This window comes from Caloramator proteoclasticus DSM 10124 (assembly GCF_900129265.1).
Lineage (GTDB): Bacteria > Bacillota > Clostridia > Clostridiales > Caloramatoraceae > Thermobrachium > Thermobrachium proteoclasticum.
In genome coordinates this window covers 57672-115342 of sequence record NZ_FQVG01000002.1, presented here as the reverse complement: position 1 = coordinate 115342, position 57671 = coordinate 57672, and the positions used below count along the sequence as shown (strand labels likewise).

At 27.6% G+C, this 57671-nt stretch carries 68 protein-coding genes, 1 tRNA gene and 1 pseudogene (2 of these 70 cut by a window edge); 57 read left to right on the top strand and 13 right to left on the bottom strand.

The features are described from left to right. The 46 genes and pseudogenes from BUB63_RS01260 to BUB63_RS01035 all read left to right on the top strand — a co-directional run. Nucleotides 1-558: the 3' portion of a chemotaxis protein CheC gene (locus BUB63_RS01260; protein WP_073247668.1), read on the top strand. The gene continues 39 nt to the left of window position 1, outside the view; only the last 558 of its 597 coding nucleotides appear in the window; the start codon falls outside the window, past its left edge; the stop codon is at nt 556-558. 17 nt (nt 559-575) lie between these two features. Next, nucleotides 576-935 (top strand): chemotaxis protein CheY, encoded by a 360-nt coding sequence (gene cheY, locus BUB63_RS01255; protein WP_027307555.1) that lies wholly within the window; start codon nt 576-578, stop codon nt 933-935. A 14-nt stretch (nt 936-949) separates the two neighbouring features. Next, on the top strand, nt 950-1339 hold the full coding sequence (locus BUB63_RS01250) for a chemotaxis protein CheW (protein WP_027307554.1): 390 nt from the start codon (nt 950-952) through the stop codon (nt 1337-1339). Between the two features lie 13 nt (nt 1340-1352). Then, nucleotides 1353-2342: a flagellar motor switch protein FliM gene (gene fliM, locus BUB63_RS01245; RefSeq protein WP_073247667.1), complete on the top strand. Its 990-nt coding sequence runs from the start codon at nt 1353-1355 to the stop codon at nt 2340-2342. Continuing rightward, the gene (fliY, locus tag BUB63_RS01240) at nt 2335-3432 is read left to right on the top strand and encodes a flagellar motor switch phosphatase FliY (protein ID WP_073247666.1); all 1098 of its coding nucleotides are present in this window, start codon (nt 2335-2337) and stop codon (nt 3430-3432) included. The genes fliM and fliY overlap by 8 nt, the downstream gene beginning before the upstream one ends. Nucleotides 3433-3498: 66 nt before the next feature. Further along, nucleotides 3499-3774: a flagellar biosynthesis anti-sigma factor FlgM gene (flgM, locus tag BUB63_RS01235; RefSeq protein WP_027307551.1), complete on the top strand. Its 276-nt coding sequence runs from the start codon at nt 3499-3501 to the stop codon at nt 3772-3774. 2 nt (nt 3775-3776) lie between these two features. After that, nucleotides 3777-4202, top strand: a complete 426-nt coding sequence (locus tag BUB63_RS01230; RefSeq protein ID WP_073247665.1) for a flagellar protein FlgN — start codon at nt 3777-3779, stop codon at nt 4200-4202. A gap of 12 nt (nt 4203-4214) precedes the next feature. Next, nucleotides 4215-5999 (top strand): flagellar hook-associated protein FlgK, encoded by a 1785-nt coding sequence (gene flgK, locus BUB63_RS01225; RefSeq protein ID WP_073247664.1) that lies wholly within the window; start codon nt 4215-4217, stop codon nt 5997-5999. 8 nt (nt 6000-6007) lie between these two features. Beyond that, on the top strand, nt 6008-6907 hold the full coding sequence (gene flgL / locus BUB63_RS01220; RefSeq protein ID WP_073247663.1) for a flagellar hook-associated protein FlgL: 900 nt from the start codon (nt 6008-6010) through the stop codon (nt 6905-6907). Nucleotides 6908-6916: 9 nt separating this feature from the next. Further along, a complete protein-coding gene (fliW, locus tag BUB63_RS01215) occupies nt 6917-7336 on the top strand; it encodes a flagellar assembly protein FliW (RefSeq protein ID WP_027307547.1) in 420 nt (139 codons plus the stop codon). Then, nucleotides 7324-7545, top strand: a complete 222-nt coding sequence (locus tag BUB63_RS01210; RefSeq protein ID WP_073247662.1) for a carbon storage regulator — start codon at nt 7324-7326, stop codon at nt 7543-7545. Before fliW ends, BUB63_RS01210 begins: the two co-directional genes overlap by 13 nt. A gap of 2 nt (nt 7546-7547) precedes the next feature. Next, on the top strand, nt 7548-9104 hold the full coding sequence (gene fliD / locus BUB63_RS01205) for a flagellar filament capping protein FliD (protein WP_073247661.1): 1557 nt from the start codon (nt 7548-7550) through the stop codon (nt 9102-9104). Next, a complete protein-coding gene (gene fliT / locus BUB63_RS01200) occupies nt 9101-9439 on the top strand; it encodes a flagellar protein FliT (protein ID WP_073247660.1) in 339 nt (112 codons plus the stop codon). Before fliD ends, fliT begins: the two co-directional genes overlap by 4 nt. Before the next feature lie 130 nt (nt 9440-9569). Next, nucleotides 9570-9914 (top strand): flagellar protein FlaG, encoded by a 345-nt coding sequence (locus BUB63_RS01195; protein ID WP_073247673.1) that lies wholly within the window; start codon nt 9570-9572, stop codon nt 9912-9914. 12 nt (nt 9915-9926) lie between these two features. Then, nucleotides 9927-10277, top strand: coding sequence for a hypothetical protein (locus BUB63_RS01190; protein WP_027307543.1), 351 nt, complete (start codon nt 9927-9929; stop codon nt 10275-10277). 4 nt (nt 10278-10281) lie between these two features. Then, a complete protein-coding gene (fliS, locus tag BUB63_RS01185) occupies nt 10282-10662 on the top strand; it encodes a flagellar export chaperone FliS (protein WP_073247659.1) in 381 nt (126 codons plus the stop codon). 236 nt (nt 10663-10898) lie between these two features. Then, the gene (flgB, locus tag BUB63_RS01180; RefSeq protein ID WP_035165609.1) at nt 10899-11303 is read left to right on the top strand and encodes a flagellar basal body rod protein FlgB; all 405 of its coding nucleotides are present in this window, start codon (nt 10899-10901) and stop codon (nt 11301-11303) included. A gap of 11 nt (nt 11304-11314) precedes the next feature. After that, nucleotides 11315-11749, top strand: a complete 435-nt coding sequence (gene flgC, locus BUB63_RS01175) for a flagellar basal body rod protein FlgC (protein ID WP_027307540.1) — start codon at nt 11315-11317, stop codon at nt 11747-11749. 9 nt (nt 11750-11758) lie between these two features. Next, nucleotides 11759-12052 (top strand): flagellar hook-basal body complex protein FliE, encoded by a 294-nt coding sequence (fliE, locus tag BUB63_RS01170; protein WP_035165607.1) that lies wholly within the window; start codon nt 11759-11761, stop codon nt 12050-12052. Between the two features lie 22 nt (nt 12053-12074). Then, nucleotides 12075-13634 (top strand): flagellar basal-body MS-ring/collar protein FliF, encoded by a 1560-nt coding sequence (gene fliF / locus BUB63_RS01165; protein ID WP_073247658.1) that lies wholly within the window; start codon nt 12075-12077, stop codon nt 13632-13634. Nucleotides 13635-13639: 5 nt separating this feature from the next. Further along, nucleotides 13640-14656: a flagellar motor switch protein FliG gene (fliG, locus tag BUB63_RS01160; protein WP_027307537.1), complete on the top strand. Its 1017-nt coding sequence runs from the start codon at nt 13640-13642 to the stop codon at nt 14654-14656. Continuing rightward, nucleotides 14640-15392, top strand: coding sequence for a FliH/SctL family protein (locus BUB63_RS01155; protein WP_073247657.1), 753 nt, complete (start codon nt 14640-14642; stop codon nt 15390-15392). The genes fliG and BUB63_RS01155 overlap by 17 nt, the downstream gene beginning before the upstream one ends. Beyond that, entirely contained in the window at nt 15392-16702 is a 1311-nt protein-coding gene (fliI, locus tag BUB63_RS01150; RefSeq protein ID WP_200790112.1) for a flagellar protein export ATPase FliI, read from the top strand. The genes BUB63_RS01155 and fliI overlap by 1 nt, the downstream gene beginning before the upstream one ends. 15 nt (nt 16703-16717) lie before the next feature. Further along, nucleotides 16718-17158 (top strand): flagellar export protein FliJ, encoded by a 441-nt coding sequence (fliJ, locus tag BUB63_RS01145; RefSeq protein WP_027307534.1) that lies wholly within the window; start codon nt 16718-16720, stop codon nt 17156-17158. Further along, on the top strand, nt 17155-18339 hold the full coding sequence (locus BUB63_RS01140; RefSeq protein ID WP_073247655.1) for a flagellar hook-length control protein FliK: 1185 nt from the start codon (nt 17155-17157) through the stop codon (nt 18337-18339). The genes fliJ and BUB63_RS01140 overlap by 4 nt, the downstream gene beginning before the upstream one ends. Nucleotides 18340-18413: 74 nt before the next feature. Beyond that, nucleotides 18414-18558 (top strand): annotated as a pseudogene (locus tag BUB63_RS14145) (flagellar hook assembly protein FlgD); the annotation flags it as partial. Nucleotides 18559-18799: 241 nt separating this feature from the next. Then, entirely contained in the window at nt 18800-19732 is a 933-nt protein-coding gene (locus BUB63_RS01130) for a flagellar hook-basal body complex protein (RefSeq protein ID WP_073247654.1), read from the top strand. Nucleotides 19733-19745: 13 nt separating this feature from the next. After that, nucleotides 19746-19949, top strand: a complete 204-nt coding sequence (locus tag BUB63_RS01125) for a flagellar FlbD family protein (protein WP_027307531.1) — start codon at nt 19746-19748, stop codon at nt 19947-19949. After that, entirely contained in the window at nt 19946-20755 is an 810-nt protein-coding gene (locus BUB63_RS01120) for a motility protein A (RefSeq protein ID WP_073247653.1), read from the top strand. The genes BUB63_RS01125 and BUB63_RS01120 overlap by 4 nt, the downstream gene beginning before the upstream one ends. After that, nucleotides 20748-21482, top strand: a complete 735-nt coding sequence (locus BUB63_RS01115) for an OmpA family protein (protein ID WP_073247652.1) — start codon at nt 20748-20750, stop codon at nt 21480-21482. Before BUB63_RS01120 ends, BUB63_RS01115 begins: the two co-directional genes overlap by 8 nt. 2 nt (nt 21483-21484) lie before the next feature. Beyond that, nucleotides 21485-21931: a flagellar basal body-associated FliL family protein gene (locus tag BUB63_RS01110; protein WP_051350530.1), complete on the top strand. Its 447-nt coding sequence runs from the start codon at nt 21485-21487 to the stop codon at nt 21929-21931. 9 nt (nt 21932-21940) lie between these two features. Beyond that, entirely contained in the window at nt 21941-22267 is a 327-nt protein-coding gene (locus BUB63_RS01105) for a flagellar biosynthetic protein FliO (protein WP_073247651.1), read from the top strand. Further along, on the top strand, nt 22264-23022 hold the full coding sequence (fliP, locus tag BUB63_RS01100; RefSeq protein ID WP_073247650.1) for a flagellar type III secretion system pore protein FliP: 759 nt from the start codon (nt 22264-22266) through the stop codon (nt 23020-23022). The genes BUB63_RS01105 and fliP overlap by 4 nt, the downstream gene beginning before the upstream one ends. Nucleotides 23023-23030: 8 nt before the next feature. Beyond that, nucleotides 23031-23300 (top strand): flagellar biosynthesis protein FliQ, encoded by a 270-nt coding sequence (fliQ, locus tag BUB63_RS01095; protein ID WP_027307526.1) that lies wholly within the window; start codon nt 23031-23033, stop codon nt 23298-23300. A gap of 4 nt (nt 23301-23304) precedes the next feature. Further along, entirely contained in the window at nt 23305-25119 is a 1815-nt protein-coding gene (gene flhB / locus BUB63_RS01090; RefSeq protein WP_073247649.1) for a flagellar biosynthesis protein FlhB, read from the top strand. A 15-nt stretch (nt 25120-25134) separates the two neighbouring features. After that, complete coding sequence (flhA, locus tag BUB63_RS01085; RefSeq protein ID WP_027307524.1) at nt 25135-27201, top strand: flagellar biosynthesis protein FlhA; 2067 nt, start codon at nt 25135-25137, stop codon at nt 27199-27201. Further along, nucleotides 27198-28250 (top strand): flagellar biosynthesis GTPase FlhF, encoded by a 1053-nt coding sequence (flhF, locus tag BUB63_RS01080; RefSeq protein WP_073247648.1) that lies wholly within the window; start codon nt 27198-27200, stop codon nt 28248-28250. Before flhA ends, flhF begins: the two co-directional genes overlap by 4 nt. A 2-nt stretch (nt 28251-28252) precedes the next feature. Beyond that, nucleotides 28253-29122 carry a MinD/ParA family protein gene (locus tag BUB63_RS01075; RefSeq protein ID WP_073247647.1) on the top strand — a complete coding sequence of 290 codons (870 nt, stop codon included), beginning with the start codon at nt 28253-28255 and terminating at the stop codon, nt 29120-29122. Further along, the gene (locus tag BUB63_RS01070) at nt 29119-29784 is read left to right on the top strand and encodes a flagellar brake protein (RefSeq protein ID WP_073247646.1); all 666 of its coding nucleotides are present in this window, start codon (nt 29119-29121) and stop codon (nt 29782-29784) included. The genes BUB63_RS01075 and BUB63_RS01070 overlap by 4 nt, the downstream gene beginning before the upstream one ends. A gap of 11 nt (nt 29785-29795) precedes the next feature. Continuing rightward, nucleotides 29796-30527: a FliA/WhiG family RNA polymerase sigma factor gene (locus BUB63_RS01065; protein WP_073247645.1), complete on the top strand. Its 732-nt coding sequence runs from the start codon at nt 29796-29798 to the stop codon at nt 30525-30527. Nucleotides 30528-30536: 9 nt separating this feature from the next. Beyond that, nucleotides 30537-30974 (top strand): DUF6115 domain-containing protein, encoded by a 438-nt coding sequence (locus BUB63_RS01060; RefSeq protein ID WP_073247644.1) that lies wholly within the window; start codon nt 30537-30539, stop codon nt 30972-30974. Nucleotides 30975-31175: 201 nt separating this feature from the next. Continuing rightward, nucleotides 31176-31928, top strand: a complete 753-nt coding sequence (locus tag BUB63_RS01055) for a flagellar hook-basal body complex protein (RefSeq protein ID WP_073247643.1) — start codon at nt 31176-31178, stop codon at nt 31926-31928. 12 nt (nt 31929-31940) lie between these two features. Then, nucleotides 31941-32681 (top strand): flagellar hook-basal body protein, encoded by a 741-nt coding sequence (locus tag BUB63_RS01050; RefSeq protein WP_027307516.1) that lies wholly within the window; start codon nt 31941-31943, stop codon nt 32679-32681. Nucleotides 32682-32738: 57 nt separating this feature from the next. Then, nucleotides 32739-33128: a tetratricopeptide repeat protein gene (locus BUB63_RS01045; RefSeq protein WP_073247642.1), complete on the top strand. Its 390-nt coding sequence runs from the start codon at nt 32739-32741 to the stop codon at nt 33126-33128. Beyond that, entirely contained in the window at nt 33103-34008 is a 906-nt protein-coding gene (locus BUB63_RS01040) for a S66 peptidase family protein (RefSeq protein WP_027307515.1), read from the top strand. The genes BUB63_RS01045 and BUB63_RS01040 overlap by 26 nt, the downstream gene beginning before the upstream one ends. Then, entirely contained in the window at nt 34001-35179 is a 1179-nt protein-coding gene (locus BUB63_RS01035) for a M20 metallopeptidase family protein (protein WP_084106393.1), read from the top strand. The genes BUB63_RS01040 and BUB63_RS01035 overlap by 8 nt, the downstream gene beginning before the upstream one ends. Nucleotides 35180-35325: 146 nt before the next feature. On the opposite strand, the gene BUB63_RS01030 is transcribed toward BUB63_RS01035, so the two are convergent. Next, a tRNA-Ile gene (locus BUB63_RS01030) sits at nt 35326-35402 on the bottom strand. Between the two features lie 122 nt (nt 35403-35524). Here BUB63_RS01030 and BUB63_RS01025 point away from each other — a divergent pair. From BUB63_RS01025 to BUB63_RS01015, 3 genes are all read left to right on the top strand, one after another. Further along, nucleotides 35525-36568 (top strand): CotS family spore coat protein, encoded by a 1044-nt coding sequence (locus BUB63_RS01025; RefSeq protein WP_073247641.1) that lies wholly within the window; start codon nt 35525-35527, stop codon nt 36566-36568. Nucleotides 36569-36684: 116 nt separating this feature from the next. Further along, nucleotides 36685-37206 carry a helix-turn-helix domain-containing protein gene (locus tag BUB63_RS01020; RefSeq protein ID WP_073247640.1) on the top strand — a complete coding sequence of 174 codons (522 nt, stop codon included), beginning with the start codon at nt 36685-36687 and terminating at the stop codon, nt 37204-37206. Between the two features lie 8 nt (nt 37207-37214). After that, complete coding sequence (locus BUB63_RS01015; RefSeq protein ID WP_073247639.1) at nt 37215-38033, top strand: GNAT family N-acetyltransferase; 819 nt, start codon at nt 37215-37217, stop codon at nt 38031-38033. Between the two features lie 74 nt (nt 38034-38107). On the opposite strand, the gene BUB63_RS13535 is transcribed toward BUB63_RS01015, so the two are convergent. Then, nucleotides 38108-38263, bottom strand: a complete 156-nt coding sequence (locus BUB63_RS13535; protein ID WP_159431439.1) for a hypothetical protein — start codon at nt 38261-38263, stop codon at nt 38108-38110. Nucleotides 38264-38409: 146 nt separating this feature from the next. Here BUB63_RS13535 and miaB point away from each other — a divergent pair, with 146 nt between their 5' ends. The 6 genes from miaB (at nt 38410) to BUB63_RS00985 (ending at nt 46945) form a co-directional block, all read left to right on the top strand. Continuing rightward, nucleotides 38410-39744, top strand: coding sequence for a tRNA (N6-isopentenyl adenosine(37)-C2)-methylthiotransferase MiaB (gene miaB, locus BUB63_RS01010; RefSeq protein WP_073247638.1), 1335 nt, complete (start codon nt 38410-38412; stop codon nt 39742-39744). 50 nt (nt 39745-39794) lie between these two features. After that, entirely contained in the window at nt 39795-42413 is a 2619-nt protein-coding gene (gene mutS, locus BUB63_RS01005; protein ID WP_073247637.1) for a DNA mismatch repair protein MutS, read from the top strand. A 4-nt stretch (nt 42414-42417) separates the two neighbouring features. Then, a complete protein-coding gene (gene mutL, locus BUB63_RS01000) occupies nt 42418-44307 on the top strand; it encodes a DNA mismatch repair endonuclease MutL (RefSeq protein ID WP_073247636.1) in 1890 nt (629 codons plus the stop codon). An 8-nt stretch (nt 44308-44315) separates the two neighbouring features. Next, complete coding sequence (gene miaA / locus BUB63_RS00995) at nt 44316-45263, top strand: tRNA (adenosine(37)-N6)-dimethylallyltransferase MiaA (RefSeq protein ID WP_073247635.1); 948 nt, start codon at nt 44316-44318, stop codon at nt 45261-45263. Between the two features lie 36 nt (nt 45264-45299). Beyond that, a complete protein-coding gene (hfq, locus tag BUB63_RS00990) occupies nt 45300-45551 on the top strand; it encodes an RNA chaperone Hfq (RefSeq protein ID WP_027307506.1) in 252 nt (83 codons plus the stop codon). Between the two features lie 125 nt (nt 45552-45676). Continuing rightward, the gene (locus tag BUB63_RS00985; RefSeq protein WP_073247634.1) at nt 45677-46945 is read left to right on the top strand and encodes a methionine gamma-lyase family protein; all 1269 of its coding nucleotides are present in this window, start codon (nt 45677-45679) and stop codon (nt 46943-46945) included. Nucleotides 46946-46963: 18 nt separating this feature from the next. Here BUB63_RS00985 and lexA read toward each other — a convergent pair whose 3' ends face one another. After that, complete coding sequence (gene lexA, locus BUB63_RS00980; protein WP_027307504.1) at nt 46964-47584, bottom strand: transcriptional repressor LexA; 621 nt, start codon at nt 47582-47584, stop codon at nt 46964-46966. A gap of 143 nt (nt 47585-47727) precedes the next feature. Between lexA and yneA the strand changes: the two genes are divergently transcribed. Both yneA and BUB63_RS00970 read left to right on the top strand, forming a co-directional pair. Next, entirely contained in the window at nt 47728-48015 is a 288-nt protein-coding gene (gene yneA / locus BUB63_RS00975) for a cell division suppressor protein YneA (protein ID WP_035165598.1), read from the top strand. Between the two features lie 64 nt (nt 48016-48079). Beyond that, entirely contained in the window at nt 48080-48343 is a 264-nt protein-coding gene (locus tag BUB63_RS00970) for a hypothetical protein (protein ID WP_035165623.1), read from the top strand. A 21-nt stretch (nt 48344-48364) separates the two neighbouring features. Here the strand turns inward: BUB63_RS00970 and BUB63_RS00965 are convergent, their stop codons facing one another. From BUB63_RS00965 to BUB63_RS00920, 10 genes are all read right to left on the bottom strand, one after another. Further along, on the bottom strand, nt 48365-49354 hold the full coding sequence (locus BUB63_RS00965; RefSeq protein WP_073247633.1) for a tyrosine recombinase XerC: 990 nt from the start codon (nt 49352-49354) through the stop codon (nt 48365-48367). A 196-nt stretch (nt 49355-49550) separates the two neighbouring features. Beyond that, nucleotides 49551-50339 carry a pyrroline-5-carboxylate reductase gene (gene proC / locus BUB63_RS00960; RefSeq protein WP_035165596.1) on the bottom strand — a complete coding sequence of 263 codons (789 nt, stop codon included), beginning with the start codon at nt 50337-50339 and terminating at the stop codon, nt 49551-49553. A gap of 94 nt (nt 50340-50433) precedes the next feature. Next, nucleotides 50434-51873 (bottom strand): adenylosuccinate lyase, encoded by a 1440-nt coding sequence (purB, locus tag BUB63_RS00955; protein ID WP_073247632.1) that lies wholly within the window; start codon nt 51871-51873, stop codon nt 50434-50436. Nucleotides 51874-51974: 101 nt separating this feature from the next. Continuing rightward, entirely contained in the window at nt 51975-53168 is a 1194-nt protein-coding gene (locus BUB63_RS00950) for a pyridoxal phosphate-dependent aminotransferase (protein ID WP_073247631.1), read from the bottom strand. Nucleotides 53169-53184: 16 nt separating this feature from the next. Next, nucleotides 53185-53556 (bottom strand): PadR family transcriptional regulator, encoded by a 372-nt coding sequence (locus BUB63_RS00945; protein ID WP_027307499.1) that lies wholly within the window; start codon nt 53554-53556, stop codon nt 53185-53187. A gap of 147 nt (nt 53557-53703) precedes the next feature. After that, nucleotides 53704-53964: a stage V sporulation protein S gene (locus BUB63_RS00940; RefSeq protein ID WP_027307498.1), complete on the bottom strand. Its 261-nt coding sequence runs from the start codon at nt 53962-53964 to the stop codon at nt 53704-53706. 139 nt (nt 53965-54103) lie between these two features. Then, nucleotides 54104-55645 (bottom strand): ribonuclease Y, encoded by a 1542-nt coding sequence (rny, locus tag BUB63_RS00935; protein ID WP_073247671.1) that lies wholly within the window; start codon nt 55643-55645, stop codon nt 54104-54106. Nucleotides 55646-55818: 173 nt separating this feature from the next. Further along, the gene (locus tag BUB63_RS00930; RefSeq protein ID WP_073247630.1) at nt 55819-56475 is read right to left on the bottom strand and encodes an ATPase; all 657 of its coding nucleotides are present in this window, start codon (nt 56473-56475) and stop codon (nt 55819-55821) included. Between the two features lie 10 nt (nt 56476-56485). Beyond that, nucleotides 56486-56725, bottom strand: a complete 240-nt coding sequence (locus BUB63_RS00925) for a hypothetical protein (protein ID WP_073247629.1) — start codon at nt 56723-56725, stop codon at nt 56486-56488. Between the two features lie 3 nt (nt 56726-56728). Then, nucleotides 56729-57671: the 3' portion of an AAA family ATPase gene (locus tag BUB63_RS00920; protein ID WP_073247628.1), read on the bottom strand. 497 nt of this gene lie beyond the right edge of the window; the window shows 943 of its 1440 coding nt (coding positions 498-1440); its start codon lies beyond the right edge, outside the window; its stop codon occupies nt 56729-56731.

The window sequence follows — 57671 nt, the reverse complement described above, 5'->3', positions numbered from 1 at the left end:
AAGGAAGTTGGGAATATAGGCTCTGGTAATGCAGCAACAGCATTGTCTCAATTAATAAATAAAAAAGTTGATATGGAAATACCTCAACTTGACATTTTGGAATTTAACGATATGATAAGAAGAGTAGGCAATGATGATGATGTAGTTGTTGCAGTACTTTTAAAGGTATTTGGAGATGTTTTAGGTAATATTTTATTTATGATAAAAAATGAAGAAGCAGAAAAGTTTACAAATACGCTTATGTTTGGAATGACAGAATTAAACGAAGATATGCTATACTCAATTTTTCAAGAAGTTGGTAACATCTTGGGAAATTCTTATTTAAATGCAATTGCTCAGTTAGCAAATATGTCAGTTGTAACTTCTGTGCCATCTGTAGCTATCGATATGTTGGCTGCAATTATGACAACAACGTTTATGGATGCAGAACAGTATAGTGAAAATGTTTTAGCTATAGACACAAAATTCATAGTTGATAATAATGAAATAGCAGGTAATTTCTTTTTTATACCAAAGCCAGGTTCATTAGAAATATTATTAAATAAATTAGGTTTATAATTAAGGGAGGAATTAAAATGGCAAGAGTATTAATAGTTGACGATGCAGCTTTTATGAGAATGATGCTAAAGGACATACTAACAAAAAATGGTTATGAAGTAATAGGCGAAGCTCCAAATGGTGCTAAAGCGGTTGAAATATATAAATTAGAAAAACCTGATGTTGTTACAATGGATATAACAATGCCTGAGATGGATGGAATTCAAGCAGTTAAAGAGATTAAAGCCTTTGATCCTAATGCTAAAATAATTATGTGCTCAGCAATGGGACAACAAGCAATGGTTATGGAAGCAATAAAGTCAGGAGCAAGAGACTTTATCGTAAAACCATTCCAACCAGAGAGAGTTTTAGAAGCCTTAAAGAAGGTGCTTGGTTAAGGAGTTGATTAGAAATGCAAGTAGTTATTTTTAATATTGGTAAAGAAAGATTTGCTTTAGAAACAAGACTTGTTCATGGAATAGAAAAAATGATGAATATAACTTATGTTCCTAAAGCTCCATATTATATAAGGGGTCTTGCAAATTTAAGAGGAAATATAATTTCTGTGATTGATTTAAAAAAATATTTAAATGTAGATTCTGAAAAAGTTCAGGAAAATATTATTATTGTAGAAGTACAAGAGGAAAAAGTTGGACTTATGGTTGACAGTGTTCAAGAGGTTGTTGATATTACTGATGATATGCTTGAAAAAATAAATAATGAAAATACGTTAACAAGAGGAGTTATTAATTTTAAAGATTATATTGTAACATTATTAGACGGTGAAAATTTGATAAAGTAATAGGAGGGATAAGATGGGAGAAATATTATCTCAAAGTGAAATTGATGCCCTCCTGTCTGCCTTAAGTTCAGGTGAATTAAGTCTTGAGGAAAAAACAGAGGAAACTAAACAAAAAGTAAAAAAATATGATTTTAAAAGACCTAATAAGTTTTCAAAGGAACACGTTAAGACATTGGAAATGGTTCATGAAAATTTTGCCAGAATAGCTTCGAATTATTTGACAGCAAACCTAAGAACATCTGTACAAATTAAAGTTATATCCACTGAACAAATAACATATGAAGAATTTATTCATTCTATATCTAATCCAACTATACTTATATCCTATTATTTAGAACCCTTTAATGGATTATTTTTATTTGAAACAAGTCCTCAGTTTGTATTTCAAACTATAGATATTATGTTCGGTGGTGAAGGCAAAGAACTTATTAAGGTTAGAGAATTTACGGAAATTGAAAAAAATATTATTAAAAAAATAAACTATAAAATGCTTGAGGGGCTAAAACTTGCTTGGGAAGATATCATAGAAGTAGAACCAAAGATTGATTCCTTAGAAACAAACCCTGTTTTAAACCAATTTTTAGCACCAAATGAACCTGTTGAACTTATAACAATGCAAGTTCAGATAAATAATAATCAAAGTTTTATTAACATGTGTATTCCTTATATATCAGTAGAAAAATTTATAGATAAACTTGTTATACAATACAGATCTAATATAAAGACTGAATCAGATATTGAAGTAACTAAAAAGCTTGAAAAAAATATTATGAATGTAGAAGTTGACTCACACGTTGAATTGGGTAGATCAATAATTTCAGTTCAAGACTTTTTAAATTTAACAGTAGGTGATTGTATTAAACTTAATACAAAAATTAACGGTACATTAAATTATTATATTGAAGATAACTTACATTACAAAGTATATCCTGGTGTTATCGGTAAAAAAATGGGTATACAAATAGCAGAAATTATAGATAAGGATGTGGAAGATTATGAATGATGGACTACTTTCACAAGAGGAAATAGATGCTCTTTTAAATGGAGGTTTTACACAAAAAGAAACAATTTCTGAAACTGATAAGGATTTGTTAGGCGAAATTGGTAATATTTCGATGGGATCAGCTTCAACAGCTCTCTCTACAATAATTAATAGAATGGTTAATATTACTACGCCAAGAGTTAGTATAACTTCATTACGCAAGATGAAAAAAGAATTTGATGTTCCTATTATATCTGTTGAAGTTGAATATATTGAAGGTTTAATTGGTGCAAATCTATTATTAATTAAAATAACCGATGCAATAGTTATAGCTGATTTAATGATGGGTGGTGATGGTACAAGAAAAGCAGACACTTTATCGGAAATTGAAATAAGTGCTGTGTCTGAAGCAATGAACCAAATGATAGGTTCATCTGCTACGTCATTATCACAAATGTTAAATATGCCAATTAATATTTCACCTCCTTATGCATCGGTTTGGGATGAGAAAAATAACAAACTATCTGAAAAAATATCAGAGGATGATGATATAGTAAAGATTTCCTTTAGACTTACTATTGATGCGTTAGTAGATAGTGAAATAATGTTACTGCTACCCATACAAACAGCCAAAATGATAATAAATAAATTAACTGGTACAGAAGAGAATAAAGTTGAAGAACAAAAACAAATTTTTGATAATGAAGCAAATGTTGAAAACTACTTTATTGATACTAACACAAATGCTCAACAAGTAGAATATACACCGCACGAGTATAATAAACCACAATATAATGTTCAAAAGGCTGAATTTGCACCACTTACTCCAATTGCAACTAATGAAGTTAAAAATATTGATCTAATTCTTGATGTTCCTCTTGAAATATCAGTCGTATTAGGTAGAACAAAAAAGACAATAAAAGATATACTCGAACTGTCTGTTGGCTCATTAGTTGAACTTGATAAATTAACAGAAGAACCTGTTGAAATTTTAGTAAATGGTAAAAAAGTTGCTTTAGGTGAAGTCGTAGTAATAGATGAAAATTTTGGTGTAAGAATAACAAGTATAGTTAGTAATGCCGAAAGAGTAAAAAGTCTGCAGGGAAAATAAAACTGCAGACTTTTTACTCTAAAGTTTTATGTTTTTACTACGATAATCATAATGAGGTGGTATATTATGAAAATTAACTTTACAACAAGCAATATTATTAACATATATAAAAATAATAGAACTATCCAAAATAACAATACAGTTAAAGCTAATAGATCTGATTCAATTGAGATTTCCAATGTTAGTAAAGAAATAGCTAAATATTTAAGTGTTGCTAAGGATTATGATGTAGTTAATGAAAAAGTTGATAGAATAAAGGAACAAATAAAAAATAGTAAATATGACATTGATACAGATAAAATAGCAAAATCATTATTAAAGGAATTAAAGGGATGTGAATAATTATGATAAAGGAAATATTAACATCTGAACTAAATATATTAAAGAATTTTGAAATTTTATTAGAGGATGAAAGGAAAATACTTTTAAACAACGAAGCATCAAAGTTGCCTACAATTATAGAAGAAAAGAAAAATTTAGCATTAGAGTTATCCAAACTTGAAAGAAAAAGAAAAGAAATATGCGGTAGTAAAACTGCAAATGACCTAATTTCTGAAGGTATAATTGAACAAGAATTAATAGAAGAAATAATTAAATTAACAGAGACTATTAAAGAAAAAAATGAGTTAAATTCGCTCCTTACAAAGCAATCTTTAGCCTATATTAAAATGTATACAAACCTATTAAGTAACGAAAATAAAATAGTAACATACAAGGGTACGGGAAAGGTAGATGAATCTCTACAGAGCATATTTAATACAACAATATAGGAGGAAAATAAAATGAGTGGTCTTTTTAATACATTTAATGTTGCAAAGAGGGGAATGCAGGCGCAGCAAACGTCACTACACGTTGTTTCACATAACATAGCCAATGCCAATACAGAGGGGTATTCTGTTCAAAGGGCAAATCTTAAAACTACAACACCATTTGGTATGCCATCATTGACAACCTCAGCAGAACCAGGTCAAATAGGAACAGGTGTTAAGGTTGATAGTATAACGAGGTCAAGGGATGAATTTTTAGATTTTTATATAAGAAAAGAAACAAGTACACTTGAAAATTATAAGGCAAGAGAACAGTTTTTATCTCAAATAGAAACAGTTTTTACTGAGCCTTCTGATACAGGTATAGGAACACTATTAACTCGCTTTTGGGATGCGTGGCAGGGGTTAGCTACTAACCCAGAAAGCTCAACTTCAAGGGAACTTGTAAGAAGTAATGCTATGGCACTTTGTGAAGGTGTAAGACATAACTATACACAACTTGAAGATATTGAATCTAGTGTATCAGATTTGATGCAAAATCAAGTTTTTGAAGTTTCTAGTATGCTAAAACAAATTGCAGATTTGAATGAGCAGATTAAAGCTGTAACAATAGGTGGAAAGAATCCAAATGATTTAATGGATAGAAGGGATTTATTGCTGGATAAGATTTCAGAAAGACTTTCAATTAAAACAAAGCCTACAGATTATAATGGGATAGAACTATATGGATATGAAGAATATACAGATGAAAATGGAATGACAAAAACAAGAGAAGTTAAATTAATAACAGATACAAAAATAGAAAAGGTTATGTATTTTATAAGTGATGCTGTAATAACAGACTCAAATAATAATGCTATTAACAAAAAGGATTTTCCAAAGACCATTAACTTCCCTATTACAGTAAAATTTAAGGGATATATAAATGGAGATTTTAACAATCAATTTGAGTCTCAAGAGGTAACAATTAATGATAGTAAAGAATTACAAAATTATTTTCAAGTGGACAAAGATAATCCTAATAAAATTTTAAATATAATGCCTCATATTTTTTATGGAACAGGGGAAAATAAAAATCCTAATGTTAATTTAGAAGGCGAGAGCGGAATAAAACCAGTAAAGTTTGCCAATGGAAGTTTTAAGGGACTTGAGGCATTATCAGATGAAATAAATAAATATAAAAATCAGCTTAATAAATTAGCAAAGGGTATTGCAATTGCAGTAAATACCATTCATAATGATGGTTCAAATAACGAAGGAGTTCCTTTTGGAAATTTTTTTGATAATGTTGCTGAGATAAATGATGTTCCAGCTAAAAATTTAAAATTAGTTGCCGATATTGAGAATGGTAAATTAGATAAGATAAATGCAGGTAAAGCAGGTTCAAATGCAGGAAATGGAGAAAGAGCACTCCTTATTGGACAGCTTAGAAATACAAGATTTAATATAACACAACTAAATGATAGAAATGATTTTATAGGTTCTTTAAAGGGTGTAAACTTAGATTTAACTAATTTAAAAATGACGAGCAATGCATCTGGTGCAACATTAGAGGGGTATTATAAGGGAACTATATCTGAACTTGGAGTTTCAAATCAAGAGGCAAAGAGAATGGTTAAAAACCAAGAGAATTTAGTTGACCAGCTTGTAATAAGAAGAGAATCTGTATCTGGTGTTTCAATAGATGAGGAAATGACTAATATGCTACAATTTCAAAGAGCCTATGAGGCAAATGCTAAAATGATAAGTGTAATTGACCAGCTTCTTGATGTGGTTGTTAATGGACTTTTAAGAAGGTAGGTGATTAAATGCGTATTACTAATAAAGTGCTTTCAAAGAATTTTTTGAATAATGTAAGGGTAAACTTAGAAGAGATGCAAAAACTTCAAAATCAATTATCATCTGGCCATGAAGTACAAAAACCATCAGATGACCCCTTTAAAGTTGCAAGAACGATGGAGCTTAAGGCATCAATAGCAGCTAATGAAAGATATAAAAAGAATATAGAGGAAGGAATTGGATGGCTTGATACTGTAGATGTGGCACTGGGACAAATAGGAGATGCACTTCAAACAGTGCGTGAAAAGGTTATTCAAAGCGGTAATGGTGGTTATACAGAAACAGAAATGCACGCTTTAAAAAAGCATATAGAACAATTAAAGGACCAAATTATGCAAATAGGAAACACCTCATACGATGGAAGATATATATTTGGTGGAGACAATACAACAGAACCTCCATTTGTAAAGGATGCAAATGGCAATATACAATATAAAGGTTCAAAAGATGGATTAAAAAAGGAGATGTCCTTTGGTGTTTATATTGATGTATCAGTTAAAGGAAGCGACTTTAATGAGACAGGTTCAAATTCTCAAGGTGAAGTAGGGTTATTTAAAGTGATAACAGATATAGTAAATAAATTAAACAATAATCAAAGTGCAGCAGACGAATTAGGTAATTTAGATAAAGAGATGGACAATATATTAAAAATAAGGGCTGAAGTTGGTGCTAAACAAAAAAGACTTGAGGATATGATGCAAAAGAATGATATGGAAACATTTAATATGACACAGCTTCTTGCTAAAACCTATGATATAGATATAGCACAAAAGGTTATGGAATATAAAGTAATGGAAAGTGTTTATCAAGCTTCACTACAAACTGGAGCAAAAATACTACAACCAAGCTTATTAGACTTTTTAAGGTAGGAGATAGTTATGCAGATATCAACTAAATTTTTTGGAGATTTAAATATAAATAATAACGATATTATTAATTTTGAGGATGGAATACCTGGTCTTGAAGAATATAAAAATTATGTGATTCTAAATATAGAAGATTCAAATATAAAATGCTTACAAAACATAGATGAAAAGGAAATATGTCTACTATTGATTAATCCTTGGGATTATTTCAAAGATTATGAAATAGAACTTTCAAATGAAGAGATTAATTTATTAGGAATAAATGGTTATGAAGACGTTTTAGTTTTCAATGTAATGACAATTAGGGATGATAAAATAACAGTAAATCTTTTAGCTCCTATTGTTATAAATGTAAAAAATAATAAAGCCAAACAGGTTATTTTAAATGAGAAGAAATATAGTATAAGGCAGGAGATACCATGCTCATTTTAACAAGAAAAGTAGGAGAAAAAATTTTAATCGGTGAAAATATTGAAATAACAATATTAGAAAATAATCAAGGCAATATCAAAATTGGAATTGAAGCACCTAAAGATGTAAGGGTTGTAAGATATGAGCTTATAGAAGAAGTCAAAGAACAAAATAGAATCTCATTAAAAGATACAGAGGATATTATAAAAAGACTAATAAGGGAGGGGTAATTATGCCAAGCACCCTAAGGATTACAGGACTTGCAACAGGCCTTGATGTTGACAATATGGTTAAACAGCTTATGCAGGCAGAAAGAACTAAGGTTGACAAAGTAAAGCAGGATAGACAGATAATACAATGGAGACAGGATTTATATAGAGAAATAATAGGGGACTTAAATACATTTAAAAAGACATACTTTGATGTATTAAGTCCAGAAAAATATATATTATCTCCAAATAGTCTATCACCCTATAGTGTTAATATGTCAACTTCAACATCTGCAGTAAAGGTTACAGCAACAGCAAGTGCAAGGGCAGGACAGTATGAAATAAAAGATATAACATTGGCTCAAACGGCTAAAGTGCAGTCCAAGGAAATACCTGACATAAGCACTGAAGTTAGTAGTAGTGGCTCTCTTAGTATAAGATACAACGATTCAACACCTATAGAAATAGAATATGGTTCAGATAAAACATATAAAACATATAAAGATATAATAACAGCCATTAATACAAAATCCAATGGACAGTTAAAGGCATACTATAGTGAAATTACTAAAAAGATTACAATTGAAACTGCAAAGACAGGAAGTGAATCAACAATAACTATAAATGGGGCTAATGATTTATTAGGAATTACAGATGGAACATCTGACAACGGCGAAGATGCAAGTTTCCAAATAAAAACTCCTGGTGCTTCAGATTATACTTCAGTTACAAAATCAAATAATACCTTTACAATTGATGGACTAACATTTACCTTAAATGAATCTACAACAGATACTATTAAATTTTCTGTAGGGGTAAACTCTAAACCTGCAATAGATAAAATAAAGGAATTTGTAGAAAAGTATAACGAAATTATAGATAAAATAAATAAAAAGATTTCAGAAAAAAGGGCATATTCATATAGACCCTTAACAGATGAACAAAGGAAGGAAATGAAGGAAGATGAAATAAAGAAGTGGGAAGAGAAGGCTAAAGAAGGTCTTTTAAAGGGAGATAGTATGTTGCAAGATTTAGTTTATAATTTAAGACAAGCCTTTTTTGAACCACTTAAGGATTCAGGTATTTCTATACAAGAAATTGGTCTTTCAACATCAAGTGATTACACACAAAAAGGAAAAATAATTATTGATGAGTCAAAATTAAAAGCTGCTTTGGAAAATAGACCAGATGATGTGTTAAATCTATTAACAAAAACCTCCTCAATTGCCTATGATCCAAATAAAACATATACAGGTAGGGGAGATAGAAATAGTGAAATAGGAATTTTCCAAAGACTTAAGGATATTCTTGAAGATAATATAAGAACAACAAGAAACTCATCAGGTAAAAAGGGTGCTTTACTTGAAAAGGCAGGTTTAAAGGGAGACTTTAGTGAGTTTAATAATATATTATATAAGGAATTACAGCAAAAGGACAGAATTATAGAGGATTTAAACAAAAAGCTATTTGATAAGGAAAATAAATATTATCAACAGTTTGCTAAATTAGAGAAGGCAATGCAAAAGTATAATGATCAATCAGCTTGGCTTTCATCTCAATTAGGAGCGATGTTTAAATGATAAATATTTTTGATTTATTTATTGAATATAAATGTATAACTGAAGACATAATAAAGGCACTTGAAAAAGAGGAATTTGACCTTTTAAATGAGTTGTTAGAAAAACGCGATATACTAATAAAAAAAATTGATGAGGTTGAAAACAAAAAGGATTTAAAAAAAATAGTTGAGGAGTTAAATATATTAGAATTAGATAATTTTGCTAAAAAATTATTGGATGAAAAATATAAACAAATAAAAATAGACTTAAAAAAAATAAAAGAACAAAAAATGGTAAATGAAAAATACGCTATAAAAGAACCTATGGATTCAATATTTGTTTATAAAAAACTTTGATATATGGAGGATTTTCCTCCATTTTTATTATGAAAATAAATATTTAAAATCTAATATAATCTATAAAGTAATTAGAAATAGATACGATATATATTTTAGAAGAATTAAAGGGATAAAGGATGGGGATTTTATGGATAATATCAAGTTAATAAATAATGTAAATGAACAAATAAAAATTAATCAAAAATTAGATATAAGCTTTAAAGGTAATTCATTTGAAAATAGCGATAAAAATTTAGAGAAACAAAATATAGATATAAAAGATGTTGAAAAAGCTGTAGATAGAGCCAATAAAGTATTCAACGAAAGCACACATTTAAAGTTTGAAATACACGACAAAACAAAGGATATAATGATTAAAATTGTTAATGATGAGACAGGGGAAGTTATAAAAGAAATACCTCCTAAAAAAATATTAGATATGGTTGCTAAGATGTGTGAAATAGCTGGTATTATAGTTGATGAAAAGAGATAGGGGGTGTCTCTTATGCCAATTAACCCCATAACACTTGATAAAATAGATATTAATACAATTAGACAGATAGAAACAAAAATAATAGATAGAATTATACATCATACAACCGAAGCTCAAGCGAATAAAAAAAATAACAATAATCAATTCGACTTAAACAAACAAAATCGAGCTATAGAAGAATTTGCAAAGTTTTTAGCAAAATATAATCTTAGGTCAGAGGCAAAAACAGAAAAGAATAAAGTAAAACTAAAAATATTAAACAAAAATGGAGAAGTTTTAATAGAAAGTTATATTGATGATATAGACTATCTATTAAGGACACTACAGGACCAGACAGGAAATTTAATAGACTTGAGGGGGTAAATATATGTATAATAATAATGCTTTAAATGCATATCAACAAAATAGTGTTTTTACTGCGTCAAAGGAAAAACTATTGTTAATGCTGTACGAGGGGCTTGTCAGATTTATAAAACAAGCAATTTCATCTCTTGAAGAAAAGGATTATCAAAAAGCACATACCAACTTAATTAAAGCACAAAATATAATTTTAGAATTTATGGCAACTTTAAATATGGAGGTTGGAGGAGAACTATCTAAAAGTTTAATGGCTTTATATGATTATATGTATAGAAGATTAGTGGAGGCTAATATTAAAAAGGATATTAATATAGCAAAAGAAATTCTCGAGTTTGCTGAAGAATTAAGGGATGCATTTGAAGAAGCGTATAAAAAAATAAAAAAATAAAAATTTATAGGCTCTATTGTAAAATAGAGCCTATTTTTGTTGTAATTTTTACTTTTCAAATGCTAAAGTTTAATATAAAATATATATAGCTTATTATTTAATATGATATATAATCATATTAAATAATAAATTAAATATGTAATTATTATTAATTTAACGTAATTTATGTTGACTTATGATATAATATGTAATAAATTGTTATATAGAAGTGGAAATACTCAAAAAGGAGTGTATGTATGATAAAAAATATAGATAATTTGTCATATTATTTAATAAAAAAAGGATTAGATGCAACAAGCGAAAGAGGAAGAGCAATTTCTAATAATATAGCCAATATAAATACAGCGGGATATAAGGCGAAAAGGGTAGTTTTTGAGGAAAATTTAAAAAGTGCATTAGATGGCACTTCGATAAACTTAAAAACAACAAACAGCAGACACATAAATGATGGAAAATCAATTGAAAATATAAAATATGAAATAATACAGGACAAATCAAACTCTTTAAGATTAGATGGAAACAATGTTGACATTGACATAGAAATGGCAAACTTAGCTGCAAATCAAATACTGTATAATGCTTTAGTAAGTCAAGCTAATTCAAGAATTGCAATGAGAAGAACAGTTATTAGCGGTAAATAAGGGGTGATGATATGAACAATATTTTTACAGGAATGAGAATAAGTGCAAGTGGTCTTGCTGCTGAAAGATTAAGAATGGACATTATTTCAAATAATATAGCAAATATTGAAACTACAAGAACTGAAAATGGTGGACCATATAAAAGAAAAATAGTAACATTTAAAGAAAATCTTGAAAGACAAATAAATAATATAAATGGCAATTCATCTACAAAATACAATGGTGTAAAAGTTGATAAAATAATTGAAGACAATTCACCTTTTAAAAAAGTTTATAATCCTAATCATCCAGACGCTGATAGCAACGGTTACGTTTTAATGCCAAATGTAAATATTTTAGATGAAATGGTTGATCTTATCACTGCAACACGTGCCTTTGAAGCAAATGTTACAGCTTTAAACTCACAAAAACAAATGGCACTTAAAGCATTAGAAATTGGAAAGTAGGTGATATAAATGCCAATAGATAAAGTTAATTTTTTGATAGACAACAATATAGTTAATAAGCAATCAAATTACAACACCAATAACATTGATTTCTCTAATATAATTAAGGAAAAGTTAGACAAGCTTAATGAAAAACAATTAGATGCTGAAAATAAGACAATTGAATTAATAAAAGGTGATGCAAAGGATATTCACGAAGTTATGCTCACTGTAGAAGAGGCACGACTCTCATTGGAATTAGCAGTTCAAATAAGAAATAAACTTGTTGAAGCTTATCAAGAAATAAATAGAATTCAGGTATAGTTAACATAAAGGAGTGCTAAAAATGAATAAAGTTCTTAATTTCTTTAAAAGTGTAGGTGATAAATGGAAGAACTTATCAAAATCAAAAAAAATTTCATTAATCATTATTTTAACTGGTCTTATAATATCTTGTGTAATATTTGCAATATATTCAAATAGAGTAGAATACGATGTGCTTTTTTCAAACTTAGAACCTCAAGATTCTTCTAAGGTAATAGAAAAATTGAAAAACGATAAAATACAATATAAAATTGAAGGAAATTCAATTTTAGTTCCAAAAGAAAAAGTAGAAGAACTTAGATTGTCAATATTTTCTGACACAACATTACCTTCAAATTTAAAGGGATTTGAATTATTTGACCAAAATAAATTCGGTGTTACTGATACTGAAGCTAAAATAATGTATCAAAGAGCACTTGAAGGTGAACTTGCAAGAACAATTCAGGGGTTTGATGAAGTAGAAAAGGCTAGAGTCCATTTAGTTTTACCTGAAGATTCAGTTTTTACAAGAGATGAAGAAAAGGCAAGGGCATCTGTTACTCTAAAATTAAAAGGAAACAGCAAATTAAGTCCAGAACAAGTTAAGGCAATAATATCTTTAATTTCAGCAAGTGTTAAGAACTTACCTAAAGAAAATGTTGAAATTATAGATAATAATATGAATCTTCTTAGTGAAAATATATTTGAAAATGAACAAAATGGAATCATAACATCAACAAAGCAACAGGAGTTTAAGAATCAATTTGAAAAAAATCTTCAATCAGATGTTAAAAATATGCTTGAAAAGGTTTTTGGAAAGGATAAAGTAACTGTAAAGATAAATGCTGATTTAGATTTTGACTCAAGACAAATATCAACCATCAAATATGATAAGGATTCTATAATAAGAAGTCAGCATAAAATAAAAGAAAATTCAAACGACTCAAATTCTCAAGGTGCAGCAGGGAGTCCAATAAATAATAATATGTCAAATACATTTCAGAACAATAATCAATCATCAGTTTCTAATAGAGAAGAAGAAATTACTAACTATGAAATTGGACAAACTGAAGAAAAGATAATAAAGGCACCAGGTGAAATAAAGAGATTAACTGTTTCTGTAGTAATTGATGGTAATTTAAGTGAACTTGAAAAGCAGTCAATTAGAAATATAGTTTCAGCTGCTACAGGTTTATCAGAAGAAAGAGGGGACGTAATTAATATTGAAGCATTAGCCTTTAATGATGAATATAAAAAGAAGGCACAAGCTGATTTAGAAGAGATGAAAAAACAAGAAGAATTAGCTAAGAAAAGAAAAACTTATATTATGATTGGAGAAGCAGTAGCAGGGCTTATAGTTCTATTGGTTATAGCACTTATTTATAAAAAGAAAAATAAGAAAAATGTTGAACAAATAGAACAAAATCAAATAGATATGTTGATAGGAGATGTAATACAAAAACAACCTATTGCCTATGAACCTGTTCTTGAAGATATAGAACAAGAAATGAATCTTGAAAAGGAAATTAAAAACTATGCTTCTACGAAACCAGAACAGGTTGTTGAACTGGTTAAAACTTGGTTAGCAGAGGATGAGAGGTGATAATTATGGCAAAAGATAAGGATAAATTAACTGGTGTACAGAAGGCAGCCATATTGTTTATCACTTTAGGTCCTGATGCTTCAGCTCCAATATTAAAAAAATTGCCTGAAAATGATATACAAAAAATTACTTTTGAAATTGCAAATATGCAAAAAATTAAAAAAGAATTACGTGAGGAAGTATTACAAGAATTTGTTAATTTGAATAAAGCAAAGGATTATATTATAGAGGGTGGATTTGATTATGCTAAAAATCTTCTAAGTAAAGCATTAGGTCCACAAAAGGCAATGGAGATTATAGAAAAGGTTTCTGAAATTACACAACAATATAGACCATTTTCAATTGCACGTAAAGCAGATGCACAACAATTATTAAATGTAATAATAAACGAGCATCCTCAAACTATCGCGTTAATTTTATGCTATTTACAACCTGAAAAAGCAGCACAGCTCTTATCAGGACTTCCTGAAGAATTGCAAACGGATGTTGCAAAGAGAATTGCAACAATGAGCAATACATCTCCAATAGTTATAGAAGAAGTTGAAGAAATCCTTGAAAAAAAGCTTTCAAATGTAGTGCGTTCAGATTTTGCAACCATCGGTGGTGTACAAACATTAGTTGATATATTAAACAATGTGGATAGAACTACAGAAAAGTCAATCATTGAAGAACTTGATAGATATCAACCAGAACTTGCAGAAAAAATTAGAGATAGTATGTTTGTATTTGAAGACATTATTACACTTGATAATGCTTCAATACAAAGAATACTAAGAGAAGTTGATATGAAGGTACTTGCCCTTGCTCTTAAGGGATGTTCAGAAGACGTTTCAAATATAATCTACAGTAATATGTCAAAACGTGCTGCACAAACATTAAAGGAAGACTTAGAATTTATGGGGCCTGTTAGACTAATAGATGTTGAAAAGGCACAACAACAGATTGTGTCTATAATACGTAGATTAGATGAAGCTGGAGAAATTGTAATGTCAAGGGGTGGTGATGATGCAATTATCGTATAACGTTATTAAACATACTTCTGTTAGCGATAAGATTACACTATCACCACCATCTATTGATAAATTTATTAATACTAATATAAAAAATAAAGATGAAATAAATATAGAAGAAATAGTTGAAGAAATCAAAAAACAGGCAGAATTTGATGCTAAAAAAATAATTAATGAAGCCAATAAAAATGCCTTAGAAATTATAAACAATGCAAAACATAATTCTAAAAAAATTTTAGAGCAAGCAAAGGAAGAAGGTTATAAAGAAGGTTTAACTAAAGGATATAATGACGGATACAACAAGGCTATTTCAGAAGCAAAGGGAGAAGCAAATAAAATAATTGAAGAAGCAAATAAATATTTAGAGGGAATATACACTGAAGTCAATGGTTATGTCGAAAAATCAAAAGACGACATAATCAATTTAGCAGTAGAAATAGCAAAGGAAGTTTTAAAATCAGAATTATCTATTAGTAGTGAGGCTATTATAAATTGTGCCCAAAAGGCTCTTTCAAAAGTAAAACAAAAAAGCAATATAATTTTAAAAACATCAATTAATGATTATAAAATACTAAAATTAAGACAAGAAGAATTAGAGCAATTTATTGATTCAAGCAGTGCATTAATAATTGTTGCAGATTCAAATCTTCAAAATGGTGATATATATATAGAAACAAATAATGGTATAATAGACGCTACAGTTGAAACTCAACTAAAAACAATTTTAAATAAATTATTAAAGGAATGATGTCAATGTTTCAGCTTGATTATGATAAATTTATTAAAAAGATTAAAGGCACAGAAACAATGAAATTTATAGGTAAGGTTAAAAAGGTTGTTGGATTAACAATAGAAGTTGAAGGGATAAACGCCTTTATAGGTGAACTTTGCAATATAAAATTATTAAATGGTAAATATGTACAAGCTGAAGTTGTAGGTTTTACAGATAAAGGTATTTTGTTAATGCCTTTAGGAGATTTAACAGGTGTATCTACAGGTTCTTTAGTTTTTCCAACTGGTAGTCAACTGCAGGTACCAGTTGGAAAACAATTACTTGGTAAAATACTTGATGGTTTAGGAAGACCCCTTGATGGTTCAAGCATAATGTATGAAGCAAAGTATAATCTTGACTCTGACCCTCCAAACCCCCTACAAAGAAAAAGAATAACCGACATAATTCCAACAGGAGTTAAGGCAATAGATGGATTTTTAACTTGTGGTTTGGGACAAAGAGTTGGTATTTTTGCTGGTTCTGGAGTTGGTAAAAGTACTCTTTTAGGTATGATTGCAAAATATAGTGAAGCTGATGTTAACGTTATAGGTTTAATTGGTGAACGTGGAAGAGAAGTTAAAGAATTTATAGAAAAAGATCTTGGTGAAGAGGGTTTAAAAAAATCCGTAATTGTAGTTGCCACCTCAGACCAACCTCCTCTACTTAGATTAAAGGGGGCATTTACTGCTACAGCCATAGCTGAATATTTTAGAGATCAGGGTCTAAATGTTATGTTAATGATGGATTCTGTTACTCGTTTTGCAATGGCACAACGTGAAGTTGGTCTAACTATTGGAGAACCACCAACAACAAAGGGCTATACCCCTTCAGTTTTTGCAATGTTACCAAGACTTTTAGAGAGGTCAGGTAATTCAAATAAAGGTTCTATCACTGCCTTTTACACAGTCTTAGTAGATGGTGATGATTTCAATGAACCAATTGCTGATGCAGTAAGAGGTATATTAGATGGTCATATAGTTTTATCAAGAAAATTAGCTTCAATGAACCATTTCCCTGCAATTGATATATTATCAAGTATATCGAGATTGATGCCTCAAATAGCACAAGAAAACCATTATCAAAAGGCAAGTGAATTAAGAGATCTTCTTGCAATTTATAAAGAATCTGAAGATTTAATAAATGTCGGTGCTTATCAAAAAGGTAGTAATTACAAGATTGATAGAGCAATAGCTTTAAATGATAAAATAAATGGATTCTTAAGACAGAAAATGAATGAACATCATAGATTTGCTGAAGTTTTAGAAATGTTAAATTCGATAAATTGATAGGTGGTCATAAATATGAACTATAAATTTAAATTAGAAAAGCTATTGGAATTAAAATGTAAAAGAGAAGACTCTCTCAAATTAGAAATGTCTGAATATTTGAATAAGATAAAGATAAAAAAAGATCATATAGAAAATATAAAAGAAAAAATAAATTTTAGCAAAAATAATAAAATTAATTCAGCATTTAGCTATGATTTGAAAAATTATATTAGTTATATAAATTATTTAGAAAGCAAACTCATTGAAGAACAAAAAAACCTTATTATATTAGAAAATGAACTTGAAAAAATAAAGGAACAGTTAATAAATGCCACAAAGGAAAGAAAGGTATTAGAAAATCTAAAGGAAAAATCTTATAACGAATTCTTATCTGAATTAAATAAAATTGAAAATAAAATAATTGATGAAATGGCAATAATCAACTATTTTAAAAAGAATGGGGGGATTATATGAAAATAGATAAAATTCAAGCATCAACCCCAAATTTTATTAATAGTAATTTTTCTAACTATGAACCAAAAGAATTATCAAATTTTAATGATTTATTATTAAATGTACTTAATACTGAAATACCTCAAATAAATGAAATTAACTTAAAAAATGATGTTTTAGATAAAATAAAAAAATTGTTGTATTTAATGAATAATTCCAATGATAATTTATTTGAGTTTAATAATGAAAAATTGAATCTAAACGAAAATGATTATAAAGAATTATCTATTATTTTATTTTATCTCCAACAACAAACCAAAGTAAAACATAGTGACATAGAAATAAATACAATGGAAACACAAAATAAAAATCGATTAAATTTAACTAATACTGAATTTAATCCTACTACTTTTGAAAATATTACTTTAGATTACAGAAATGTTAAATATAATAACATTAAAGATAATGATATATTTAATAACTTACTAATAAATAAAAGTGAAAAAATACAAACAAACAATACCTTTTTAAGTTTAAATGAAGTAAGAAATTTAATCAATAATATAGTGAAAAAGGAAGAAATTAATCCTTTAACACAAGAGCTTAATATCATTATGCCAAGGTACTCATTTAAGATCCAAAATGATAAGAATATGAATCAATTAATATTTGACGAATTAGAAAATAATGTAGACATCTTAAAAAGTTTAGATGATCAATCCATTTTAGTTGATGAATTACCTATTACTGAGTCTCAATTATTAAATGACAATAATTTTATAAATACAGTAAAAGTAGATAATAAAAACTTTATTATGTCTAACAGTAGTTTTTATCAAATTGAAAAAATAAATGAAATTTTTAACATAGTTGCAAGTAAAATTAGAAATATAAAAAACGAAGATATATATGAATTAAAAATAAATCTTAAACCAAGAGAACTTGGGGAAATAAACATTAAAATTTCCTATGATAATGGTAATGTTAATGGATTAATAATAGCAAATAATAGGGAAGTTGCTAACTTACTTAAAGAAAATATAAGTTATTTAAGGGAACAAATATATAATAATAGCTATGAATATAAAGAAATAAATCTAAATGTACAAACGGATAATCACAATAATAACCATAATAGTAACAAAAATCAAAATCAAAAAAAGAAAAATCATAATAACAAATTTATACTTGAAGATGAATAAAAAGGTGGTGTAATATGGAAATCAATAAAATTTTAAATGATTCTAACCTTAACATAAGAAATAAAAACTCAATATTAGATAAGAATGCTTTTTTAAAAATTTTAACTGTACAATTGTCAAATCAAGACCCTTTAAATGCTAAAGATAATACAGAATATGTAGCACAAATGGCACAATTTTCAGCTTTAGAACAAATGCAAAATCTTAATTCCACTATGGAAAAACTATATGCATCACAAAGATTTAGTCAAGCAATAAATATGATCGGAAAGGAAGTAGAGGTTATCGAAAACAATATAATCAAAAAAGTATTTATTGAATCAACAAAAGTAATTGGAAATAATGTATACTTAATTTCTGATGGATATCAATATAATCTTGATGATGTAATTAGTATAAACTCATTTTTAAAAGAAGATAGTACAAAAGACGAAAATTTAAATAAATAGGAGGAGATAAAATGCTAAGATCATTATCTGCAGGGGTAAGTGGAATGAAGTCTAATCAAATCAAAATGGATGTTATTGGTAATAATATTGCAAATGTTAATACTATAGCGTTTAAAGCTGGTAGAGTGACATTTAAAGATATGCTTAGTCAAACCCTTCAAGGTGCAAATGAACCAACTAATAATTTTGGTGGTTCTAATGCAAAACAAGTAGGTATAGGAACAACAATTGCAAGTATTGATACAAATATGAATCAAGGTGCTCTTCAACCTACTGGAAGAGCAACAGATTTAGCAATTGAAGGTAATGGTTTCTTTATTGTAAGTGATGGATTGGAAACGAGATATACGAGAGATGGTTCCTTTACCATTGATAAAAATGGAGCATTAGTTACATCAGAAGGCTTACATGTTAGAGGTGTTCTAAATACAAGTATACAACTAAATGAAGGAAAATTAGAAGGAACTCCAGATTTTACTCCTGGAGAAGAATCATTAGAACCTGAAGAAATAACAGCAGATACAACTCTTGATCAATTAAAAGATATTTATATCCCATTAGAAGCTACAATAGGAGGTTCAGAACAACCTATTAAATTGACAAGCTTTTCTATATCAGAAGATGGTACAATAAAGGGAATCTATGGAGACAAAACTATTACAATAGGAAAAGTAACACTTGCTACATTTCAAAACCCTGCAGGTTTAATGAAAATGGGTGGTAATACCTACAGTGTATCAGCAAACTCAGGAGATGCAAAAATTGGATTACCAAAATCATCGGGTTATGGTAAAGTTCAACAGGGTCTGCTTGAAATGTCTAATGTTGATTTAGCAGAACAATTTACTGAAATGATTGTAACAAGTAGAGCATTTCAGGCTAACTCAAGAACCATTACTACTTCTGATGAATTACTTCAAGAACTATTAAACCTAAAGAGATAATGAGGTATAAGGTATGATCAAGTTAACAGGTTTAAACAATAAAGAATTTTATTTAAACTGTGATCTAATTGAAAAAATTGAAGTTACTCCTGATACAGTAATTACAACTACAACAAATAAGAAATATGTAGTTATTGAAGATCCTCAAACTATAATTCAAAGAATCATTCAATTTAAGATAGCGTATATGTCAACAAGACCGGAGGTAATAAAATGAAAAAGAATGATTTTTCAACTGCTGCAGGTCTACTTTTAGGAACTGCTGCCGTTATATTTGGTATGCTTATGGGCGGAAGTTTAAAAACGTTTTGGGATGCACCTTCTCTTTTTATAACAGTTTTTGGTTCTCTTTTTGCAGTTATTATATCCTTTCCCTTTGATACTGTAAAAAGATTACCTGCAGTATTAAAAAATGCCTTTATAGATAAACATACACCAGCAGACGAATTAATATTAACATTCGTAGAGCTTTCCAAAAAAGCAAGAAGAAATGGTTTATTATCATTAGAAGATGAAATATCTAAAATTGAAGATGGCTTTTTAAAACAAGGAATTCAAATGGTAGTTGATGGACTTGAACCTGAAACTATTAAAGACATTCTTGAGTTAGAAATAGGAGAAATGGAAAAAAGGCATCAAAGCGGTATTGCTGTATTAAAAGCTTGGGCAAGCTTAGCACCAGCCTTTGGTATGATTGGTACCCTGATTGGGCTTATACAAATGTTGTCTCAACTTCAAGATCAATCAAAGCTTGGACCTGCGATGGCGGTATCACTTATTACATCGTTTTATGGTGCAGTTTTGGCTAACCTTGTTTTTACACCATTAGCTACTAAGTTAGAACTAAAAAGTGAAATAGAATCAAATAGACGTGAAATGATGCTTGAAGGCATTTTAACAATTCAGTCAGGTGTAAATCCAAGAATATTGGAGGATAAGTTAAAAACATATCTTTCACCAACTGAGAGAAAAAGATATCAAGAAAATATAATACAAGGAAATGCGGTGACTGAAAATGAGTAGAAGAAAAAAGAAACAAGAATCTGGGGGAGGAGGTGAATGGCTAACAACATATGCCGACCTTATGACTTTGCTTCTAACCTTCTTCGTTCTTCTATATTCCTTCTCTACAATAGATGCAATTAAATTTAAGGAAATATCCTGGTCATTAGCTAAAGCACTTGGTGGAAAAACAGGTGTAATTAATAATGGTGGAAATTTAGGCCCAGTCCCAATAAATCAAAATCCTGGAGATGGAATTAAAAACAAATCTGAACTTGAAAGTAGTGAGACAACAAAGTTATTTAATTCAATATCAAAAGAAATTGAACAAAATAATCTTCAAACTAAAATAACAATAAAGGAAGATGTAAGGGGAGTAATTATTGAACTTCAAGAAAAAATACTTTTTGATCCAGGTAAAGCTGTATTGAAGGAAGAAAGTATTCAGACCTTATCAAAAATAGCAGATATACTAAAAAAATATACAAACGAAATAATTGTAGAGGGTCATACTGATAATGTTCCTATAAACACAGGTTACTATAAATCAAACTGGGAACTGTCAGCAGATAGAGCAGTTAAAGTTACACGTTTTTTAGTTGAATCGAAGGGAATAGATCCTAAAAAAATTCAATCTGTAGGGTGTGGAGAATTTAGACCAATAGCTTCTAACGATACACCTGAAGGAAGGAAAAAAAATAGAAGAGTAAATATATTAATTCTAACAAAGGATAAGGGGAGCAAGTAAAAATGAGTGAACAAAAGGGAAATAAATTATTAGTTTTATTAGTAGTTATTACGTTAATATTAGTTATAGGACTTGGAATTGTCCTTGGTTATTTTATATTCTTTAAGGACAAAACAAACTCATCTACTCAAACTAACATAAAGGTTGAAGAAAAAATAATGGACTTAAAGGAATTTGTTGTAAATTTATCAGATGAAGATAAAACGTATATAAGAATAACTATATCATTAGCATATGATAAGAAAAACAAAAAACTTGATAAAGAATTACCAAATAAAGTACCTGCAATAAGAGATGTTATTATAGAGATACTAAGAAAAAAGAAAACTGCAGACTTCAATTCTAACAACATAGATAATATTAAAAAAGAATTAATAAAAGCTATTAATAGCAACTTGACTAATGGAGAAATAATAAATATATATATTCAAGATATAATAATTCAGTAGGTGAATGATATGAATTATATAATTTATGCCTTTAAAATACTATTAATACTCCCCTTTATTCTTTTTTTAATTGTTTTAACAACCAAAATATTAAATAATTATCAATATAAATCAAAACATATTAAGGTAATAGATAGAGTTCAAATAGCTCCAAATAGTTATATATTATTAATTAAAATAATTGACAAAACATATGTTATGTCTACAAACAACAATGAATCTAAAATTCTATTTGAAATAGAAAATCCATTAGAATTAAATGAAGAAGATAGGGGATTTAATTTATTGAATTTTATGAAATACAACTTAAATTTAAAGAGGGAAGATAAAGAATGAAAAGGAAAGTAAAAGTTATATTCTTAATATTAACTATTTTTTTATTTTCAGGTATTGTCTATGCTCAACCAGTCAATTTAACTGTTCCAAAAGTAAATATATCTGTAGATAATGCAACAAATCCAAAAGATTATGTTGATAATATAAAATTATTAATCCTTTTAACGAGTTTAAGTTTTATTCCTTCAATAATACTTTTAATGACATCTTTTACAAGAATAATTGTTGTATTTGGTTTTTTACGTAATGCACTTTCAACACAGCAATCACCTCCAACACAGGTTCTTATAGGCTTGGCACTATTTATGACTTTTTTTATTATGTCACCAGTATATACCAAAATAAACAATGACGCTATAAAACCATATGTTGAAGGTAAAATAACTCAAAGTGAAGCAATAGATATAGGCAGTAAACCACTGAAGGATTTTATGTTGAAACAAACAAGAGAAAAAGATTTAGCACTATTCTATAAATACAGTGGGCTACAAAAGCCTTCTAATAAATATGATGTACCTTTTAACATTTTAATACCAGCCTATGTTATAAGTGAATTAAAAACTGCTTTTCAGATGGGATTTTTAATCTATGTTCCTTTTATTGTTATAGATATGGTAGTGGCAAGTGTTCTTATGTCAATGGGTATGTTTATGTTACCTCCTGTTTCAATTTCGCTTCCGTTTAAAATACTACTATTTGTATTAGCAGACGGATGGCATTTAGTCGTTAAAACATTAATCGAAAGCTTTATGTAGGTGATTTTATGAGTGAAAATTTTATTCAATATATAGGAAAAGAAGCTATTTTTACCGCATTAAAGGTAGCTGCACCAATTTTATTAGTTTCTATGATTATAGGACTTATAATTAGTATTTTCCAAGCAGTTACTCAAATACAAGAACAAACATTAACATTTGTACCTAAAATGTTAGCTATTATATTTGTATTACTATTACTTGGGCCCTGGATGTTGAATACTTTAGTAAATTTTATAGAAACTATGATAAATAGTATGTTATATATAATTAGGTGATATAATGCAAAATTTTATTATTTACTTTTTAATTATTATTAGAATAACAGCAATGATGATTGTAGCTCCATTCTTTTCAGTAAGAAGTATACCAAATATAGTTAAACTTGGTATGTCATTAATTTTATCGAGTTTAATAGCATCAATTTATAATTTGCCATTTAATATTAGTATAAATAGCAACTTTGATTTATTTATACTAATATTAAATGAAATAATAATTGGACTTTTTATAGGTTATATAGCATTATTTGTATTTAATGCTATCAGAATATCGGGGCAATTTATTGATTTTTCTATTGGATTTACAATGTCTCAATATTATGATCCAAACACTAATAGTACATCAACTAACATCGAGAGATTTTTTTATTGGTTATCTTTAGCTATATTTGTTACACTTAATTTTCACCATATTATATTATCGGCAATTATTAAAAGTTTTGAAGTCATACCGTTAGGTTTTTTCTTAAATAATGAAAAAATTTTTATATCCTTTATTTATTTTTTTAGTAAAAGTTTTTATTTAGGAGTGAAACTTGCTGCACCTATTGTATTAGTTTTATTTATAACTGAATTTACAATGGGACTTATTGCACGTGCAGTACCACAAATAAATGTATTTATTTTAGGTATGCCAATCAAGGTTATTGTAGGCCTTTTATCAATTTCTACAATTCTTGGAGGCCTAATTCATATGTATATAAAATTATTTGAAGGATTAAATGGCGATTTTTTAAAATTTTTTAGTTTGTTCCCTGTAATTGTTTTAGCTACAGATGATAAAACAGAAGAACCTACACCTAAAAAACTAAAGGAAGCAAGAGAAAAAGGGCAGGTTGCAAAGAGTATAGACTTAACTTCATCTATTATCTTAATGGGAGCAACAGTAATTTTAATAATATTATCTGATTTTTATTTTGAATATGGCAGAGCATTTATAAATCAAAGTTTTAGTCTAATTAACAAAAATGAACTAACCTATAAATCCATAATGTCTATAGTTTTATTTATGATAAAAAATGGGCTTATTGCTTCTATGCCAATTGTTTTTACGGTTATGATATTAGGTATTATATCTAACATTGCTCAAATTGGACTTATTATCTCGAAGGAAGGATTAAAACCACAGCTATCTAAGTTAAACCCGATTAATGGTTTTAAAAGATTTTTTTCAAAACGCTCATTTATAGAACTATTTAAATCAATTGCAAAAATATCAGTTATTGCCTATTATTCTTACAAATATGTTTCTTCTGTGATATTTGATATATTAAAAATATCTGATTTAAATCCAGAGGGTATTATTCCTTTTACATCAAAAATAATAAATGGTCAATTAATTAGGCTTGTTTTTATATTATTTATACTTGGAATAATTGATTTTGTAATACAAAAACGTCAGCTAAAAAAAGAATTAAGAATGTCTAAAGAAGAAATAAAGGAAGAAATGAAGCAGACTGAAGGGAATCCACAAATTAAATCTAAAATAAAACAAAAACAAAGAGAAATAGCAATGAGAAGAATGATGCACGAAGTTCCAAAGGCAACAGTTGTTGTAACAAATCCAACACACTTTGCTGTTGCATTAAAATATGAAAAGGGACAAAGTGGTGCACCTAAAGTAATTGCAAAAGGAAGTGACTTTTTAGCCTTAAAAATAAAAGAAGTTGCTAATAAAGCTAATGTACCTATAATAGAAAACAAAGAGGTTGCAAGAAGTCTTTATTATAAATGTGAAATAAATGATGAGATACCTATTGAACTATACCAAGTGGTTGCTGAGATTATAGCATATATCTATAGCTTAAAGAAATAGTGAGGGTGAAATATAATGGACTTCAATAAAAATAATAATATTATAAAAAAATATCTGGATGTTATAGTTTCATTACTTGTGGTTCTTATAATTTTTATGATTATTATTCCATTGCCACCAACTGTTTTAGATATTCTTCTTGCTGCGAACTTAACCTTTTCATTAATAATTCTTCTTTTAACTATGTTTACTACAGATGTACTTGAATTTTCTGCTTTCCCAACCATTCTGTTAGTGACTACATTATTTAGGTTAGGACTTAATATTTCATCCACAAGATTAATATTAGGACGTGGAGAAGCAGGAAAAATAATAGAAGCATTTGGTAATTTTGTCGTTGGTGGAAACTATGTTGTTGGTTTTATTTTATTTATTATAATAATTGTTATTCAATTTGTGGTTATTACTAACGGAGCAGGTAGAGTTGCTGAAGTATCTGCAAGATTTACACTTGATGCAATGCCAGGAAAACAAATGAGTATAGATGCTGATTTAAACGCAGGAATTATAACTGAACAAGAAGCTAAAATAAGAAGAAAAAAGCTTCAGCAGGAAGCTGATTTCTATGGTGCAATGGATGGTGCTAGTAAATTTGTAAAAGGAGATGCGATTGCAGGAATTGTCATTACAATAATAAACCTTATTGGTGGAGTAATAATTGGAATGATATTTTTAGGTCTTCCTGCACTTGAGGCATTGAAACATTTTGCACTCTTAACAGTTGGAGATGGACTTGTAAGTCAAATTCCAGCATTACTTATATCTACAGCATCAGGTATTATAGTAACAAGAACATCAAGTGATGTTTCATTAGGTAAAGAACTTTCAACACAATTTACCTCATATCCTAAAGTATTAGCTATTGCAAGCTTTATAATGTTTTTAATGGCCTGGATACCTAATTTACCAGCACCAGCATTTTTAATTATGTCTGGAGCAACTGGTTTTTCTGCATATCTTCTATCTAAAGAAAAGAAAAATCAGGAAATATTAAGTGAAGTAGCAACTTCTGAAATACAAGCATCTCCAACAAGAGAACCAGAAAATGTTCTACATTTGTTAAATGTAGAACCACTTGAAATTGAAATAGGTTATGGTTTAATTCCTCTTGCTGATATATCTTCAGGCGGTGATCTTTTAGACCGAATTGCAGGGGTAAGACGTCAGTGTGCTGTTGAACTTGGAATTATTGTTCAACCAATAAGAATAAGAGATAATCTGCAACTTGCTACTAACGAATATAGAATAAAGATAAAAGGTACAATAGTAGGTAAAGGTGAAATATTATGTAATCATTTTCTTGCAATAGATGCCTCTGGAGAAGGATTACCTATTGATGGTATCAAAACTATAGAACCAGCGTTTGGCTTACCAGCTGTATGGATTCCTGATAATAAAAAAGATGAAGCTGAAATTATGGGTATTACAGTTATTGATCCTACAACTGTACTTGTAACTCATTTAAGTGAAATAATTAAGAAACACTCATACGAACTATTAGGTCGACAAGAAGTAAAATTATTAATTGATAATATAAAGGAAAGTTATCCTGCAGTAGTTGAAGAATTAATTCCAAATCTTATGAGTTTAGGTGAACTTCAAAAGGTTCTTCAAAACCTATTACGCGAATTAGTACCAATAAGGGATTTAGTTACAATTTTAGAAACATTAGCTGATAATGCAGTTTTAACTAAAGATACTGAACTTTTAACAGAATATGTTAGAATCGCATTATCAAGAACTATATGCCGTAATTTAATTGATGAACAAGGAGTAATTCGTGTTATTACTTTAGATATAAATTTAGAAAATATGATTTCTGAAAACATTCATAAATCATTACAGGGATCATATCCAGCTTTAGAACCTAATATAACTACACAAATTTATCATTCTATTAAGGATAACATTGAATTAAATCAATTTAATAATGATATCCCTGTGATTTTAGTAAATCCAAAAATAAGACCAGCTTTTAGAAGAATGATAGAGATGGTATTCCCTCAAGTTCAAGTTTTATCTATGAATGAAATACCAACTGACATACAAATAGAAACCATAGGGATGGTGACATTACAATGATAATTAAAAGATATATAGTTGATAATATGAACGAAGCAATGACAAGAATTCGCTACGAATTAGGAAATGATGCAGTAATAGTAAGTCAACGTAAAATTAGACAAAAAGGTATATTAGGTTTTTTTAAGCCTAAGAAAATTGAAGTAACAGCAGCAGTAGATGATAAAAAACAAAAAGAATCTACGATTAAAACAATTGAACTTGAAAAGGAAATTAAAGAATTAAAATATTTAATAGAAAACATAAATAATCAATCAATAAAACAGACAAATAAACAAAGTGAAGTTAATAAAAACAAGTTCAAACAAAACCTAATTAATTCTGGTGTTCCAGAGGAAATAGCAACTGAAATAATTGATTCTATAAAACAAAAAAATCAAGGCAAAAAAATGAATCAAAAGATTTATCAAAATGAATTTAAAACTTTTTTAAATACAATAATTAAAACAAATAAATTCGACGATGGGAAAATACATGTCTTTGTTGGTCCAACTGGTGTTGGGAAGACTACAACTATAGCTAAATTAGCCAGCTTGTTTTCGCTTTATAAAAATAAAAAAATTGGACTTATTACTGTAGACACCTATAGAATTGGTGCCGTTGAACAGTTAAAAACATATGCTGAAATATTAGGTATACCCTTTAGTGTAATATATTCAATAAATGAAATTAAAAAAGTATTATCTGAAATGACAAATTGTGATATAATCTTGGTAGATACAACAGGAAGAAACAGCAAAAACGTTATGCAAATTCAAGAAACAAAAAGACTAATTCAAGAAATTAATCCAGATTATGTTCATTTGGTAATAAGTATGATTACAAAGGAAAAGGACATAAAACGTATTGTAGAAGATTATAAAATGTTAGATTATAACAGTATAGTTTTAACTAAGATAGATGAAACCAGTTATTATGGTTCTATTTTAACAACAATATATTATGCAAATGTTCCTGTATCTTATATAACAACAGGCCAAAATGTTCCAGATGATATTGAAGAAGCAGAAAAAGAAAAACTAATAAACATGATTTTGGAGGCTGAATAGCCATGGATCAGGCACAAAGATTAAGACAATTAGTAGAAAGAAAGAAACAAGAATTGCAACAAAAAAGGTTTAAAGTAATAACAGTATCAAGTGGAAAGGGAGGAGTTGGCAAAACAAGCTTTGTTGTTAACTTTGCTACTGCTCTTTCTAAAAGAGGTTTAAAAGTTTGTGTTCTTGATGCCGATTTCGGTATGGCAAATGTCGATATAATGTTTGGATGTATGTCAAAATTTAGTATAATAGATGTTTTAGAAGGAAATAAATCAATTGATGAAATTATTTTAAAAACAATAGATGGTGTCGAAATAATGCCAGGTGGTTCTGGTTTAAGTAAAATTTATACTATTGATGAAGATAAAAAAAATCAAATAATATCACAATTTGACAAATTAAATGATTATGATATCTTAATTATAGATACGGGTGCAGGTGCTTCAGAAAATGTATTAAAATTTATTGAAATAGCTGATGAAGTTATTGTTATCACAAATTCTGAACCTACTGCACTAACAGATGCCTATAGCCTTATAAAAATTATTTATTTAAATAATTTAAATTCAAACATTAATATTGTTGTAAATAGAGCAAAAAACAATCAAGATGCCGAAGAAACATTTAATAAAATTTGTTATACTGTTAAAACTTTTATTGGTAAAAACATTAAATACTTAGGATATATTGTGGAAGATATAAAAATAGGACAAGCTATTAAAAAACAAACACCTTATGTGTTAGAACACCCAAATACTGAATTTACACTATGTATTAATAAAATTGTTGCTAAAATAATGGGTATAGAAGAGAATAACAAAAGTAAATACACTTCATTTAGAGATTATATAACAAAATTATTTAAGGCGGTGGGGAAATGAACTTATCTATTAATTTAAAAATTAATCAAAACATCGAAATTATAGATGATGAAGTTACCTATAAAAGTATTGTTCAGGATATAAATAAGGATGGTATGTGTATTAGCTATCCTATTCATCATAATAAACCACTCCTTATACATTCAGGTAGTGTAATAGAATTTTATGTTACAACAGAAAGAGATATTGTAAAATGCAAATCTGTAGTTTTAGGAAAGAAAAAAGAAGAAAACATTAATTTGTTAGTTTTAAGTTTACCAGAAGTTATAGAGAGAGTCCAAAGAAGAGAATATTTCAGACTACCTATTACAATGCCAATTAGATATTATGGGCTACCTAAAGATAGGATATACACATCCTTAAGGGATGTACCTTCTGGATATTTTTCAAGATTAATAAATTCAGTTTCATTAGATATAAGCGGTGGTGGAATCAAAATTGTTTCAAACGAGATCCACAATCCTGGTGAGTATGTAATAATATCTATTAATATACCACAAGAAATAAATATTTTATGCTCTGTAGTAAGAATTGAAAATACAGAAGAAAAAAATAAATTTAAGTTAGCATTGAAGTATGAAGGTATAGAAGAAAAAACTAGAGATAAAATAATACAATTTATATTTAATAAATTACGTGAACAAAGTAAACTGCTTAGATAGGAGTGATTTTATTGAAGTGTTATAAGCAGTTTGATGAAAGAGAAGAAATGATTTTAAAATATATTCCCTATGTTAAATATATAGCATCAAGGCTTCTTATAGGTATTCCCCCTGGAATTGAATTCGATGATTTAGTAAGTTATGGTATTATAGGCTTGATAGACGCAATTGAAAAGTTCGATCCAACAAAAGGAATAAAATTTGAAACCTATGCTACCTTAAGAATTAAAGGTGCTATTATCGATGAATTAAGAAAAATTAGTTGGATGCCTAAAAGTGCTTTTTCTAAATTAACTCAGCTTAATTTAGCAAGAGAAAATTTAGAATCAAAATTAAACAGAGAACCTACGGAAAAAGAATTAGCCGACTATATTGGTGTATCTGTAAATGATATTAGAACTACTGAATCCTATATTAACTATTTATCTGTTATATCATTAGAAGATATATTTTATAAATCTGATGATGAAGATATACAATTTAAAAATATGATAGAAAATGAAAATAGTCCTCAGCCTGATAAAATATTTGAAGAAGAAGAAATGTTAACTACTTTAAAAAAGGCACTTAATATGCTACCTGAAAAGGACAAGCTTGTTCTGCAATTATATTATTATGAAAAATTAACTCTAAAGGAAATAGGAAAAATTTTAGAAATCACTGAATCAAGAGTATCACAATTGCATAGCAGAGCCATAATAAGATTAAGAGAAAATATGAAAAAGTTAAGTTATTTAGACTAAGGAGGAACTATGCCTTTAGTATTAATTATATTAGGTGCTTCTTTAATCTATTATTCATACAGATTAGGCATTAAAGCACACTATTCAAAAAATATTCAAAATAATAAAAATGTATTTAAAAATTATTATACAAAAAGTGAATTAGATTTATATAAAAAAGATATCGATGAACTTAAAGAAAATATAAACTATATAAATGAGTCTATTTTTGCTCTAAATTTAAAAATAGAAGATATACAAAGCAATTATAATAACATTTTAAGTTCTTTAAATAACAAAGAAAAAATAGGAATTAATGATACCTATCAAAATTTTGAAGATAAAAGTGAAAACTTAAATGATAAAATAAAGGAATTATATAATAAAGGATTGTCTATTGAAGAAATATCCTCAACCCTTAGAATAGGAAAGGGGGAAGTTTTATTAAGATTAGGATTAAACAAATAATAAATATAATAAAAACTTATTTCAAAAGTAAAGATTTTGTTCTTGGTCTGGGAATTGGTATTGTAATAGCAACTCTTCTTATGTTAACATATTCATATAACAATATACCAAAATACAAGATTGAAAAAATGGCAAGAGACTTAGGTATGTTATATCCAGATGAAATTAAATCATATTTTGAAAAAAAGTAGGGGATGGAAAATGATAAGAGGACTTTATATTGCTTCAAGCGGATTAATTTTAAGACAAATACAACAGGAAAACTTAAGTAACAATATTGCAAATATAAATAATCCTGGTTTTAAGAACGATAAAATTTGCTTTAAATCCTTTAACGAGGTGCTTTTACAAAATTACGATAAAAAAGTTGGCAATACAAATTTTAAACAAATTCTTGGCACAATGCCTATGGGCATTGGACTTGATGAAACAAAAACAGATTTTTCTCAAGGAATTTTAGAAGAAACAGGTAGAAACCTTGACTTTGCAATTGAAGGAGATGGTTTTTTTACAGTTTTAGATAATAATAAGGAATATTATACACGAAATGGTAGATTTAAAATTGACAAAGATGGTTATTTGACTACTACTGACAATAAGAGAGTTTTGGGGCTTGATGAAAATAATCAAAAAGTTTTTATAAAAATTGATAGCAATAATTTTAAATTTAACAATAATCAGATCTATACTACTAGTGGTAATTATAGACTATACATTGTGAAGGGCGATATGAAAAAAGAAAATGAAAATATGTATTCTTCTACAAATGTAGAGATTGATAATAATTCTATTATACATCAAAACAAAATTGAAAAAGCTAACATTGATACTATTGAAATGATAACAGAATTGATATCAGTTATGAGAAACTATGAATCAAATCAAAAAGTAATACAATCCATCGACGATACACTTGGAAAAACAGTTAATGAAGTTGGCAATGTAAATAGATAATGAGGTGATCAAATGCTAAGATCAATTTGGAACAGTACATCTGGTCTATATTCTAATCAAACAAGAATAGATGCTATATCAAATAATATTGCAAATATAAATACAAATGGCTATAAGCGTGTCGATGTTAATTTTTCAGATATATTAGTTGAAAATGTTAATAGATTAGGTGTACCGGTAACTGAAAATGAAAAAGAAAAGTTTGTTGGAAGTGGTTCTCGAATAAGCGGATTTATTAGAGATGATTCTCAAGGAATTATTGAAAAATCAGACAGAAATTTAGATTTTGCTATTGAAGGAAGAGGATACTTTAGATTAATAGACAGTAAAGGTAATGAATTATATACAAGAAAAGGGAATTTTTATATAGATGCTAATAATAATTTAGTTGATTCTGATGGTAACAAATTAGATATATCATTAAACACAAAAGATAATATAGACTATGACAAAATATCTGTTAAAGAAAATGGCGATATTTTATACAACGAAAATATAATAGGCAAAATAGATATTTACGATTTTGATAGTGAAGATAATCTATATCCTATAGGAAATAGCCTATTTAAAGGTATTAATCCAAAACCTATAAATTCTTCGATTAAACAAGGTTATATTGAAAAATCTAACGTAGATATTTCAAAAGAATTAACAGACCTTTTAGTCACTCAAAGAGCATTTGAACTAAATTCAAGAGCACTAAAAACTTCTGAAGAAATGTGGCAAATGACAAACAATTTAAGATCTAAATAGTATAAAAAACCCCTTTAAAGTATATAATTTTAAAAAAAGCTTTAAAGGGGTTTTGATATGAATTCATATAATTTGTATTTAGAAGCTATTAATCTATACGAACAAAAAAATTATAAAAAGGCTTTAAATTTATTTTTAAAGGTTTTAGAACATCAAAACAATTATCTGATAAATTACAATATTGGTGTATGCTACATAGAATTAAATAAATTCACTGATGCTATTCAATTTCTAAAAAAATCATTATATTTAAATAAATATTATGAAAATACTTATATAAATTTAGCTTATTGTTACTATAAAAAAAAGGATTATAAATCTTGTTATAGAATTATAAAAGAGGGAGTATCAGCAATAAATAGTGATAAATTAAATAATATAGAAAAAAATTTATTTAATTTAATAATATATGGAGGGGAAAATGAGTTTAATAAAAAAGCTAAATAAAGGGGATAAAGTTTCACTTATAGCACCCGCTGGTGCAATATTTAATGATGAATTAATAAAAAAATCAATCCAAATAATAAATGAATTTGGATATAGTGTTAAATTGGGTAAAAATATTAATTCTAAATACGGCTATCTTGCTGGAGAAGATAATAAAAGAGTAGAAGACCTGATAGATGCATTTAAAGATAAAGAAGTAAAAGCAATATTTTGTATTCGCGGTGGTTACGGAACCATCAGGCTTTTAGATAAAATTAATTACAATGTTATAAAAAATAACAAAAAAATTTTTGTAGGTTATAGCGATATAACATCACTTCACGCATCTTTTTCTCATTTAGATTTTCCTACTTTTCATGGACCAATGTTTAGTTATGATATTTTTAAAAATAATGATAACTACAACCTATTATTTGAATTTTTAGAGGGAAGAATTGATAAATTAAACTATGCCCTAACTCCTATAAGAGAAGGTAATATTGAAGGAAAAATAGTTGGTGGAAATCTGTGTGTTCTTTGTTCCTTGATTGGTACACAATATCAATATAAATTTAAAAACTCCATATTATTTATTGAAGAAATTAACGAAGAGCCATATAAAATAGATAGATTTTTAAACCAATTATATCATTCAAATATTTTAAATGAGGTGGAAGGAATTATCTTAGGAAGCTTTACAAATTGCAATCCTGAAGATAAAAATAGGAGTTTTTCTTTTGAATATATTTATGAATATATAAAGGAACTTACCACCAAGCCAATATATTTTGGTTTACAAAGTGGACATGACTATACAAATAAGTTGCTTCCCTTAAATATTACTGCTAAAATTATTGACAATAAATTAATAATAAATAAAGGAGAGGTTTTCATTGATTAATTTTTTTGCAGAATCAAAAAAAATTCAAGATAAACTAATAGAGTATAGAAGATATTTACATATGCATCCTGAAATAGATAGGGACTTAAAAAATACAGCTGATTTTATTGAAAGTATATTAAGTAATTACAATATAAGCTATAAACGTTATGAAAATTGTGGTATTGTGGCTGAAGTTGGCAAAGGAGAAAAGATTATAGCCTTAAGGGCTGATATGGATGCTTTAACAATAGAAGACAAAAAAAATGTTCCATATAAATCTAAAAATAAAGGTTTAATGCATGCTTGTGGACACGATGCACATACATCAATACAATTAGGAACTTGTATTCTATTAAAAAAATATGAGCATTTATTAAATGGTAAAGTAAGATTTATTTTCCAGCCAGCTGAAGAGACTGATGGTGGAGCAAAGGATATGATTGATTATGGTGCTATAGACAATGTATCCTTTATAAGTGCTCTACACGTAGAAGAAACATTAGATACTGGAATTATAGGTATAAACAGCGGAATTGTGAGTGCTGCATCAAATCCTTTTAAAATAACTATTAAGGGTAAAGGGGCTCATGGTGCACATCCTGAAGATGGAATTGATCCAATAGTTGCTGCTTCAAAAATAATTGACAATCTACAAATAATTATATCAAGGGAAATTTCTGCTTTTGAAAGTGCGGTAATTACCATTGGTAAAATAAATGGTGGAACAGCACCTAATGCAATAGCAGAAGAAGTAATTATAGAGGGAATTATAAGAACCTTAGGAAATAATACAAGAAAGCAAATATTAGATAGATTTACATCAATAGTTAATTTAACAGCAGAAACTTTTAGATGTAATATAGAAATAAATATAATAGAAGGTTATCCATCCTTTAGTAATGATAATAATCTTATTGAAACTCTAAATAAAATACAAAAAGAAAACTCAAATTACTTTACTATAAAAAAATTAGATTGTCCAAGTATGGGGGTAGAGGATTTTGCGTACTATACAGAAAAAATACCTGGAATTTATTATAAATTAGGATGTAGAAATATAAATAAAGGTATAGTTCATCCAGCTCACGGAAGTTATTTTGATATAGATGAAGAATGTTTATGGATCGGATGTGGAATACAATGTTCTATAGTTCAAAAATTTATTATGAATGAAACAATAGAGCTCTAAATTTTAGAGCTCTTTTAATAAGTGAATCACAGTAATTTACATAAATAGTAGCTTTTATAATTAATACTCTATGACGATTATTTTATTTCACTTTGACTATATAGTATATTAGTGCAAATAAAAAAAGAGAGCTTACTGCTCTCCTATGGTGGGCCTTCAGGGACTCGAACCCCGGACCGACCGGTTATGAGCCGGTTGCTCTAGCCAGCTGAGCTAAAGGCCCAAAATCTATTTTAATTATAAAAAATTCATATTATAATGTCAAGCATTTTTTAAATATTTTATTATAAAATTGTTTGTCAAATGAATATAATTTAATATATAACTAAACAAAAAGGGGTATTTATGGATTTGAAGACTATGGATTTAAAAACTATAGATTTAAATAAAATAATCAATACTATAAAAAACAAATATGGTATTGAAATTAAAGAACTTGAAAAGAAAAGGTCTGTTTATAAATTAATATCAGATAGGAACAATATTTTTTGCTTGAAAGAAGTAAATCATAACTTTAGTAGATTTAAGTGGCTTTCATCTTTTTTATTGTATTTAAAAGAGAAGGGATTTTTAAATTGTCCTTTATTAATTAAAGATAATCAAAACCAATTTTATTTTAATGTCAATAAACATAAATATTATTATTTGACTAATTGGATTGAAGGAAATGAATGTAAAATAGATGAAATAGAAAATGCATTAAATTCAATTGAACTATTATGTGAATTTCATAGGAAAGCATTAGGATTTAATTCTAAACAATTACCATATGAAGAAGCCAAATTAATTAAAGAGTATATTAAAAAGAAGGATGATATTATAAGATATAAAAACTTAATTATGAGTAAAAAAATTATGTCTTATTTTGATATACTATATATTGAAACATTCGATACTCAAATGGCACTGGCAGAAAAATCTTTAATATATCTACTTAATTCAAACTATCGTAATTTAAATAAAAATGCAATTAAAAACAAAGTTATATGTCATAACAGCTTTTATTATCAAAATATTATAAAGTCAGATAATACTTTATATCTTATTGATTTTGATAAAATAATATATGAAACAGTTGAATATGATTTAGGTAAATTTATTCAAAGAATGATGTTCAGAAAGTCTTATAATTGGCAATTTGACAAAGCAAAATTATTAATTGATAAGTATTGTAAATGCTATGGTAATAATATTGATTATAAGTTATTACTATCAATAATCATTTACCCTCATAAGTTCTGGAAATTAGGAAATAAAAAGTATGATAAGAAAAAAAATCTTGAAGAATCTTATTATATAAGAAGATTAAAAAAAATAATTACTAATAATTTGTCCATATTAAATTTCATTAATGAGTTTGATAAGTATTATATCAATAAAAATATCTAAATAGATTAAATGTCTATTTGGATATTTTTTTGTTGTCGCAAATTGAAATAATTTTTGTATAAATACTTAAAAGGAAATAAATAAACAGTGAAGAATAAAATAATAGAGGTGGTATTATGGAAGAAAAAAAGAACTATTATACATTTAAAGAGGTATGTCAATTAACTGGGTATAAAGACTCAGTTATACGTTATTATGAAAAAGAATTCGAATTAAATATTCAAAGGGATACTAAGGGTAGAAGAATATTTTCTCCAAATGATTTGAATATATTATTACAAATAAAAAATTTACAAGAAAAAGGACTGACTAATGGACAAATAAAAAAAATACTTATGAACCAAGAAACTGCTATAACTTCCCTTGATGCAGTAGTTGCTTTTAATGATAATGATATTGATGAAAATGATCAAGATAAAATAAAATTAATAGAAGAAAAATTAAATGCTATTAATCAAAAGTTAGAAGAAATTGATAAAAATGTATTTAGTAAAGAACGCGACATATTGATCAGTGAGAATATGAAATTGAAAATGGAATTAAAGCAAAAGTGTTATGAAATCATAGAACTTAAAGAAAAATTAAAATACGAAAAACAAACAAAAAAAGGAATATTAAGCAAATTATTTAGAAAATAGGTGACAAAATGGTAATAAGATCATTTAATTTATTTAGATTGTTAGCTAATAATGAATTTATAAACTTTTATAATTTTAAGAATATATTTGAGCTATCTATAGCAAATTTATTTTTCAATACTTCGTATTTTGTTATGGATGAAGGAATAAGAGGTATTAATAAAAACAGTAGAGTTTACATTTTCATTAAAGATTCATCAGTCTCTATTAATGAAATAATAAATATCTTAATTAATCATTATAATAATAAAAAATTAAATTTTGAGATAAAATATATAAATAGCAACATTAAATTAGATAATTCTAATAAATACATTATGCAAAAAAACTTTAAAACAATGGAATTAGAATTAAATAATTTTTTAAACTTTAACTCCATCTGTATCCCCAACGATATAAAAATCTCAACTATTGATATAAGTAAAAATATAGATTTAAGAATTGACATACAAAATTCAATTTTTAATTCGAATGATAAAAAAAGAAGACCAATTGATAAAAATTATATATATAAAGAACTAAATAGTAGATATTTCTTAAAAGATTATTGTTATGTTTTATTTGATAATAATATACCAATTGGATATGGACAAATCATAAAAGATAAACGCTTCTACTATTTAGTTAACTTTGGAATAATAGATGAATATAGAGGTAAAGGTTATGGTAATATATTTCTAAATTATATTTTGAATGATATTAAGAAAAAAAACGAAATTAAGATATTACGATTAAATGTGGATAATTATAATATTCCAGCAATAAATTTATATAAAAAAATAGGATTTTATGAAATTTATAATACAATAACACTAAAAAGCATATAGGGTGATTACAAATCTCTATATGCTTTTTAGTGTTCACTATCCATATATGATTATTTCGTAATACAAATCAAAAATTACTTAAAATTTTTTTGTATTTTGTTATGAACATTTGCATAGAACCCAACACCATCATTATGTATAGTTTCGTGTTTAAAATATTTCCTGTCTTCTAAAGTATAAGAAACCTTCCCTTTTAAAGCCTCATTATCCCTATCTTTGGCATTATACATACTATCACCTCTCTTTATTATTATTCCAATATTTTATTCAATTTATTTTAAATAAATTTATTTATGTTTATATGTTTTTTTATCGAATTTTGTAGTATAATATATATTTGCAAAATATCAATATCTAATAAGGAAGGTTGATACATATGAATAATAAAAAATATCTTATAGAAACTTGGGGCTGCCAAATGAATGAAGAAGATTCCGAAAAAATAGCTGGTATGCTTAAAGAAATTGGATATATTGAAGCCGAAAATCGTGAGGATGCAGATATAATTATTTTTAATACGTGTGCAGTAAGAGAAAATGCTGAGCTTAAAGTATACGGTAATATAGGTCATTTAAAAGCTTTAAAGTCTAAAAATCCAGACTTAATAATATGTATAGGTGGTTGTATGATGCAACAAAAGGGTGTACCAGATGAAATTAAAAAGAAATACCCATATGTTGACATTATATTTGGAACTCACAATATACATAGACTACCTGAATTAATCAATAATGTTAAGCAAGGAAATACAAATATCATAGAAGTATGGGATCAAGAAGGAGAAATAATAGAAGGTATACCAGTTGAAAGGAAAAGCGATATAAAGGCCTTTGTAACAATAATGCACGGATGCAACAATTTTTGTACTTATTGTATAGTTCCTTATACGAGAGGAAGAGAAAGAAGTAGAAAACCTGAAGCCATTATTAATGAAATAAAGGATTTAGCATCTAAGGGATATAAAGAAATAACTTTACTTGGACAAAATGTTAATTCATATGGAAAAGATCTTGATAATATGAGTTTTGCAAAATTATTAAGAATGGTAAACGAAATAGATGGAATAGAAAGAGTACGTTTTACTACATCTCATCCTAAGGATTTAACAGAAGATGTAATACTTGCAATTAAAGAATGTGATAAACTTTGCGAACATATACATTTACCTGTACAATCTGGTAGTACAAGAATATTAAATAAAATGAATAGAAAATATACAAAAGAACAATATTTAGAATTGGTTAATTCAATAAAAAAACATATACCTAATGTAGCTATAACTACCGATATAATAGTTGGTTTCCCTGGTGAAACAGAAGAAGATTTTCAAGAAACACTTGACTTAGTCAAAAAAGTTCAATACGATTCAGCCTTTACATTTATATACTCTATTAGAAAAGGTACACCTGCTGCAGAATATGATGATCAAATACCTGAAGATATAAAACATGATAGATTTAATAGGTTAATTGAAGTAGTAAATAAAATAATCGAAGAAAAAAATGCTTCGTATAAAGATAAAATAGTTGAAGTATTAGTAGAAGAAGTAAGCAAAACTGATGAATCTAAACTTACTGGAAGAACAAGAACAGGAAAGTTAGTTCACTTTGATTCTAATGATAAAAACTTAATTGGTAAGCTTGTTAACGTTAAAATCACTGAACCAAGGAATTTTATTTTGATAGGTGAATTCGTTGAATTAATAAGATAACGGCATATTAGTCTATGGCTATATGCCATTTTTTTAAGGAGGTATGTATTTTGGGATTAACTCCAATGATGCAACAATACTTAGAAATAAAACAATCCTGCCAAGATTGCATATTATTTTTTCGTTTAGGTGATTTTTATGAAATGTTTTTTGAAGATGCAAAAATTGTATCTCAGGAATTAGAACTTACTTTGACAGGTCGTGATTGTGGATTAGAAGAAAGAGCACCAATGTGTGGTGTTCCCTATCATTCTGCTGAAACCTATATATCAAAACTAATAGAAAAAGGATATAAAGTGGCAATATGTGAACAAGTAGAAGATCCTAATGAAGCAAAGGGCATTGTTAGAAGAGAAATCGTAAAAATAGTTACTCCTGGAACTTTACTTGAAGGAAATTTGTTAGAGGATGATAAAAATAACTATATATCCTGTATTAAAAGGATTAATACAGGTTTTAGCATATCTATATGTGATGTTTCAACAGGTGATTTTTTAGTTACTTCTATGGAAAATAATAATATCTATATAATTATTGATGAGTTATTTAAATATAAGCCATCAGAAATATTAATAATAGATGTAAAAAATAATGATATCTTAATAAATTCTATAAAAGAAAAATTTAATTCACTGATAGAATTAGTTGATGAAAGCCAAAATTTCACAGAATTTAAAAACCATTTTGGTGAAAAAATAAGTATTTTAAATGAATTAGAGTTAGGCAGTAGTTTAACACTATTTGAATATCTAAAAAATACTCAAAAGTCGATGTTAGGTAATATAAATGACATTATAAAATATCAAATAAATAATTATATGTTATTAGATAGCAGCACTCGAAGAAATCTTGAGCTAACTGAAACAATTATTAATAAAACTAAAAAAGGATCACTATTTTGGATATTAGATAAAACTCAAACTTCAATGGGAGCTCGAAATTTAAGAAGATGGATTGAAGCACCACTTACTGACATCACAGAAATAAAAAATAGAATTGATGCCGTTGAAGAACTAATTAATAATATATACCATTTAGATAATTTAAGAGAATCCTTAAAAAAGATATATGATATAGAACGACTTGTTTCAAAAATAGTTTATGGTTCTGCCAACGCACGCGATCTTGTTTCTTTAAAAAATTCAATATCTGAATTACCTAATATTAAAATAACTCTTCAAAGTTTTAAGTCAAACTTACTTAAAGGTATATATACTGATTTTGATATATTAGAAGATATCTATAACTTAATTGATATATCAATAGATGATAACCCACCAATTAGTATAAAAGAAGGCAATATAATTAAAAAAGGTTATAATCAAGAAGTTGATAAATATAGATTAGCATCAACAGAAGGTAAAAATTGGATAGCAAGTTTGGAGCAAAAAGAAAAAGAAGCGACTGGAATAAAATCATTAAAGGTAGGATATAATAAAGTTTTTGGATATTATATAGAGGTAACTAAGGCAAATCTATCTAATATACCAGAAGATAGATATATAAGAAAACAAACTTTAGCAAACGCAGAAAGGTTTATTACTCCAGAGTTAAAAGAAATAGAAAATACAATTTTAAACGCTGAGGATAACCTCCTTAAATTAGAATATGAACTTTTTGTAGATATTAGAAACAAAATTTCTAATCAATCAAGTAGAATTCAAAAAGTTGCTAAACAATTGGCTATATTAGATACTATTCAATCCTTCGCAAAAGTTTCAATAGAAAACAATTATACCAAACCATCTCTAAATAATGATGGTATTATATCTTTAAAGGAAGCAAGGCATCCCGTTATAGAAAAAATGATAAATGAACCTTTTGTACCAAATGATTGTTTTATTGATAAAAGTAATAATATGATTTTAATAATCACTGGACCTAATATGGCAGGTAAATCTACTTTTATGAGACAAGTAGCTATTATAAGCCTCATGGCACAGATAGGTTGTTATGTTCCAGCTAAAAGTGCAAATTTACCAATTGTAGATAAGATATTTACTCGTATTGGAGCTTCTGATGATATATCTTCTGGTAAAAGTACATTTATGGTAGAAATGAGTGAAGTATCATATATTTTGAAAAATGCAACCTCAAATAGTTTGCTAATTTTAGATGAAGTGGGTAGAGGAACTAGTACATTTGATGGATTAAGCATTGCTTGGTCTGTTGTTGAATATATTGCAAATAAAATTAAAGCAAAAACTCTTTTTGCAACCCACTACCACGAATTAACTGAACTTGAAGATAAATATAGTTGTATTAAAAACTATTCAATTGAAGTTAAAGAATTTGATAATAAGGTTATATTTCTACACAAAATCAAACGCGGTAAAGTAGATCAAAGTTATGGAATAGAAGTTGCCAAACTTGCAGGCCTACCTGATGAAGTAATCCAAAAAGCTAAGGAAATATTATCAGAATTAGAAAATTCTAAGGAAATTCACATTTCAAAAAATATTTTAAATGATAAGCTTAATTATAATAATAAAATAAAAGAAAATGAAAAAGAAATTGCGGCAGAAAAAGTGGAGTTAACGCTATTTAATTATAAAGAAAATGAAATTATAAACGAAATCAAAGAATTAGATATATTAAATATGACTCCTATGCAAGCATTTAATTATATTTACGATTTAGTTAATAGAGTAAAAAAAATTAGGAGCTGATTAAATGGGTGATATAAATATATTAAGCAATGATTTAATTAATAAAATTGCTGCTGGAGAAGTAATTGAAAGACCTGCATCTATCGTTAAAGAGTTAATCGAAAATTCTATAGATGCTGGAGCTTCTGAAATAATTGTAGAGATAGAAAATGGCGGTATATCCCTCATTCGTGTATCTGATAACGGTAAAGGAATAAAAGAAGACGATATAGAAAAAGCATTTATGAGGCATGCTACAAGTAAAATTAAAGATGAACACGATTTATTTAAAATAACTTCTCTTGGTTTTAGAGGAGAAGCTCTTGCAAGTATTGCAGCTGTATCTAAAGTAGAATTAATTACTAAAACAAATATATCTGATTTTGGTATAAAGGCTTACTTAGAAAACGGTAAAATTGTATTGAAGGAATATTGTGGCAGCACTGATGGTACAACAATTACAATAAAAGATATTTTTTATAATGTTCCAGCACGATTAAAATTTTTAAAATCTCCATCCAGAGAACAAGCATATATAACAGAAATAATGCAAAATTTGGCTTTATCTCATCCTCAAATATCTTTTAAATATATAGCCAATAAAAAAAACGTATTTATTACAACTGGGGATGGAAGCTTAAAAAATGTTATTTATATAATTTGGGGTAAAAATGTATTTGATAATTTAATTGAAGTTAATTCAACTAAAGAAACAATAACTTTAAAAGGTTTTATAGGTAATAGTAAACTTGAAAAAAGTAATAGAAACTATCAGTCTATATTCGTAAATGGAAGACACGTTAGAAATAAGACCATTACCGCTGCAGTTGAGAATGCCTACAAGTCTATGTTATCAATAAATAAATTTCCTTTATTTGTTCTTAATATCTTTATTAATCCGGAACTTATTGATGTTAATGTTCATCCTACTAAAGCAGAAATAAAGTTTTCTGATGAGCAAAAAATATTTAAAGAAGTATACTCTTGTATAAAGGAATCCCTGCTAAAAAAAGACTTTATTCCTTCCTATAAAATTGAAGATAATATATTAAATAGTAAATTTCAGTTTTCATTAGATAATAATTATAAAAATAGCTTAAATGAAAAAAATAGTATATTTAGAGAAAATATTGATAATAATTATAATGTCCAGACATCTTTTAATATAGAAAAAATAGATAAGTTCAAAAAGATTAATTTTGATATAGATGAATTAGATTCATCAAAAGAAGAGTCTAATATAGATGAAAAACAAAGTGTTATTTCAACTAACATAAAAACTGACACCAAAATAGATGTAGATAATAATCATCAGCATTCTATAAAAACTAATACATCCTTCCCATTGTTAACTGTTGTTGGGCAATTGCATTTTACTTACATTATCGCAGAAGCATCTGAAGGTTTTTATTTAATTGATCAGCATGCAGCACATGAAAGAATTCTATTTGAAAAGTATTTAAATGAATATAATTGTGGTAATTTAAATAAACAAATACTATTATCACCTATTATACTTGAATTTTCACCGAGTGATAAAGAAAAAATATTCGATAATACATCATTATTAAATAGATTAGGATTTGACTTCGAAGATTTTGGTGGAACTACAATATCCTTAAGAACAGTTCCTAATAATATAAAAATTAAAAATTATAAGCAACTTATAGAAGAAATACTTTTAAATATTAATAATGGAATAGAGTTAAATACAAATGCAATAGAAAAAATTATATATACTATGGCTTGTAAAAACGCAATTAAAGCAGGAGATAAATTAAATTATCAAGAAATATTAAATCTAATTAAAGAACTTAGTAAATGCCAAAACCCATTTACTTGCCCACATGGAAGGCCAACAATGATAAAATTCGAATATATAGACTTAGAAAAGAAGTTTAAAAGAATAATGTAGGTGATATTATGAAAGAAAAGAAAAAAATAATAATTATAGCTGGTCCTACTGCGTCAGGCAAAACAAACCTTGGGATAGAATTAGCAAAAAAAATAAATGGAGAAATTATATCCGCAGATTCAATGCAGATATATAAATATATGGATATTGGAACAGCAAAACCAACTAAAGAAGAAATGCAGGGTATAAAACATCACCTTATTGATATAATATACCCTGATGAAGAATTTAGTGTTGCCCTTTTTAAACAATATGCAGATAACGCCATCGAACAAATATATTCAAAGGGTAAAATACCTATAGTTGTCGGTGGTACTGGTTTATATATAAATTCCCTAACATATAGTTTAAATTTCAGTGATAGTGCACCGGATAAAGAGTATAGAGAATATCTTGAAAATATATCAAAAGAATATGGTCCAAAATATTTACACGATATGCTTAAAAGTATAGACCCTGATGCAGCAAACAATATACACCCTAATAATGTAAAAAGAGTAATTAGAGCATTAGAAGTATTTAAAAACACAGGCAAAAGAATATCAGATTATCAAAGTACAACAAAACAAAATGAACCTGACTATGATTTTGCTTATTTTTGTCTTGATATGCCAAGAGATGTATTATATGATAGAATAAATAAAAGAGTAGATATAATGTTCGATAAGGGATTAATAGAAGAAGTTAAGTTACTTCTAAGCCTTGGTTATTCAAGAGATTTACAATCAATGCAGGCAATAGGGTACAAAGAAGTTTTTGATTATTTAGACGGTAAGATTTCATTAGAAGATGTTAAAAATATTATAAAACAAAATTCAAGAAGATATGCTAAACGACAATTGACGTGGTTTAGAAAAGATACTCGCATATATTGGATAGATGTATACAACAAGCAACTCGACGAAATACTCTCAAATATGTTAGGATATATAGAAGGAAAATTAAAATTCTTATAGAATATATTAATTAAAATTATATTGGAGGATGATAGTATGGCAAAAAGTGTTAATAATCTACAAGATGTATTTTTAAACAATGCAAGAAAGGGGAAAATTCCAGTATCAATTCATTTAGTTAATGGTTTTCAATTAAAGGGTTTAGTAAGAGGATTTGATAGCTTTACAATAATATTAGAATCAGAAGGAAAGCAAATATTAGTATATAAACATTCTGTTACAACAGTAACACCAGCTAAACCTATATTGTATAATCAAGATGAATTAAATAGCAATCTAAATAAATAACAAAGCTTAAAAGGCTTTGTTATTTATTTAGATTATTGTTTACATAATATTTATTATGTTGATTATTTGAGTTTTTAGTAAATTAATGATAGAATATCTATGTTTAAAGGAGGGAGGATAATATAATGCTTGAAGAACTATACATATTAAATGGAATAAAAAAGGAAGTTCTTGAATTATCAACAAAGGCTGAGGAGATAATTTCTCCAATTTTTAAGGAATTAGATAAAATAAAAGAATACAATCAACTTAAAGTATTAAATGCAATGCAAAAAGAAAAATTAAGCGATTCTCATTTCACCTTTAGTACAGGTTATGGATACGGTGATATAGGAAGAGATATAGTAGATAAAATTTACGCTGATATTTTTAATGCTGAAGATGCAATTGTAAGACCTCATATAGTTTCAGGAACGCATGCAATTGCTGCAGCACTACAAGCCGTATTAAGACCTGGTGATACTTTAATGTCCATTACAGGAACACCATATGATACGTTATTAAAAGTGATAGGTTTGAAGGGAAGTGGTATGGGCTCTTTAAGAGAATATGGCATAAACTATAAACAAATTGATTTAAATAAAGATTTCAAAATTGATATAAATAAGGTTATAGAAGAAATAAAAAAAGATAAAACAATAAAAGTAATTTCAATGCAGCGTTCCACTGGATATGGATGGAGGCCAGCCCTAACTATTACTGATATTGAATTTGCTATAAAAGAAATAAAGAAAGTCAATACAAATATTATTATATTTGTAGACAATTGTTATGGCGAGTTTTTAGATTTAAAAGAACCAACTGATGTTGGAGCTGATTTGGTTGCCGGTTCATTAATTAAGAATATAGGTGGAGGAATTGCACCTACTGGAGGTTATATTGTAGGAAGAAAAGATTTAATTGAATTAGTTTCTTATAGATTAACTGCACCAGGCCTTGGAAGAGACTGTGGTTCTACATTTGGTGTTATTAGACAAATATTACAGGGATTATTTTTAGCACCACATATAACAATAGAAGCTTTAAAAGGTGCAATTTTTTGTTCTAAGTTAATGGAATTAGCCGGATATGAAGTTTCTCCTAAATATAACGAAAAAAGAAGCGATATAATTCAGGCTATTAAATTTAATGATGCTAATTTATTAATAAATTTTTGCAAAGGTATTCAAAAGGGATCCCCTGTTGATTCATTTGTAGAATGTGAACCCTGGGATATGCCGGGATATTCAGATCCAGTTATAATGGCTGCTGGAGCGTTTATACAAGGTTCATCTATTGAATTAAGTGCAGATGCACCTATAAGACCACCATACATTGCTTATGTTCAAGGTGGACTAACTTACGAACACTCAAAAATAGGAGTTATGAAGGCATTATCAAATATATATAAATAGGCCAACAAATTTGTTGGCCTATTTATATCTTCTAAAAACACCTATTACCTTACCAAGAATAGTACAATTATCAACTATTATTGGCTCCATATGTGAATTTTCAGGCTGCAATCTAATATAACCATCCTCTTTAAAAAATCTTTTAACAGTAGCAGAATCTTCAATTAGTGCAACAACAATATCTCCATTTTTTGCAACCGGCTGTCTTTCTACTATAACATAATCGCCATCTAATATACCCGCATTAATCATACTTTCCCCTTCAATTTTTAATAAAAAAACCTCTGTATTTTTATTAAAATAATTTAATGGTAATGGAAAATAATCTTCAACTTCTTCGAAGGCTAATATAGGATTTCCAGCCGATACACTACCAACTATAGGTACCTTCATTATATCACTATTATCTTCAAGTAGATTTTCATTTAGAATCTCAATAGCTCTTGGTTTTGTAGGATCACGTCTTATAAGTCCTTTTTTTTCAAGTTTTTCAAGATGTGCATGTACAGTAGAAGTTGATCTTAATCCAACTGCTAAGCCAATTTCTCTAACAGAAGGGGGATATCCTCTTGTTGCAATTTCCTGCTTTATAAATTCTAATATCTTTTGCTGTTTATCACTTAAACCATTAATTAGCATTTATTCTACACCCCTTAAATTTTGTCTTTATCTTATTATATCATTAAACCAAAAAAGTTTCAAACTGATGTTCGATAATATTGACAACGAACATATGTTTGTATTAAAATTTATGTAGAACATATGTTTGGAGGGTGTTGTTTATGAAAAAACATTTAAAAACATCGATATCTTTATTATTATTCCTTTTAATAATTTCAATATCCATTTCAAAGGTTTCAAGTTATTATAAAAACAAAACACAAAACAAAACTATCTCATACGAAGAAGTTGTAGTTAAAAAAGGCGATACAATATGGAATATTTCAATTAAATATACACCAAAAGATAAAGATGTAAGAAAAACAGTTTATGAAATAAGAAAAATTAATAATTTAAACGATTGTATTATTTTCCCTGGGCAAACATTAAAAGTTCCTATTGACAAATAGATAATTATATATAAAAATATAAAATTAGATTTTATATTTTTTATAAAAAAGGAGTTAATCAATTATGCTAAAAAAATGTATTATTGAAAAAAGTAAACAATGTATAAACTGCAATGAATGTAATATATGTGATTTAGCACCAAATAAAATTTGTGATAATTGTATGCAGTGTCTTGATGTTAACAAATACGATTACAAGGAGATACATATTGATGGAATAATTGAAGAAGAGGATTATGACGATTATATCTACGATGAAGAAATATTGGAACAAGAAGATGATTATTCTATTTTAAAAGACAGTATATACATAGATGAAATAGAATAGAGTAGAAAAGGAAGAGTAATTTTACTCTTCCTTTTTTTCAACCGTAATATTTGACAAAGGATTTGCATTAACAGCCATCCTTAATTTTTCATCGTCTATATGTGTGTATATTTGTGTTGTTGAAACGCTTTCGTGACCTAATATTTGCTGTAGTGCCCTTATATCAACATTACCATACTTATACATTAAGGTTGCAGCAGTATGTCTTAATTTATGTGGAGTATATTTTTCATTTCCTAAACCAGCCTTTTCGATATATTTTTTAACAATAATTTCTACTGTTCTTTTATTTATTCTTGTTTTTCTCTCACTTAAAAACAAAGCTTTTTCATCTTTAGCATCAACGGGTCTTACTGCTAAATATCTGTTTATAGCTTCTATACAAGCTTGATTAAGATAAACTGTTCTTTCTTTATTACCTTTACCTATAACAGTTAATATATCGCCCTTTATCTTATCAATATCAATTCCAACCAATTCTGATAATCTTAATCCACAATTTAAAAATAGCATTATCATTGCATAATCTCTCTCTTTATGTTTACCATCAATAACGTTTATTAACTTTTTACTTTGTTCTAAAGTCAAATAAACAGGATGTCTTTTTGATATCTTAGGGCTTTCAAGCTCCTTTGCAGGATTTTCACTTATTAATTTAACCTTGGTCTCAAGATAATTAAAAAAAGCTCTAATAGCTGCTGTTTTTCTGGCCCTTGCATAGCTGCTATTTTGTCTCTCTAAAGTTATGTAATTAATAAAAGAGTATATGTCATATAATGTTATGCTTTTTATGAATTCAACATCTATATCATTAATAATAACTTCATCAACTGTTATTTCAGTGTTATTTGGTATATTTTTAATATACTTTATATACTTTAAGAACAATTTTAAATCTACTTTATATCCTAAAACAGTATTATAGGATTTTGCCTTAACATTAATCAAATATGCCAGAAAATCATTCAAAATAATTGGGCATTCTTTATCATAAATTGACCAAATATTCATTTCAACCCCCCTCAAAAAACATTATTATAATTTCGCTAAATATCAATTTAGCGAAATTGTAATTTAGATTTTATTATTAATAAGCAACTATTTGTTTTTAGACTTATTCTTTTTTCCTAATGTTAATATAAATTCCTTTTGAATCCATAAATAAAATAAAATAAATAATATAAATAATATTATTCTAATCATAACATCACCTTAAATTGCAATTTTTGTTATATGTATTTATAACAGCTTCAATTACAGCAGATTTAAAACCTTCATTTTGCAATGTTCTAATACCTTCAATAGTAGTGCCTCCCGGAGAACAAACCATATATTTTAAATCGCAAGTATTTATTCCGTTATTTTGTAACATTTTTGTAGTACCAATGATAGTATCACAAATTGCATTTAAAGCTTCCTTGTAAGGAACACCAATATAAACTCCTGCATCAACTAAAGCTTCAATAAATTCAGCCACAAACGCAGGACCACTTCCGCACAAAACCGAGTATTTATTTATATCTTTTTCATCCATTTCTACAACCTTACCAATCGCATTTAAAATATTTATAATTTCTTTTCTTTCATCTTCACATATGTTTAAAAATGTTGCTGCAGTAACACCCTCATTAATAAGTGCTACAACATTAGGCATTATCCTAACAATTTTATTACAATTAGTATTTTTATTAATTTCATCAATGGTTACGCCTGCTGCCATTGAAATTAAAATTGTATTGTCAGAATAATTTTCTTTTATTATTTTATAAATATCTTTATAAACATTTGGTTTAACGGCCAAAAATATGTATTTACATTTTTTAAACAAATCACTATAATCTGCACATATATTAACCTTAAACGTTTTGTATGCATTTTGCAATTTAGTTTTATCTACATCATAAATGTAGATTTTATTATTAATGTCTGCATCTTTATTAATCAAACCTTTAGTTATAGCAGTCGCCATATTACCAAAACCTATAAATCCTATCATTTTACACCTCCGTATATATAAACTTTCTTATTTTAATTATAATAAAAAGCAATTCAAATTAAAAGAAATAAAAATAAGCGACTTTATTAGTCGCTTAAACAGTTATTTCCGCCTCTATTTTTTCTATATTTTCATATTTTTTTATTATTGGTTCAACTACTTCACAAATAAATTCATCTACCTGTTCTTTAGAACGTCCAATATAGTTATTTTCGTTCATTATATCGTCTAAATCATCTTTATCTAAATTAAAAACAGGGTCATTTATAATCCTCTCTAATAAATCATTCTCTCCACCATAAGTCTTTATATTTTTAGAAGCATCCATAGAATGCACTCTTATCCTCTCATGCAATTCTTGTCTGTCTCCTCCTTTTTTAACACATTCCATCAAAATATTTTCTGTTGCCATAAACGGCAATTCTTCCCTTACTCTTTTTAATATTATTTTTTCATTAACAACCAAATTAGAAGTAACATTTATATACAAGTTTAATATTCCATCTACAGCTAAGAAGGATTCTGCTAATACTAATCTTCTATTTGCTGAATCATCTAACGTTCTTTCAAACCATTGCGTTGATGCTGTTATATCAGCATTTGTTGAATTAACTATCACATACCTTGCCAATGCTGATATTCTTTCTGACCTCATTGGATTTCTTTTATATGGCATTGCCGAAGATCCTATTTGATTTTTTTCAAAAGGTTCCTCTATCTCTTTAAAACTTTGAAGTATACGTATATCATTACTAAATTTATAGGCACTTTGTGCTATGCTTGATAAGACATTTAAAACAAAAACATCCTGTTTTCTCGGATAAGTTTGTCCTGTTACCTTAAAATATTTTTTATCAAAACCCAATTTTTTACATACTATTTCATCAAGTTGTTTTACTTTGTTATGATCACCATTAAACAACTTTAAAAAACTTGCCTGTGTTCCAGTAGTACCTTTAACCCCTAAAAGTTTAAGATTTTCTATACAATACTCTATTTGTTCTAAATCCATAACCAAGTCCTGTAACCATAAGCAAGCCCTTTTACCTACAGTAGAAAGCTGTGCTGGTTGTAAATGAGTGTATGACAATGTAGGTAATCCCTTATATTGTAAAGCAAACTCTTTTAAATTTTTAATACAGGCAATTAATTTCTTTTTTATAAACTCCAATGCTTCCTTCATTATTATAACATCTGTGTTATCGCCAACATAACAACTTGTTGCACCTAAATGAATTATTGGTTTTGCCTTTGGACATTGCTCCCCATAAGCATATACATGAGACATAACATCATGTCTATTTTCTCTTTCCTTCTGTTCAGCCACCTCATAATTTAAATTATCAATATTTGCCTTTAATTCATCTATCTGTTCTTGAGTAATTGAAAGTCCAAGCTCCTTTTCAGCTTCAGCCAATACAACCCATAATTTTCTCCAAGTCTTAAACTTCTTTTCATCTGAAAATAAATAAGACATTTCTTTACTTGCATATCTTTTTGTTAAAGGACTAATATATAACTGTCTTTCATCCATAATTTACGCCTCCTTACGAATGTTATCATTTATATTGATATTTTATTTCGTATTTCTATTATAACATAATTAATAAAATATAAAAAGTAGGAGTATTTCTCCTACTTTATTTTTTGAATAAAACTATCAATCCTATCCAATCCCTCTTTAATTTGTTCTAACGATGTTGCAAATGATAATCTGATATAATTATCATCACCAAAGGCATCACCAGGAATTACTGCAACCTTTTCTTCTTCTAATAATACATTTGCAAAGTCTAAAGATGTTAATATACTTTTACCATTAAACATTTTTCCCTTTAAATTCGTTATATTAACCATCACATAAAAGGCACCTAATGGATTCACACAAGTTAAACCAGAAATTTTGTTTATTCTATCAACCATAAAATTTCTTCTCTTTTCAAATTCTTTTCTCATAATTTCAATTTCTTTTTGATTTCCCCTTAATGCCTCAACACTCGCATACTGAGCTATTGTATTTGGATTAGAAGTAGCATGACTTTGTATATTAGCCATCAATGAAGCAATTTCCTTATTTGATGCAGTATAACCTATTCTCCATCCTGTCATTGCATATGCCTTTGACATACCGTTAATAACTATAGTTCTTTCTTTTATATCTTTATTTAAATAAGCAATACTAATATGTTTATATCCATCATAAATTAACTTCTCATATATTTCATCAGATATAACTATCAAATCATTTTCGACTACTATCTCTGCAATTTTGCTTAGTTCTTCTTCTGTATAAACTGTTCCAGTAGGATTACTTGGGCTATTTATAATAATTGCTTTAGTTTTAGGTGTTATTTTATTTTTTAATTCTTCAATATTAATTTTAAACTGATTTTTTTCGTCTGTATGTATAAAAACAGGTATTGCATCAACCAATTTTGCAAGTTCAGGATAACTTACCCAATACGGTACTGGTATTATTACTTCATCTCCAGGATTACATATAGCCATAAGTGCATTATATATTGAATGTTTTGCTCCATTAGAAATCACAATCTCATTAGCACTATATTCTAATCCGTTTTCTTTTCTTAGTTTATTGCATATAGCTTCTTTTAATTCTATTATACCTGAAGCTGGAGTATATCTTGTTAATCCATTATTAATTGCATCAATTGCTGCATCTTTAATATATTGTGGTGTATCAAAATCTGGTTCACCTGCACCAAAACTAATAACATTTATTCCTTCACTCTTCATCTTTTTTGCTTTGGCTGTAATTGCTAAAGTTGTAGATGGGGCAATTTGTTTTGCTTTTTTTGATAACTCCATAATATCCCTCCCAAAATCACTCATATATAGTCTTTAATGTATATTTTAAAATATACATTGACTCTTCAATCAATGGCTTATTTATGTTTTTTATAATCTCATAATGTTTTTTACCGTTATCAGTTATTCTATAAATTCTCTTTGTTTTCTTGTCAGGCTCCTCCCACCATCCTTCAATTAATAGATTCTCTTCCATATCTCTAAGTAATGGATATATCATCCCTGGACTTGGCTTCCATATGTAATTCAAACTATTTTCTATTAAATCAATAAGTTCATTGCCATAACAATTTTTATTATTCAAAAAATGCAAGATAAATAACTTAACTATAGTAGTAGTATTAAATTTACTTGGTAACTGTCTATTTCTTGCTTGACCATTAGACATTAATTTCCACCTCTTTAATTATACAATTCCTATTTTCTATATAATAAATATAACATTAATATCGCAAGTTGTCTATAAATTTTGCAATTTTTCATTCATTTTTTGTACAAAATAAAAATGGAGAGCTAAACTCTCCATCTAAAAATATTATCTTGGTTGAATTATGAATTTTATTGCTGTTCTTTCTTCTCCATCAATATTGACATCAGTAAATGCAGGTATACATATTAAATCAATTCCACTTGGTGCAACAAATCCTCTTGCAATTGCAACCGCCTTTATTGCTTGATTAATTGCTCCTGCACCAATTGCCTGCATTTCAGCAATTCCCTTTTCCCTAACAACACCTGCTAAAGCACCTGCTACAGAATTTGGATTTGATTTTGCTGAAACCTTTAATACTTCCATTTTAGTACCTCCTTAATGTTGCATATTGTTTTTCTAATATTCTATATTCTACACGTAATTAAAAAATCCTTCTTAAATTTACAAATTATTTTACTATTTACAAATAAAAAATAATAAGGACAGTTTAAAACTATCCTTATTATTTTGCATATTCTATTGCTCTTATTTCTCTTATAACGTTAACCTTTATTTGACCTGGATACTCCAATTCACTTTCTATCCTCTTTACAATATCTCTTGCTATCTGTATTACATCAGCATCGGATATTTGTTCAGGTTTAACCATAATTCTAATTTCCCTACCAGCTTGAATAGCATAGGATTTTTCTACCCCTTCAAAGGAATCTGCTATTTCTTCTAATTTTTCTAATCTCTTTATATATGCCTCAAGTGTTTCTCTTCTTGCTCCAGGTCTTGCTGCTGAAATTGCATCTGCAGCTTGAACTAATATGGCCTCTATGGTCTGTGGTTCTAAATCACCATGATGTGCGGATACCGCATGTATAACTGCTGGAGATTCGTTATATTTCTTTAATATATCTCCACCAATCAATGCATGTGGTCCCTCTATTTCATGATCTAAGGCCTTACCAATATCATGTAATAGACCAGCTCTCTTTGCTAATGCAACATCAGCTCCAAGTTCAGAAGCCATTAATCCAGCTAAATAAGAAACCTCTATAGAATGTTTTAAAACATTTTGTCCATAGCTTGTTCTGTACTTCAGTCTACCAAGCAATCTAATTAATTCACTATGTAAACCATGTACACCTGTTTCAAAAGTAGCTTGTTCGCCTTGTTCACGAATATCATTTTCAACTTCTTTCTTAGCCTTTTCAACCATCTCTTCAATTCTTGCAGGATGAATTCTACCATCTGCTATAAGTTTTTCTAATGCAAGTCTTGCAACTTCTCTTCTTATTGGGTCAAAACCTGATAATATTACTGCTTCAGGCGTATCGTCAATTATCAAGTCTATACCTGTTAATGTTTCTAATGTTCTAATATTTCTACCTTCTCTTCCAATTATTCTACCCTTCATTTCATCATTTGGTAAACTTACAACTGAAACAGTAGTTTCAGCAACGTGATCTGCAGCACATCGTTGTATTGCACAAGCAATTATTTCTCTTGCCTTTTTATCAGCTTCTTCTTTTGCCTTTGTTTCTATTTCCTTTATTAACATTGCTGCATCATGTTTAACTTCTTCTCTAACATTATTTAGAATTATTTCCTTAGCTTCTTCTGTTGTTAGATTAGCAATTCTCTCAAGTTCCTGAACTTGTTTTTTATAAATTTCATTCATCTGTTCTTGTAATTCTTGAATTTCTTGTTGTTTTTTTACTAAACTTTCTTCTCTTGCTTCTAAAGTTTCTACCTTTTTATCGAGAGTCTCCTCTCTTAAAATTAATCTTCTTTCCATCCTTTGAATTTCATTTCTTCTTTCTCTCACTTCTTTTTCAAATTCATTTCTTAACCTATGAACTTCTTCTTTCGCTTCAAGCATAGCCTCTTTTTTCTTTGATTCTGCTTCTTTTTCTGCATCTGATACAATTTTTTTAGCCAATTCCTCAGCTGATTGAATCTTTTTTTCTGATATATTCTTTCTAATAAAATAGCCTAAAAAGAAGGCTATCACTCCTGTAGCCCCAATTAATAAAAGCCAAACAAGCGTATCTATACACAACACCTCCCTCTACAGTCAAACAATATTTATTGTATAACAAATAGTTATTTTTTAATTAATAAGGTTTAATCAACAAGAGACTCTTTAATTAATTTAAAATAGAAGCAAGAATTAAGGAAAAATTAAACCATTATTTGTATTTATTTTATTATAGTTTTAATTTTATGTCAAGTTACAGGGGTAACACTACTAACTGTATCTATCAACTCAACTCTATATTTCTTATCAGCAGACTCTAATAGGTGTGTATTGTGTGTTACCATAATAATTTGCCTATTAAACATCTTAGAAACTTGTTTTAAAAATTCAGCAACGTTTATTACAAAATCTTCACTAACATGTTTTGCTGGTTCATCCAATATTAATGGCCCATTTATCTTTGGATTATGTGCTTCTAATAGCGCTACCCTAAGTGCTAAAGAAACTATATCAACAACCCCTCCACCCCTTGATACCTCAGGTTTAGTTGTTACACTTTGTCCATTTTCTAAAGGAGTTACGACAAAAAAATCTGCTTCATTCCTATTTGCTTTTTCGTTTAACTCTATTTTAAACTCAATATTTGAATTAAATATATACTGCAAACAATTTGTAACAATATATTCTATTTGTTGTTTGGATTGATTTCTTGCATATTCAGATACATTATGAAGTAATCTTCTTGATTCTAATAATGTAACCTCGCGTTTTTCCAGTACTTTTAATTTTTCTTCTAAAGCTTTTTTTTCATTATTTAAGGCTTGTAGCTGTCCTTTAAGTTCATAATAATTTTTCTTCTCTTCTTCGAATTTATTGCTTATATCCTTTAATTTTTCTAACCACATATTATCACCCTTATATATCCTTCGGCATTAAGCTTTCAGCTTCATTAATTAAATTCATTATTTCACTTTCTAAATTTATTATTTCTTGTTCTAAATTATCAGGTTCAAATCCTAACTTTTTAATTTCATTCATTAATTCTTTTTTTTGTATCTGAAGCTGTTCTAATCTTGTCTCTGCCTTTATTCTTTTATTTTTCGCATACTCAAGTCTGCGTTTTAAATCGTTTAACTTCTCTTCGTAGTTATGCATATATTATTCCTCCTCAATTATACTTAAAATTTTATCAATCCTTGACTCGTCAACTTCACTTCCACACACAGGACAAACATTTATATCTTTTAATATACTTTTATAACTATTTATAAAATTTGAAATTTCAACATTACATCTTTTATAATCTAAAGATAAATCTATGATTTCTTTTTTAATAGCGTTATAATTCTCGCCATATGCTAAAATATTTTTAAATTTTAATATTTTTTCTTCGATATAATTTATAGTATCGCTTAATTTATCTATTTTATCAAACTTTCTCATATATTCATTTCCTTTAGCAATAGACATCATGCAAGCATTGTATTTATTATACTTATCTATTATTTGATTATATTTAATCAATATATGATCTATTTTTTGTACTATTTCATTTATTACTGAAACATTCCTTGTATTAAGTTCAATTTTCTCATTTAATTTTATTTCATCATTTAATACAATAGTCTTTTCTTTTATCTGATATAAAACAACATATTTTTGTATTAATTCAACTAATTTTGTTATATGCAAATTTGCTACATCTATATTAGTTGTTTTTTGTATTATTTCCTGTTGTTTTAAAATATCATTATTGATTAAGGTTATATTACAATCTATATTTTTTAGTTTTATAAAATCAGACATTTTTTTCTCTAAAAGATTTAAATCGTAATTTTCTATTAATTTAAGTTTTTCAATTATTTTTTTCTCTTCAGTAATCTCAATATTTAATTGATTTAATGTTTCATAATGTTTTTTAATTTTATCTAATAAGTCTACCTTTTCTTTTAATTGGTTCAATATTTTTTCTTTTTTAATTATATATCTCTCTAACTCATTTACATAACTTAAAGAATCTATCTTTTTATTAATTTCACTTAAATTGTCCTTTATAACTTTTGAATCACTTTGAATTAAATTTATGTCTTTATTTATATCT

Excerpts from the sequence above, each read along its gene's own strand:
- cheY (WP_027307555.1), top strand. The coding sequence starts at position 576 with ATGGCAAGAGTATTAATAGTTGACGATGCAGCTTTTATGAGAATGATG.
- BUB63_RS01250 (WP_027307554.1), top strand. The coding sequence starts at position 950 with ATGCAAGTAGTTATTTTTAATATTGGTAAAGAAAGATTTGCTTTAGAA.
- fliM (WP_073247667.1), top strand. The coding sequence starts at position 1,353 with ATGGGAGAAATATTATCTCAAAGTGAAATTGATGCCCTCCTGTCTGCC.
- fliY (WP_073247666.1), top strand. The coding sequence starts at position 2,335 with ATGAATGATGGACTACTTTCACAAGAGGAAATAGATGCTCTTTTAAAT.
- flgM (WP_027307551.1), top strand. The coding sequence starts at position 3,499 with ATGAAAATTAACTTTACAACAAGCAATATTATTAACATATATAAAAAT.
- BUB63_RS01230 (WP_073247665.1), top strand. The coding sequence starts at position 3,777 with ATGATAAAGGAAATATTAACATCTGAACTAAATATATTAAAGAATTTT.
- flgK (WP_073247664.1), top strand. The coding sequence starts at position 4,215 with ATGAGTGGTCTTTTTAATACATTTAATGTTGCAAAGAGGGGAATGCAG.
- flgL (WP_073247663.1), top strand. The coding sequence starts at position 6,008 with ATGCGTATTACTAATAAAGTGCTTTCAAAGAATTTTTTGAATAATGTA.
- fliW (WP_027307547.1), top strand. The coding sequence starts at position 6,917 with ATGCAGATATCAACTAAATTTTTTGGAGATTTAAATATAAATAATAAC.
- BUB63_RS01210 (WP_073247662.1), top strand. The coding sequence starts at position 7,324 with ATGCTCATTTTAACAAGAAAAGTAGGAGAAAAAATTTTAATCGGTGAA.
- fliD (WP_073247661.1), top strand. The coding sequence starts at position 7,548 with ATGCCAAGCACCCTAAGGATTACAGGACTTGCAACAGGCCTTGATGTT.
- fliT (WP_073247660.1), top strand. The coding sequence starts at position 9,101 with ATGATAAATATTTTTGATTTATTTATTGAATATAAATGTATAACTGAA.
- BUB63_RS01195 (WP_073247673.1), top strand. The coding sequence starts at position 9,570 with ATGGATAATATCAAGTTAATAAATAATGTAAATGAACAAATAAAAATT.
- BUB63_RS01190 (WP_027307543.1), top strand. The coding sequence starts at position 9,927 with ATGCCAATTAACCCCATAACACTTGATAAAATAGATATTAATACAATT.
- fliS (WP_073247659.1), top strand. The coding sequence starts at position 10,282 with ATGTATAATAATAATGCTTTAAATGCATATCAACAAAATAGTGTTTTT.
- flgB (WP_035165609.1), top strand. The coding sequence starts at position 10,899 with ATGATAAAAAATATAGATAATTTGTCATATTATTTAATAAAAAAAGGA.
- flgC (WP_027307540.1), top strand. The coding sequence starts at position 11,315 with ATGAACAATATTTTTACAGGAATGAGAATAAGTGCAAGTGGTCTTGCT.
- fliE (WP_035165607.1), top strand. The coding sequence starts at position 11,759 with ATGCCAATAGATAAAGTTAATTTTTTGATAGACAACAATATAGTTAAT.
- fliF (WP_073247658.1), top strand. The coding sequence starts at position 12,075 with ATGAATAAAGTTCTTAATTTCTTTAAAAGTGTAGGTGATAAATGGAAG.
- fliG (WP_027307537.1), top strand. The coding sequence starts at position 13,640 with ATGGCAAAAGATAAGGATAAATTAACTGGTGTACAGAAGGCAGCCATA.
- BUB63_RS01155 (WP_073247657.1), top strand. The coding sequence starts at position 14,640 with ATGCAATTATCGTATAACGTTATTAAACATACTTCTGTTAGCGATAAG.
- fliI (WP_200790112.1), top strand. The coding sequence starts at position 15,392 with ATGTCAATGTTTCAGCTTGATTATGATAAATTTATTAAAAAGATTAAA.
- fliJ (WP_027307534.1), top strand. The coding sequence starts at position 16,718 with ATGAACTATAAATTTAAATTAGAAAAGCTATTGGAATTAAAATGTAAA.
- BUB63_RS01140 (WP_073247655.1), top strand. The coding sequence starts at position 17,155 with ATGAAAATAGATAAAATTCAAGCATCAACCCCAAATTTTATTAATAGT.
- BUB63_RS01130 (WP_073247654.1), top strand. The coding sequence starts at position 18,800 with ATGCTAAGATCATTATCTGCAGGGGTAAGTGGAATGAAGTCTAATCAA.
- BUB63_RS01125 (WP_027307531.1), top strand. The coding sequence starts at position 19,746 with ATGATCAAGTTAACAGGTTTAAACAATAAAGAATTTTATTTAAACTGT.
- BUB63_RS01120 (WP_073247653.1), top strand. The coding sequence starts at position 19,946 with ATGAAAAAGAATGATTTTTCAACTGCTGCAGGTCTACTTTTAGGAACT.
- BUB63_RS01115 (WP_073247652.1), top strand. The coding sequence starts at position 20,748 with ATGAGTAGAAGAAAAAAGAAACAAGAATCTGGGGGAGGAGGTGAATGG.
- BUB63_RS01110 (WP_051350530.1), top strand. The coding sequence starts at position 21,485 with ATGAGTGAACAAAAGGGAAATAAATTATTAGTTTTATTAGTAGTTATT.
- BUB63_RS01105 (WP_073247651.1), top strand. The coding sequence starts at position 21,941 with ATGAATTATATAATTTATGCCTTTAAAATACTATTAATACTCCCCTTT.
- fliP (WP_073247650.1), top strand. The coding sequence starts at position 22,264 with ATGAAAAGGAAAGTAAAAGTTATATTCTTAATATTAACTATTTTTTTA.
- fliQ (WP_027307526.1), top strand. The coding sequence starts at position 23,031 with ATGAGTGAAAATTTTATTCAATATATAGGAAAAGAAGCTATTTTTACC.
- flhB (WP_073247649.1), top strand. The coding sequence starts at position 23,305 with ATGCAAAATTTTATTATTTACTTTTTAATTATTATTAGAATAACAGCA.
- flhA (WP_027307524.1), top strand. The coding sequence starts at position 25,135 with ATGGACTTCAATAAAAATAATAATATTATAAAAAAATATCTGGATGTT.
- flhF (WP_073247648.1), top strand. The coding sequence starts at position 27,198 with ATGATAATTAAAAGATATATAGTTGATAATATGAACGAAGCAATGACA.
- BUB63_RS01075 (WP_073247647.1), top strand. The coding sequence starts at position 28,253 with ATGGATCAGGCACAAAGATTAAGACAATTAGTAGAAAGAAAGAAACAA.
- BUB63_RS01070 (WP_073247646.1), top strand. The coding sequence starts at position 29,119 with ATGAACTTATCTATTAATTTAAAAATTAATCAAAACATCGAAATTATA.
- BUB63_RS01060 (WP_073247644.1), top strand. The coding sequence starts at position 30,537 with ATGCCTTTAGTATTAATTATATTAGGTGCTTCTTTAATCTATTATTCA.
- BUB63_RS01055 (WP_073247643.1), top strand. The coding sequence starts at position 31,176 with ATGATAAGAGGACTTTATATTGCTTCAAGCGGATTAATTTTAAGACAA.
- BUB63_RS01050 (WP_027307516.1), top strand. The coding sequence starts at position 31,941 with ATGCTAAGATCAATTTGGAACAGTACATCTGGTCTATATTCTAATCAA.
- BUB63_RS01045 (WP_073247642.1), top strand. The coding sequence starts at position 32,739 with ATGAATTCATATAATTTGTATTTAGAAGCTATTAATCTATACGAACAA.
- BUB63_RS01040 (WP_027307515.1), top strand. The coding sequence starts at position 33,103 with ATGAGTTTAATAAAAAAGCTAAATAAAGGGGATAAAGTTTCACTTATA.
- BUB63_RS01025 (WP_073247641.1), top strand. The coding sequence starts at position 35,525 with ATGGATTTGAAGACTATGGATTTAAAAACTATAGATTTAAATAAAATA.
- BUB63_RS01020 (WP_073247640.1), top strand. The coding sequence starts at position 36,685 with ATGGAAGAAAAAAAGAACTATTATACATTTAAAGAGGTATGTCAATTA.
- BUB63_RS01015 (WP_073247639.1), top strand. The coding sequence starts at position 37,215 with ATGGTAATAAGATCATTTAATTTATTTAGATTGTTAGCTAATAATGAA.
- BUB63_RS13535 (WP_159431439.1), bottom strand. The coding sequence starts at position 38,263 with ATGTATAATGCCAAAGATAGGGATAATGAGGCTTTAAAAGGGAAGGTT.
- miaB (WP_073247638.1), top strand. The coding sequence starts at position 38,410 with ATGAATAATAAAAAATATCTTATAGAAACTTGGGGCTGCCAAATGAAT.
- mutL (WP_073247636.1), top strand. The coding sequence starts at position 42,418 with ATGGGTGATATAAATATATTAAGCAATGATTTAATTAATAAAATTGCT.
- miaA (WP_073247635.1), top strand. The coding sequence starts at position 44,316 with ATGAAAGAAAAGAAAAAAATAATAATTATAGCTGGTCCTACTGCGTCA.
- hfq (WP_027307506.1), top strand. The coding sequence starts at position 45,300 with ATGGCAAAAAGTGTTAATAATCTACAAGATGTATTTTTAAACAATGCA.
- BUB63_RS00985 (WP_073247634.1), top strand. The coding sequence starts at position 45,677 with ATGCTTGAAGAACTATACATATTAAATGGAATAAAAAAGGAAGTTCTT.
- lexA (WP_027307504.1), bottom strand. The coding sequence starts at position 47,584 with ATGCTAATTAATGGTTTAAGTGATAAACAGCAAAAGATATTAGAATTT.
- yneA (WP_035165598.1), top strand. The coding sequence starts at position 47,728 with ATGAAAAAACATTTAAAAACATCGATATCTTTATTATTATTCCTTTTA.
- BUB63_RS00970 (WP_035165623.1), top strand. The coding sequence starts at position 48,080 with ATGCTAAAAAAATGTATTATTGAAAAAAGTAAACAATGTATAAACTGC.
- BUB63_RS00965 (WP_073247633.1), bottom strand. The coding sequence starts at position 49,354 with ATGAATATTTGGTCAATTTATGATAAAGAATGCCCAATTATTTTGAAT.
- proC (WP_035165596.1), bottom strand. The coding sequence starts at position 50,339 with ATGATAGGATTTATAGGTTTTGGTAATATGGCGACTGCTATAACTAAA.
- purB (WP_073247632.1), bottom strand. The coding sequence starts at position 51,873 with ATGGATGAAAGACAGTTATATATTAGTCCTTTAACAAAAAGATATGCA.
- BUB63_RS00950 (WP_073247631.1), bottom strand. The coding sequence starts at position 53,168 with ATGGAGTTATCAAAAAAAGCAAAACAAATTGCCCCATCTACAACTTTA.
- BUB63_RS00945 (WP_027307499.1), bottom strand. The coding sequence starts at position 53,556 with ATGTCTAATGGTCAAGCAAGAAATAGACAGTTACCAAGTAAATTTAAT.
- BUB63_RS00940 (WP_027307498.1), bottom strand. The coding sequence starts at position 53,964 with ATGGAAGTATTAAAGGTTTCAGCAAAATCAAATCCAAATTCTGTAGCA.
- BUB63_RS00930 (WP_073247630.1), bottom strand. The coding sequence starts at position 56,475 with ATGTGGTTAGAAAAATTAAAGGATATAAGCAATAAATTCGAAGAAGAG.
- BUB63_RS00925 (WP_073247629.1), bottom strand. The coding sequence starts at position 56,725 with ATGCATAACTACGAAGAGAAGTTAAACGATTTAAAACGCAGACTTGAG.